Below are 50,443 nucleotides of genomic sequence, written 5' to 3' on the forward strand. Positions count from 1 at the left end.
GACTCCTATGGTGTGACAATCTCACATTCTAGGAAAGGGAATTGTTATGACAATGCTCCTTGTGAAAATTTTTTCTCTCACCTCAAAAGTGAGTCTTTGACTTTATTTCCTCCAGAGAGTCAGAAACAGCTCATTCGCCAAATCAAAGACTATATAGACTGGTATAATATGGATAGACCGCAAGAAAAATTAAAAGGCATGACCCCCGTGCAATATCGGGAAGCATATCTTCATAACTAATACACTTTTTTACTGTCTATTTTAGTTGGGGCTTGACACTTTGGCTCAGTTTTTTTAATCTTCTTCTGGCTTAAGAGTTTCTTTTTTAGGCTCATAAGCTCTGATAATTTCTGCGACAACAGGGTGGCGCACCACATCCTTGGCTGAAAAATGGACAAAATCAATCTGCGGGATTTTCCCTAATTTTTCCTGAGCATCAATCAAGCCTGACTTGACATTACGTGGTAGGTCAATCTGGCTAATATCCCCATTGACAATCATCTTAGAATTGAAGCCCAGCCGCGTCAGAAACATTTTCATCTGCATAATGGTCGTATTTTGCGCCTCATCCAAAATGACAAAAGCATCGTCCAAGGTTCGACCACGCATATAAGCCAAGGGCGCAATCTCGATAATCTCGCGCTCCATCATGCGGCTGGTTTGCTCCTTGCCCAAAACTTGATAGAGGGCATCGTAGACAGGGCGCAGGTAAGGGTCCACTTTTTCCTTCAAATCACCCGGCAGAAAGCCCAGACTTTCGCCAGCTTCGACCGCAGGACGGGTCAAGATAATCCGCTTGACCTGACCGCGCTTGAGCGCTGTTACCGCTAGGGTCACAGCCAAAAAAGTCTTCCCAGTCCCTGCCGGACCAATCCCAAAGACAATATCATGGTGCTGGACACTATCGACATAGACCTTTTGTCCCAAAGTTTTGACCCGAATGGGCTTGCCATAGCTGTCCTTGATAATTTCCTCCTCATAAAGAGCCACGAATTTATCCATTTCATCATTTTTTACCATGCTAATCGCTGTCACCACATCGGGCGTACCAACAGTCATGCCGCGATTGACCAAGACCAAAAGCGCCTCAATCACCTGCCGCGCCTGCTCACAATTTTCTTCAGTGCCCAAGACCTGCACCACTTCTGTCCGCGCATGAATGACCACATCTAGCTCCTGCTCCAACAAGCGCAAGTGCCGCTCATTTGAGCCGAACAAATGAAAGGCATCATCCGGATGATGCAAAGTAATTTCTATTGAATGTTCTTGCAAAAAATTCTCCTCGAATATCTTTTTTTCTATTATAACAAAATTTGTACTTTTTAGAAATCTCGCATTTGTTTAATGCCCTTCATATTCCTCCCAAATCTGATCAAAATCACCGAGATTAAAGGAGAAGCTGGCATGTTCTTCCAAAAAGCGGCTGACCTCGTCAAAGTTATCCGTGTGCTTGGGAAAAGTCGGCTCATGAAAAGCCAGATCTGCCAAAATCGCCTTGGGCGCCTGGCTCTTAGGATTACGCTCGGTCATGAGCCAAGTATAAAATGATTTTCTCATATTTTGTTAAAGTCCTTTATATTTTCATTGATGTGAAGACTAGAGCTCTCACTTTTTCAGTAATTATTCTACCTTTATTTATCAGGTATAACCTTGAAAAGATAGTAAGTAATAAAAATTGTCAGAGCTAACAAAGCCAATTTAACCCAAATAACAGGAACAAGTAAAATCGAAATTCCCATCAGAATATAAATGGACACGATAACCTTTTTCTTCCGCTCACGTGCAATACTACCTGTCTCACGAAAGTCGGCAACATAAGTCTCATAAAGTCTCGTATGGCGAAGCCAATTCTCAAAACGCTCAGAACTACGTGAAAAACAGGCAATAGACAATAGCAAAAAGGGAGTTGTTGGCAAAAGCGGTAAAAAGACTCCAATAACGCCCAATCCTAGAGAAGCAAAACCTATAACAAAATACACCAATCTCATTTTCTCTCCCACTAAAAGAAGGGAGCCGCTACTCCTCTTTCTTCTTTTAAAATTTCTAAATCTTCGTCAGAGGAGTTGCCGTATCTGGAGACGTATCGTAAACCTGAAAGTCGTGCCCCACCGCCAAATCCGCTTGTGCCAGCTGGTTGACCATGGTCATGTGAGCCAGCTCCTTGATATTATTTTCCTTACTAAGGTGCCCCAGATAAATCTTCTTGGTGCGATTGCCCAGCGTACGAATCATGGTTTCAGCCCCGTCTTCATTGGACAAGTGTCCCTGGTCGGACAAAATCCGCTGCTTGAGGCTCCAAGGATAGGCACCGCTGCGCAAAATCTCAATATCATGATTGCTCTCAATCAGATAACCATCTGCGTTTTCGATAACGCCTGCCATTCGGTCACTCACATAGCCCGTATCGGTCAGCATGACAAAGCTCTTATCATCCTTCATAAAGCGGTAAAATTGCGGTGCGGCAGCATCATGACTGACCCCAAAGCTCTCAATATCCAAATCACCAAAGGTCTTGGTCTTGCCCATTTGAAAAATGTGCTTCTGTGCCACATCAATCTTGCCCAACTGGGACTCCATGGCTTGCCAAGTTTGCCCATTAGCATAAATATCCAAGTTATACCTTCGTGCCAAAACGCCCACACCATGAATGTGATCCTTGTGTTCATGGGTCACTAAAATCGCATCTAAATCCTCTGGCTTGCGGTCTATTTCTGCCAAAAGACTCGTAATCTTTTTGCCTGAAAGCCCCGCATCTACCAAAATACGTCTCTGGTCGGTTTCCAAATAAAAACAATTTCCACTTGAACCAGAGGCCAAAATACTATACTGAAATCCTTTTTCGCTCATTTCAACTTTCTAATTCATTTTCATTATCCCAGTCGTCATCTCGTACAGCATCTTTATCATACGGTAAAACAATAGTAAAGGTTGACCCCTCACCATAAATACTCTTTGCCCAAATAAAGCCGTGGTGCTGCTTGATAATTTCCTTGGCAATGGCTAGCCCCAGACCGGTTCCTCCCTGAGCACGGCTACGGGCTTTATCCACCCGATAAAAGCGGTCAAAAATCTTAGGCAAATCTTGCTTTGGAATTCCCAAACCTTCATCAGAAATGGAAATAATCAACTGACTTTCCGTGGTACGCATAGATACTGTGATTGTTCCACCATCAGGCGAATATTTGATCGCATTATTTAAGATATTATCAAGTACTTGAGTGATTTTATCCGTGTCAATTTCTACCCAAACTGGTGTAATCGGATAATTTCGCACTAGCTCATATTTTTTCTCATCATCCTGCTGCTTAATCTTGTCAAAACGGTTGAGGATAAAGGTGATAAAAGCTGTAAAATTTGTCCACTCTACATCCAAATGACTGGTCTCATTATCAATTCGTGACAAGCTCAATAAATCTGAAACCATCCGCATCATCCGATTGGTTTCATTGAGTGAAACCCTGACGAAGTCCGGCGCAACAGGCTCCGAAACCGCTCCTTCATCTAGCGCCTCTAAATAAGACTTGACACTTGTCAATGGTGTTCGCAATTCATGACTAACATTAGAAACAAAGAGACGACGTTCCCGTTCTTCCTTGTCTTGCTCAGTCGTATCATGTAAGACAGCCACCAGCCCTGATATAAAGCCACTTTCTCGCCGTATGAGGGCAAAGCGAACCCGCAGACTAATATATTCACCATTTTCATCCCGCGAATCAATAGTCAGTTCAGGCACCTTCGTCAACAATGTCCGCAAGTCATACTCTTCCTCAATCCCTAGCAAATCTAAAATGCTAGTATTGCGCACGTCTGCTTCTTTGACCCCCAGCTGCTTGGTAGCCATATCATTAATCATGATAATCTGCCCACGACGATTGGTCGCAAGCACTCCATCTGTCATATAGGACAAGATACTAGTCAAACGCTTGGTTTCTTGCTCCAAATTTTCATGAGTTAAACGAATGACCTCAGACAAGTCATTGATTGAATTGGTCATGTCAGTAATCTCAGGTCCCGACTGCATATCCAAAACTTCAGAATAATCTCCTGCAATCAGATCGTTAATCTTTTGGTTCAGTTGGCGCAGTTGTTTGTTATCCCGTCGATTTTCCAAAAAAAGCAGGGTCACAACTAAGATAAAACCTAAAATTAAAAGGGCGAAAATAAAATCACGCGATAAAATATACTGTCGAATGGTTTCAATCATTGTTTCTCATATAGTAACCAACGCCACGACGAGTCAAAATATACTCTGGGCGGCTCGGTACATCCTCAATCTTTTCCCGCAAACGCCGAACAGTCACATCGACTGTTCGCACATCGCCAAAATAGTCATAACCCCAAACGGTTTCCAGCAAATGTTCTCGTGTCATAACTTGTCCTATATGAACCGCTAAATGGTGCAAAAGCTCAAATTCGCGATGAGTTAAATCCAATTCTTCACCATGTTTTTTCACAACGAAAGCGTCTGGTAAAATCCGCAAATCACCGATTGCCAATTCTGCGGGGCCTTTATTTTCCTCATTCGCATCTGCGCTCAATTCAGAACGACGCAAAAGTGCCTTAACACGCGCTTGCAATTCACGATTTGAAAAGGGCTTAGTTACATAATCATCTGCACCAATTTCCAGTCCAATAACCTTGTCGAACTCGCTATCCTTAGCAGACAACACAATAATTGGCACATTTGAGGTCTTGCGAATTGTCCGTGCTACTTCAAGTCCATCTAGCTCCGGCAACATCAAATCCAGAATCAAAATATCTGGCTTTTCTGCTTCAAATTGCTCCAAAGCCTCACGACCATCAAAAGCCGTAACAACCTCGTAACCTTCTTTAACCATATTAAACTTAATAATGTCTGAGATTGGTTTCTCATCATCAACAACTAGAATTTTTTTCATATTTCTACATTACCTTTATTTAATATTTCTATTATAGCAGAATTCTTTGACTTTTTCACTTTTCAAATACATTACCGAAGATAACAATATTTCGCTTTTTTCAATCAAAACTTAAGATTATTTTAAGCAAAATTTAAAGAAAAAATGTATAATATAGAATGTTGAAAGGAGATTTTCAATTTCTATGGAAAACTATTCACGTTCAAATAAAAAGAAAACTGCCGGGACTACTGCTGATAGGCAGCCCACTGACTCACCCAAGTCAGCCACTCAACATATAAAAAAAGGCTTTTCTGCCTTTCAAAAAACCGTTGCGACAATTGGTAGTCTGCTGGGGATCATCATTTCTTGTATTACAATCATGAGTCTGCTTAATAAAAATAAAACAGAAACTCCTAAAACCCCAAGCACGAGTACTACAACTATTATTCGCGAAGTGGAAAAAAGTGGAGATAACACGAAAAGTCAGACAGCTGATCAAACAGAAACAAGCAGTCAGACAAATACCAGCTCATCAGGCGCTACTGATACCAGCTCTAACACAAATGCTACTAGTCAGGCTAGCTCAAGTACAGCCGCCAGCAGCCAAACGACAACTGATGATAACACTACTAGCTCATCCAGCTCACAGTAACGCAAAATATCCTACTGAAATAACTGGTTTATTAAGGAGACAAGAAAAAAGCGAACAGATTTTAATTGGCACATTCCAATAAGATCTATTCGCTTTTATTTTTGACTGAATTATCTTCCAACATTCTCTTTGCTAATCACTTTCATAAATGAAGAATGATTTTGCAACATGGATTCTTTTCTCTTAAATTTTATTCATAACGTAGAGCCTCAATCGGATCAAGTTTCGACGCCTTGTTGGCTGGGAGAAGACCAAAGATAATTCCGATAGCGGCAGAAAAAAGGACACTGATGACGACTGCACCCAGTGAGATAATTGGTGCTCCACCAAAGAAATCAGAAGCAAACATACCAATTAAAGTTGTCACACCATAGGCTAGTCCCAGACCAATTAAACCTCCAATTACTGTCAAAATCATAGATTCTACAAGAAATTGTAATAGGATATTTCCACGAGTTGCACCAAGCGCCTTACGCAATCCAATCTCCCGCGTTCGTTCGGTTACGGATACCAGCATGATGTTCATCACTCCGATACCACCGACTAAGAGGGCGATCCCTGCGATCGTCCCAATAACCGCCGTCATAACAGAAAGCAGTTGATTGATCTCTTTTAATAAACTATCCGCATTTAAAACTTGAAACTCCCCACGAGTTACTCCAGAGATTTTTGTCAACTCTTTAGCTGCGGCAACACCTACTTCGCGGATGCGAGATGGATCTGGTATGTGGACAACAACTTGACTGATCTCATCTGTGCCAAATTCTGCTGCTACTTGTGTATTAGCCATAACCGCTTCTCCACCACCATTTTTTACAACAGTCAGAGAAGCCTGAGCATCCGGATCTGTATAAACTCCAATAACACGATAAGAATTACCGTCTATAGAAACCAACTTGTTCAGGGATTCCTTTTCGCTTCCATATAATCTCTGAGCCAAAACATCGTCCAGCATGACTACTCTGGAAAAACCTCGATAATCATTGCTTGTCAAGGAACGTCCAGCCAGGATATTATACTTTTTCACCTTAAAAAATGTTGAATTGACGCCAGTGATACTGATATTTTTGGCTTCCTTATTTTGCGAACTAAAGGTAGCCACGGCATTATTCGTCACATAGTAGCCGTCAATTCCATTAATTTTAGCGACTTCTTTAATCCAGCTTTCCTGAATGACAGGTTGGGTAATAGAAGCCAAGTCTTCTTCAGATTCCTCCGAATCATCCGAATTTCTCGCACTTCCAAATTCTTGAAGATAGTTACTTCTCCGTGGTGAAAAGAAAATCTGAGAATTCTGCTGGGATTTTGATAGAGATTTGGCTTGACCATCTTTCATTCCCTCACCTAAAGCCGTAATGATAACAACAGACGCCACACCGATGATAATCCCTAACATGGTTAAAAGAGAGCGCATCTTGTGTCCCCAGATAGAGCTAAGGGCAAATTTAATATTCTCCATACTTAATTTCCTCCCTTACCACTGTCTTCGGTGATAACTCCGTCACGGATAACGATTTTCCGTTTGGCATATTCAGCAATTTCGGGCTCATGGGTAACCATGATAATTGTTTTTCCTTCACGGTTAAGTTCTGTCAAAAGCTCCATGATCTGCACACCTGTTTTGGTATCCAAAGCCCCTGTTGGTTCATCTGCTAAAATTAGCGATGGATCATTGACCAATGCGCGCGCAATCGCAACCCGTTGTTTCTGACCTCCTGAAAGCTCGGATGGCAGGTGGTGCATCCGCTCATCTAATTCTACTTTTTTCAAAAATTGCTCAGAGAGTTTCTTGCGCTTTGACTGAGAAACTCCTGCATAAATCAAAGGCAATTCAACATTTTGCAGAGCATTTAATTTTGACAAGAGAAAAAACTGCTGAAAGACAAATCCGATTTGATCATTACGAACCTTGGCTAATTTCTTTGCGGAAATAGCAGCTACATCTTTTCCTTCTAAATAATAGTGCCCACTGCTTGGGCGATCCAGCATGCCAATAATGTTCATAAGAGTAGATTTACCAGATCCAGAAGGTCCCATAATAGCAACAAATTCACCCTTGGTCACCTCAAGACTGACATCTTTCAAAACTCTTAGTTCTTGATCGCCATTACGGTAGGTTTTATTGATTTTTTCAATTTTAATGAGTGGCTGCATCAGCTTTCACCTCCTGACCTTCTTTCATGTCAGTGGTTGGGTTAGTGATAACTTTAGCGTCTTTAGTCAAACCAGTTTTAACTTCCTGATTTTCAGCATCCGCATTTCCTAATGTTACTTCGATTTTTTTGGCCTTACCCTTATCATCAACCCAGACATAACTCTTTTCTCCGTCTGCAACGATACTGCTAACGGGCACCAGCAAACTCTTGCTATTATTTTTGACTTCCATATTAACCTTAAAGCCTTGCTTTAAATCACCAATCTCGCTCGTAAAATCAACCGTAAACGGATATTTGACTCCGCTATCTGCACTTGCCCCTGTGCCTGCTGCTGAGCTTTGAGAATCTTTTGGATAGTTAGAAATATAGCTAATTTTACCAGTCCATTTTTTATCTGGATAAACTTTCGAGCCAATCGTCACCTCTTGCCCAACTGATAGATTTGCTAGATTATACTCTGATAATTCTCCTTTAATTTGCAGGTTCCCATTGCTAACAACATGTACCAAGGTCTGGTTAGAACCTGTCGTTGATTTAGAAACATCACGGTTCACTTCCACAACTGTACCGGCTGTAGTCGCTGTCACTGCAGTTTCATTAAGAACTGCTTGGGCTTTATTGACTTCCGCCTCTGCATCCGCTCGATTATCTTGTAATTCGCGTAATTGTTCGTCAACTGTCCGTTGAGTTGAGGCAATATTTTTATTGTCCGTCTCTTCATCACCAGTCAGATCAACTGTTGTGCCGTAGGTTTTAAGATTATAAATTTGGCGATCAATCTTATTAAGTGCACGACTAGCTTTATCATATGCATCCTGTGCATCACGGCTGCTATACTGAACCAAGGTCTGACCAACTGTTACTTGGTCTCCAACATTGACAAGCACGCTATCCAAAGTTCCCTTGGTTGCATCATAATAAACAAATTGTTCACCACTTGAGACAACATTTCCAGACAAAAGGACAGAAGAAGCTACAGAGCCTTCCTTAGGGGTTACTGTTTCTAAACTAGTCTCAGTTTGGCTGGACGATGAATTTCCACCGCCAAAGAGAAGATAGCCTCCTCCCACAACAACTACAACAGCACCAGCAATCATACTGATCCATTGCCATTTTTTTAACTTTTTCATCTTTATTCTCCTCCTGATGAAAATCTTTTTCTCACAATTATTATACCAAAATTTATATTGTTTTATGCAGTTAAGCCTGAATGGTCAGGATTTTGCCATGAATGGTAAATTTTAGCTAAATAAAACTCATTTGTACTATATAAATAATACAAAAATACAGAATATTTGTCAAGAATTTTCTATAAATTTTCCCTCCGTAGCAGATTTTTGCTTTCCTCTATCAAAAACGATAAAATGAGTTATCATTTATTATAAGGAGTATCTATGAAAGAATTTGATATTATCGCTATTGGTGGCGGAAGCGGCGGAATTGCCACCATGAATCGTGCGGGCGAGCGTGGAGCTAAACCTGCCGTGATTGAAGAAAAGAAACTCGGCGGAACCTGTGTCAATGTAGGATGTGTCCCTAAAAAAATCATGTGGTACGGCGCCCAAGTCGCTGAAGCAATTCATAAGTTTGGGCCAGACTATGGTTTTAGTTCTGAAAAATCAAATTTTGATTTTTCAACCCTTCGCAAAAATCGTGAGTCTTACATCGTTCGAGCTCGTTCTTCCTATAACGGGAGTTTTGAGCGTAACGGTATTGAGCAAATCCAAGGACGTGCTCGCTTTATTGACAAGCAAACTGTTGAAGTCAATGGCGAACAGATTCGTGCCAAGCACATCGTCATTGCCACAGGTGCTAAAGCTGCTATCCCTGATATCCCTGGTAGAGAACTTGGTGAGACTTCTGATGACGTATTCGCTTGGGAGGCACTACCGCAGTCTGTCGCCATTGTCGGCGCTGGCTATATCGCTGTAGAGCTAGCCGGCGTGCTCAATAGCCTTGGTGTTAAGACCGATCTTTTCGTGCGTCGCGATCGACCTTTGCGTAACTTCGATAGCTATATTATTGATGGTTTGCTAGAAGAAATCGAAAAGTCTAACCTCACTCTTCACACACATAAAATTCCAAGCAAAGTTGAAAAACAGGCTAACGGACTTTTAGAAATCCATTTTGAAGATGGAACCTCCCACCAAGCTGAACACGTGATTTGGGCGATTGGACGCAAACCAAACATTGACGGACTTAACCTCAAAGCCGCTGGTGTTGAACTAACGGACAAGGGATTTATCAAAGTTGACGAATTTCAAAACACCACCAGTTCTGGTATTTATGCCATTGGTGATGTGACTGGCCAAAAAGAGTTGACACCAGTCGCTATCAAGGCAGGCCGACTCTTAGCCGAACGACTGTTCAATGGCCAAAGTGAAGCCAAGATGGATTATGAGAATATCCCTACCGTCGTCTTTAGCCACCCAGCTATCGGAACAGTTGGTCTGATCGAAGAACAGGCACGCACCAAATACGGCGATGAACAAATCAAGGTCTACACTTCCAGTTTTGCTTCCATGTATTCTGCGGTAACCAGCCAGCGCGAGCTAACTAAGATGAAACTCGTTGTCGCTGGAACTGACGAAAAAGTCGTCGGTCTTCACGCCATTGGCTATGGTGTAGACGAGATGATCCAAGGTTTTGCTGTTGCCATCAAGATGGGAGCCACTAAGGCTGATTTTGACGCTACTGTTGCTATCCACCCGACTGGGTCTGAAGAGTTCGTCACCATGCGTTAACAAGTTTATTATAAGGAAAAAGAGAAAGTCCTTCCATAACTTTCTCTTTCATTTTGTACCTTAAATCTTACATTTTTGTAAGATTAATTATTCGCCCCAGACATCTGCAACAATTTCACGAAAGTCTGTCTTTGATTATAACAGGAATACAGGATCAACTCAAGATTTATAGCTAATCCTATTTCTTTTAGAGAAGTATAAGTTTAAGCTATAACCACATTTTCACTTTGCAAGTTTTTATTTTTTTGATATGATAAATGCACATCTATTTCTTGAATAGGAGTTCATTATGAAAAAAGCAAAGATCTTTTTTACAACTATCTTTCTCTTAATTTTCAATATCTTTGGACTTTTAGCCTTTGCCTATCTTTTCCTGCGCAGAAAAACAAGCAAACGAAAGAAAAAATAGAGCAGCTTACTGCCCTATTATTGATTTTGAAAAGCCTTGATCATCACTTCAAATTCTTCATTGGTTAGAGTAATTCCCTTGCCCATTTTAGTGTGATCAGGACTCCAAGCCCGAATGTCATATTTGGCTGGTGCACCATTAAAACTAACGCGATTGAGTTCCTTTGTCCAACCTTTATCGTTTTCAGAAAGCACTAAAAGGTGTTCTTCAATTTCAAAAGTAAATTCTGCCATATTTCTTTTCTCCTTTCTACCTATAAATTCGTAAAATTTTACGAATTTTAAAGAAATAGGGTATAATATATTGTAACAAGTTGTGGAGATTTTAGCCATGAAAAAGTTTTTAAAAATGCTGGTTGAGCGAACCAGCGAATTTGTAACAAATCGTAAGCAAGGAGGAGAGCCTGTTAAATTCTCTCCCATTGTATCGATGATCCAACTCGCTTTGCAAAAAAAGTCAGGTGTCCATGTTATTTTTCAAGATAAAAGTTTTACTGGTGATATTGTTAAATACGATCAAGAACGAGAACAACTCATTGTGAAAAACTTTCAAAAAAATATGACTGTCATCATCCGAGTTCCGGATATTAAGCGAATTCGCCTAGTCCCAAATACTATTCGTGAAGCACAAACTAAAAAAAGTTAGGAAAATATTCCTAGCTTTTTTAATCTCTGAAATAAATATCCTTATGTAACTGACAACGAGGATTAAAGGCACGACCACAGAATGGACAGTGTGTTGCTGATTCGTATTGAGCAAGTGTCAATTCTGATTGGCAAACACCACAAAGGACAACCTTGTCACTTGTCAGACTTTTTGGGTAAGCTGTAAAGGAATGTTCGTTTAGAAAATCATGACATTGGTAGCAGGCATAATATTTTTGACAAGTAAAACATTTAAGCGCTACTATATCCAAGTCTGTATGATAGTGTTGACAGCGCGTTTCTTTATCTAAATTCACTCCATAAACTTTGATCATTTGTCACCTTGACTAATTAATTGATTTTTAGGCTCGGACAGTTACGCTGGTACCGTCTTCCTTGTACAAATTAATTAAGCCCTCTTTACGAGCTCTTACCATATCACCTGATTTGACTGGCCGCTCCATTTTAATTGTTAAGAGCTCCATTGGCTTAGCTGCACGGTCAATTTTATTTCCTAAAGCATCTGTCAACTCCCTGATGTAGGTATCAAAATGGCGGAAACCGGGACCGTAAAACTCCACTTGGTCGCCCTCGTTAATGACATTGCGCTGGCGAATGGTAGCAAGCTGCGCTTCAGGGTCGTAGGCAACCACTTCTGCGACAAATTTGTATTCTGGAATTTTGCGACGAGCACCAAAGAGTTGTTCGTTTTCTGTTGGCGTGCCATAGTAAAAGCCAGTCGCTAGCTCTCTCTGCGCCACCTTCCACAGCTCGTCCACCAAGTCCTGCTTAATGGCTTCAAACTTGGCTGGGCTTTCCAGATAAGCATCGACCGCCGCCTTGTAGCAATTCGACACGGTAGACACATAATGAATGGACTTCATCCGCCCTTCGATTTTCAGGCTATCGACCCCATTTTCAATCATATCAGGAATATGGTCAATCATCGACATATCAACTGCCGACATGGAAAATTCTTCAGGAATTTCACCCTTGAGACTGCGCCGCTCTTGCCCAAAAGGCATATCAAACAAATCGTATTTCCAGCGACAAGACTGGGAACAACCACCACGATTGGCGTCCCGTAAACTCATGTGATTGGACAAAGTACAGCGTCCTGAGTAGGAAATACACATGGCACCGTGAACGAAAGCTTCAATCTCCACATCAGTTCGTTTGCGGATTTCCGCCAACTCTGCCATGGATACTTCGCGAGCAAGCACAACTCGCGTCAAGCCCAAATCCTTCCAAAATTCCAAGGTTTCATAATTGGTCGCGCTGGCTTGGGTAGAAAGATGAATATCCAGTCCCGGCGCCTCAGTCGCACAGGTGGTAATCAAAGCTGGATCCGAAACAATAACCGCGTCCAAGCCCATATCACGCAATTCACGAAACCAAGCACCCGATCCTGCTTCATTTCCCTCGTGGGTAACCATATTAGCCGCCACATAGACCTTAGCCCCACGGTCATGGGCATAGTTGATACCCTCTCGCATGTCTTCCATGCTGAAATTTCCTGCACGGCTGCGCAAACCATACTGCTGACCACCAACAAAGACAGCATCAGCCCCGTAGTCAATAGCAACTTTCAATTTCTCCAAAGTTCCAGCAGGTGCCAAAACCTCAGGACGTTTTAATTTTTTTGTCATATTTTCACTCTTTCTCATTTACAGTATAAAAATATCAATTAAAGCAGTTCCCATTTTAACGGAAAAAGCTTTTAAAATCAAGATTTTAATCTCGTGAAAAACTGATCTACTCAATAAAAAAGATTGAGAAATGACTCAATCTTTAATTTTTACCAACACAATCTTGACACAGGTGTAAACTGACTACTAGTAACAGAGTACTTGATAAATTTTTTCTTACTTGACCAAATCTGGATCAAAGTCGTAAAAACCTGTATCCAAAAATCTATTTTTCGGATGATATTTGCGTAATTCTTCGTCAAGAAGATAAGCTTGGTCAGCTGTCCAAGTTCCTGTTTCAATCGCTTCACGTGCTTGAATAAACAACTTGACAATTGTCACAAAATTTTCACCCGGACAATAAATACCATCTAATTTCCAATGGGTAAAATGATATTTAACAAGTTCATCCAGCTTACTCATCAAATCCAAGTCATTATTTGCAAAGATATGAGTCCCGTGATTATCTTCAAAAATAGAATAATGACTCTGTGGGTCGCTTGGTTCTGCCAAGAAAAGGTCGCGTTCACGTGTTTTTTCATCATCAATCTTTGTAAAATTATAGTAGTTCTGCAACAGCGGACGCTTGGAATGATGAATAACACTGGCTCCATAAACTAAAACTTCTGCCGGAATTTCAAGATTTTCTGACATTTTAAATAACTCAGCTGCTGGAATTTCTCGCGCTAAAACAGCCTCTGCTGCTCCTGCCTTCTGGTGCCAAAAATTAATCTGACGACTACTTGTCACCATCGTTGAAGCATCATAGATTGTTTTAAAAGAATAGCCTTCACGTTTAACTACGTAAAAAACACCAGCATCACCGATCGTAATATAATCTGTTCCAATTTCTTCTAAGAAATCCAAGTAGGGTTTTAAATTATCCATCATATCTTGGTGCATGAGCGCATTGACTGCAACTGTCAAACTTCCACCAGCTTCATGTACCATATCTGCAATAGTTTTTAACTCTTCCCACTCAAATGTATGAGGTAAACGAAGACCATATTTTTTGTCTCCAACGTAAATTCGATTGACACCAACAGCAAGTAAGTCTGACACTTGTCTGATACTTTCTGCGGTGGCTGTAATAATTATTTTTTCCATAATTTTTATTATAACAAACTTCAAAAAAATGTAAATATTTTTTAATAAAAAGAAAAGAATCTGTTATTGTAACCTTTTTGTAATATTTGGAGCCTCAAAAAATGATATGATAGTATCATACAGAACGATAGAGACATTGACACTAGTAGGAGAGAAAAATGGCAGTAAGAAAGTACCAATCTTTTGATCAAGAAGATTATCTATATCAAGAACAAACACAAGAAAATTTAGAAAATCAGGCCCCACTTTATCAAGATTATTTACCTGAAGCAGAAACTGCTCCTAGGCTTAGCGAGTTGCTCTTCTTTTTAAATATTGCAGTATTTTGTATTTTAACAATTGTTTTTAGCTTCGTCTTTCTTTCGCTAAAAATGCAGACTTTCTTTTCGGTCGGGCTAGCAGTGATCGCCAGTTTGGCAACTATTCAGGCCTATCGTTTGATTATGACAAAAGAAAAAAATACGGACGACAAATAGGTCGTTCGTATTTTTTATATTCTCACCAAGCATAATGGGGCTCTTCGCAGGCTACCATCGCTGCTAAAAGTTCTTCAGGAGATACTTTCTTGAGTCCAGCGTAAACTGGATCTTGTACTTTTGGGGATGGATCTATGTAGTATAATGCGGTAATATCTTGTCCATCAGAACTGAGTTGATAACCTGTTCCAACGACATTATGTTCCCCCTTTGTCACTCCCGGATAAAGAACAGCATTGTTGACAGTATAGTAAAGTGGGTAGCCATCATCAATATCACGCTTGAGACGGTACTTAAAAAGACGCATGTCTTCTGAGTTTGGATCACTTGAAGTCACAGTCGCTAAACGATAACCTGCCTGACTTCCTGTTGGATTCTCGTAACCAAAGAGTTGCTGATTAAGTACACGGATTGCATTTACATTATGAGTTCCGAAATTCTCATCCGTTTCCATAAGGGTGGCTAAAGTATCCTGATCAACTGTCAAACCTCTGCTTGCCAAAATCATACTAACCGCTGTGGGAGCACAAGTGTTCCAACGTCTTTGCACTTGCATAGGAACTTCCAAGCGATGGACTAAGCTTGGGGCTGGACTAGCAGTTTCTGACGAAGGTCTGCTCTCGGTGGATGAACTCGCTTGTGACTGCGAGCTACTTTGATTTCCCGTTTTAGAAGAACTAGACTGTGAAGTTGTACTAGATGAAGAAGTTTGACTTGATTGACTAGGCTTTGATGTCTTATGACCACAAGCAAATAAAAATAGAATGATTAAAATCCCAGCCAATAAACTTATTTTCTTGACCATTATCATTCTCCTCCATTTCTTATATTCTGTAAAATTAAAGGACAATTCTCTCCGACCTAATAATAACCTTTTTCTCTATTTTTTACAACTTAAAATAAGGGAGCGGGACAGCTCCGACAGTCCTTCTGACTATTGAAGTTTATGGAGAAAGCAAGCACAGTTTGTCACATAAAAAGGAACCGACAATGGTTCGATTCCTCTTTTATTCATTTTCTGTTTCTGCTGCTTCTTTTTCCTCATCCAAGTCTACAATGATTTCCTCACTAGGCTCGTCTGTGCTAAACTCATTGACCTTCTCTTTAACTTGGTTAAAGAGGTCTGCTGTTGTCAGGTTCTCTTTGTTAATTTTTTCTTTGATTTCTGAAAATTTATCTTGTGAAAAATTGACCGCTTCCTGAGCTCTATCTTTCACTGCATCTACTACAGATTCTGCTGTAAGTTCACCTGACTGAACTTTTTCTTTTACACTTGTAAAAGTATCTGTTGCTTGCTTAGAAAAATCACTGGCAGATTGGACAACATTATCTCGAAAATCTTCGGGATTCTCTTTGATATCATTAAAGAAATTGACTGCTTTTTTTGTCAATTCTTTCCCCTTGGGAGTGGTTAGAAAAATGGCTGCGGCCGCTCCTGAAAGCCCGCCGAGTAAAATGGATGAAAATTTTCCCATGTGAAAACCTACTTTCTATTTTTTCGTTTTTTTAGTGACTTTTACTTCTTTGTCCTTTTGATTGTTCTTAAACAATTTCCCAATGAGACCAAGGACAAGACCCGCTTTTACATTGTTACCCGCTGAAGTTGCTTTTGATCCAAGATGACGTGCTGAAGTATTGAGGTCAGACACGGTTTCAGACAGGTCAGCAACCGCTTCAAAGAGAGGGTCAATCGTCGCTACCTTACCATTGATATCATCTGCCAAAACATTCACCTTAGCTAGGAGCTCATTGGTTTGGTAGAGGGTTACGTTGACATCTGTAGTCAGAACCTGAATTGTCTGTTGGGTTTCATCAACTACATTACCCAACTTTTTGACGAGCAATACAGTATAAATGATTAAAATGATAAGTGCTAAAGCGACAACTGTGTATGCAATTTCTAACATATTTTACTCCTATTTTTCAAGATAATATGGAACCTTAGGTTTACGGTGTTGATAAGTAATTAATGCAATTCCTCCAAGAATTAGAAGACCAGACAACCACTGAGAAACACGCAAGCCCACAAACATAAGGCTGTCTGTCCGCATTCCTTCAATAATCATGCGACCAAAACCATACCAAATTAAGTAAAAGCCTGTCACATCTCCTCGTTTCAGAAAATTTGGTCTTCGACGGAGGAACAAAATAAGAACAAAACCAAGCAAATTCCACGAAGATTCATAGAGAAAAGTCGGCTGACGATAACTTCCATCGATATACATTTGTTTGCGGATAAAAGATGGTAGATAGTTTAGACTTTTGACTGCTGCGCCATAAGCCTCTTGGTTGATAAAATTCCCCCAGCGACCGATAGATTGGGCAATCATGACACTAGGTGCTGCAATATCTAGGAAGTCAAGTGGCTCAATAAAACGCTTACGAGCAAAGAGCCACAAGACCAATGCACCTGTTAACAATCCTCCGTAAATAGCAATTCCACCATTCCAAATGGCAAAAATCTCAGCTGGGTGTTTTGCGTAGTAAGACCACTGAAAGATAACATAATAAAACCGCGCTCCGAGAATTGCCAGAGGAAAGGCAATCAAAATAAAATCTAAAACGTCGTCTGATTTCATTTTCCGTCTAGGTGCTTCTTTCATTGACAGATAAACTGCTAATACCAGACCTGTCACAATACAGATCGCATACCAACGAATACTGAATGGCCCTAATTGAATAGCAACTGGATCAATCATGGCTCACCTCATTTTCACTAATCAACTTGGTCAGGCGTTCTTCAAAAGTCTTAGTAGCATCAAAGCCCATTTCTTTTGAACGGTAGTTCATAGCTGCTGCTTCGATAACCACAGAAATATTTCGTCCTGTCTTAACTGGAATGCGAATCCGCGGAATACGGACACCAGAAACCTCAAATTCTTCGGCACTATTACCCAAACGGTCAAAAGTCTTGCTCACATCATAATTTTCAAGATAAACCGCTAACTGCACTTGGGAAGAATCCTTCACCGCGCTCGCGCCGTAAAGACTCATGACATCAATAATTCCCACACCACGAATTTCTAAAAGATGGCGAAGAATTTCAGCCGGCTCTCCCCACAGAGTCATCTCGTCCTTGGCATAAATATCTACACGATCATCTGCCACAATCCGATGTCCTCGCTTGACAAGTTCAAGCCCTGTCTCACTTTTACCAATCCCACTATCACCTTGGATCAGCACTCCCATACCATAAATATCCATGAGTACACCATGAACACTGGTTCGTTCTGCCAATCGTGAATCTAGATAGCTGGAAATTTCACCAGATAGACGACTAGTTGGCGCTTTCCCCTGTAGAATGACAATTCGTTTTTCACGCGCCGCCTGAATCATCTCCTCTGGAACTTCAAGATTGCGTGCAACAATGACAGCAGGTGTCTCTAGCTGAAACATCTTTTTCATCACTTGATAGCGGTTGTGCGAAGTCATATGCTGGAGATAAGACCACTCTTTCATCCCAATCAACTGAATACGCTCGGGCGAGTAATAGTCAAAATAGCCCGTCATCTCAAGTCCCGGTCGGGAAATATCAGATGTAGTAATTTCCTTATTAAAGAGTTCCTCATCTCCATGAATCACTTCTAAACAAATCTTATTCATGAGGTCTTTCACTCGTACTGGCATAAAAAGCCCCCTTATGATTTTATGCTTCTATTATAGCAAATTTTTAGTCTAAAAGAGACTTTAACAGTCGTTTTTGGTCAGAAAATAAGAGATTTTTTTCCATGAAAGCGGGTAAATCCTGTAGAACCAGCCAGAGATGAAAATCTGTTTCGCCTTTTTGGTAGCAAATATTCTCCTTGTCACCAGAAACTTGCGCCAGATAATAATCAAAATGACACTGATCTTTGACAGAAGTTTCTTTGGCAATCAAGGTCAGCTCTTCGGGCACAAGTCCCGTCTCTTCCTTGAGCTCGCGGTAGGCTGCTGCCTGACTACTTTCTCCTTGCAAAACGCTTCCACCCGCACCGCATTCGTAGTAGAGTGGATAGAGCTCTTTTTCCTTGCTGCGTCGCATAAAAAGAAATTCGCCGTCTGCATGCCGCACCAAAACATTGACGCAGAGATGAAACTGCCCCTGCGGAATAGTCTGCCCCCTTTGCAAACGATTGGAGCACTGTTTTCGATTGATGTCATAAGCATCCCAAATTTCCATATTTTCTCCTTTATTAGTTTTAATAACAAAAACTTTATAAGCAAAAAACCTGAGATGTTGATCTCAGATTTATATTCTCGACGGTATGTTTGCTTTTACCAGAACCAACCGTCCTTGTCATCAATCTGCTCAGCGTCCTTTCGTTTACGAGGACCAGTACCATATTTCTCTCGATCAACATCTTCTTTGTAAGGTAAAATTACAGATAAGGCAATGTAGATGACAATACCTATTCCAAAATTAAAAATTGTGAAAAGGACAAAGAGAAAGCGAACCAGACTAACATCAAAGCCATATTTGTCAGATAAACCAGCCAAGACTCCATCTACCATTTTTCCTCGTTTTAATTTGTAAAATTTCGTTTGCATGTCTCTTCCTCCCGTTTTATGTTTCTAGTTTTATTTTAGCAAATTTTCATAAAAAAAAATCAGCCCTTAGGCCGATTTTAATCAAAATTATAAAAATATTAATCTGTAATATGTTGTGATTTAGGAGTAATGTATTCTAACTGCTGCGCACTTTTAGCATCAATCACTCGAAAAGAGACCAAACGCGGAGAAAATTTTCCATACTCAGAGATTAGAACGGCACCACTTGGAAAGACTTTTTCAACTACTGCTACTTGTCCTTGACTTCCGGCCTTTTCCTGACCCGGCTGAAGAGAGACAACCGTACCAACCTTAACTTCCTTTTTGACTTCATAGCCTTGTTGGCTTGCAGACGATGACCAATTTTTTGGTTCTGCAAAGTTTGTTTCCAACTTACCACCTAGCTGGCTCATTCGATTAAAAGCGTAGCGAGCACTTGTGTCTGTGTAATTTTCAGCACCAGGATAATCTTTGCCATCATAGTCAGGATAATCACCGTCAGGATAGCGTTCTAGTAAAGTCTTATCCGTAGGCTGATCGTACTTAGTCAAATCATAAGCTTCAATTAGAGCGTCCAACTTTTTATTATAATTCTTGTCAGTCGCGTAAAGTCCTGTCAGCGCTTTTGTTGCCGCTTTATAATTAGGAGCATTCTTCTTCCAAACTGCTTGATAAGTTGCTGTCCGAATCAAGTCTACATAGTCTTTAAGTGACGCACGATAGTCAGGATAGGAGCGAAAAGCATCCTTAATTGTGTGAAATTTACCTGTACCATCATCCTCTTGTGTAGACATGGTTACACTAGAACCTTGATATGCGCCTTTGATTCCAAACAGGTTATGGTGAGGCGGCTGCGCTAGACCCGAATTTCCACTACCAGACTCTAAAATCGCTTGAGCAATCATGACAGAGGCGTAAATATCATTTTCCTGACCTAGGGTTCGTGCATCTTCGCCGATCTTTTTAATAAATTCCTGAGTTGTATAATTGACAGAAACCGTGAAATCAGGTTCTTTGTCATCATTTTCTTTCTTCTCAATACCTGCTTGCTTTTCTTTTTCGGCTTTTGATTCTTCTTCCTTAGGTTTTCCTTTATCTTTATCTTCATCAGATTTCTTCTCTGAGGAACTACTGATAGAAGAACTTGAGCTGCTTGTACTTCCTGAAGAACTGCTAGATGAGCTAGTTGTACTTGAATCTTTACTTGTTTGAGAAGAGGTTGAAGATGTTTCAGGTTCTGAGTTTGTAGTGGATTTTGGTACTTCGTCTGCTAAGACTGCTAATTGTCCTAAAACCAATGTTGCAAATAAGCCCATATAAATCCATTTTTTCATACTTTTTTATTTTTCCTTTATTCTTTCTAGTATTCCTCGACACTTCCCACAGCGATATTTTTTTGTGTCAATTCGCCGTTGCCGATAATAATTTGTTTTACATTTTTTGCACTGGTAAATCAAGGATTTTCTGACAGGCGTGTGGCTAGGAGCGTAGCGAAGCCCGTCCACCTGCTTCAGCAAGTCTTTAAAATCCTTGTCGCGGTGGCGATAACCCTTTTGCTCATCATAAAGATGATAATGGCAGAGTTCGTGACGAACGATTTTCCGAAAGGTCTCTAAGCCAAAGTGCTCATAGATTTTCGGATTGAAATCCAGATGTCTGTCCTTGGGAAAAAAGCGCCCACCGGTCGTTTTCAAACGCTTATTCCATGCGGCTTGATGACGAAATTCTTTGCCAAAATCCTCCCGCGAAACCTGCTGAACATAGCTAGTTAGATCCATTTGGCGCGACCAGAGAAAGGTTGACCTTTTCTCGCTCCATATCTAGCTTGTCCACCCAGACAGTCACCAAATCACCGACTGATAAGACTTGACTCGGATGTTTGACATAATTTTTACTCAATTTTGAGATATGAATCAAACCGTCCTCATGGATACCGATGTCAACAAAGGCCCCGAAATCAACGACATTGCGGACAACCCCTTCGAGTTTCTGCCCGATTTCCAAATCTTTAATATCCAGCACATCTTGCCGCAAAACAGGAGCTTCAAAAGAATCACGCAAATCGCGACCAGGTTTGAGCAGGTCTGCAATGATGTCCTTGAGCGTCTCTAGCCCCAGCTCCAACTCTCGTGCCAATTCCTTGATTTGAACAGTCTTGAGCTTGTCTTGCCCCGCCTGATCGAGCTCTACAATGCCTAGATGCTTAAAAAGCTGAGCAACCGCTGGATAACTCTCTGGATGCACGCCTGTGTTGTCCAGCAGATTGTCGCTTTCTGGAATGCGCAGGAAACCCGCCGCCTGCTCAAAGGCTTTGGCACCCAAGCGCGGAACCTGCTTGATTTCCTCGCGCGACTTAATCACGCCCTGCGTCTCGCGGTATTTGACGATGTTTTCAGAAATGGTTTTGTTGAGCCCTGCCACATGAGCCAAGAGAGCAGCGCTTGCTGTGTTGATATTGACACCGACTTGGTTGACCACGGTATCAACCACGAAGTCCAGGCTTTCGGTCAGTTTCTTCTGGCTGACATCGTGCTGGTACTGACCGACACCGATTGATTTGGGGTCGATTTTGACTAACTCTGCCAAAGGATCCTGCAAGCGTCTGGCAATCGAAATCGCTGAGCGCTTCTCTACCGTCAATTCCGGGAACTCTTGCCGCGCTAATTCGCTCGCTGAATAGACTGATGCTCCGCTTTCATTGACGATGACATAGCTGACTTGTGGGTGCTCCTTCAAAACTTCTGCTACAAAGGCTTCGCTTTCTCGACTGGCCGTTCCATTTCCGATAGCAATGATTTCCACACCGTATTGACCCAAAAGGTCAGACAAGTCTTTTTTAGCAGTTTCAATTTGTGCGGGCTTGGCTGGCGCCACTGGATAGATGACTTGCGTCGTCAGCATTTTTCCCGTCGCATCAACAACGGCAAGCTTAGCTCCTGTCCGAAAAGCTGGGTCAAATCCCAGTACCACGCGCCCTTTCAAGGGAGCAATCAAGAGTAGGTTGCGCAAATTGTCAGAAAAAAGCTGGATAGCACCGTCTTCTGCGGCTTCGGTCAACTCCGTCCGAATGCGTCGCTCCATAGCTGGCAAAATCTTCTTTTTGACTGCCTGCTGAATGGCTTCATCTATATATTCATTTTTCACCTTAAATCTTACGGCAAAAAAGCGTAAAATTCTCTCTAAATTGTGCTCAAAGGTGACCTTTAAAATTCCTAGTTTTTCACCGCGATTGAGTGCCAAGGTACGGTAGCCCTGCATGCTCGCTACCTTTTCTGAAAAATCATAGTAAATCTGAAAGACCTGCTTGTCATCCAAGGTCTCGTCCTTGAGCTTAGAAATAATGCTGGAATTGGTCAAGAGCTCGTGATAGGTCCAAGAGCGCAGCTTGACATCTTCTGAAATCGCCTCAACCAAGATATCGACAGCTCCTGACAGGGCAGCGTCAGCAGTTGGAAAGGTCTCATTGGTTAATTTTTCAGCTTCTGCTTGCAAATTTGGAGCGTCTTGCAGAATAAGGCGCGCCAAAGGGAAAAGCCCATTTTCTCGCGCAATGGTCGCCTTGGTCCGTCGTTTTTCCTTGTAGGGAAGATAAAGTTCCTCCACATCTGCTAGCTTTTCAGCCGCTTCAATTTCAGCGCGCAGCTGGTCAGTCAGCCTGCCCTGCTCTTCAATCTTGGCTAAAACGGTCGCTTTGCGCTCTGCTAGATTGGTCAAGGACTTATCCAAATCAATAATGGCTTTGATTTCGACCTCGTCTAGATTTCCCGTCATTTCCTTGCGGTAGCGAGCGATGAAGGGAATGGTGTTGCCCTCTGCTGTCAACTCTAATACTTTAGCAATCTGATGTTCAGTAATTGATAACTGATTTGCAATTTTTATTTTATTCTCCATGACTATTATTATATCAAAAATTCGGATAAGTTTCCATAATCAAAGTATTTACTGAAATGTAACTTAATTTATTATCATATTTTTGACCATAATTTCTTCATCAACCTTCTCAAACATTCATTGTCTAACTTTTGCTATCTCCAACATTTGAGTGTATAATATTAGAAAAACAGAAAATGCGAGGTGCCACCATGGCTGTAAAATTTACTAAAACAGATGATTTAGACAAAATGTTTGAAGAATTTGCTAAACTCCCTGATCTGGAGCAAGTAGAGTTTCCAGATGATAAGAAAAAAGATCCAAAGAAAGCACAGGCTAAATAAGCATGAGCTTCTTTTCTTCTTTGCCGACCAGTGTTTTGCAGGCTGGAGCCATTTTTCTTTCCATCATTATTGAAGCGCTGCCCTTTGTTCTACTTGGGAGCATTATTTCAGGGATTATCGAGGTTTATATTACGCCGGAAAAAGTCTATCGTTACTTACCTAAAAATAAATGGCTGCGTATCTTTTTTGGTACTTTTGTCGGTTTTATTTTCCCCTCTTGCGAATGCGGGATCGTTCCTATTATCAATCGCTTTTTGGAGAAAAAAGTGCCTAGCTACACGGCTGTCCCTTTTTTGGTGACCGCTCCGATTATCAACCCAATTGTCCTTTATGCTACTTACTCAGCTTTTGGAAATTCTTGGAAATTTGCTCTCCTACGGGCTCTAGGAGCTTTTATTGTGGCCTTGGTTTTGGGGATTTTTCTAGGTTTTATAACTTCGCCGAATATTCAAAAAATGGAGCGTAAAATTGCTCATGAACATGATTTTACTCACCTATCAGTCGGAAAAAAAGTTTTTCAGGTCTTCGTACAGGCTATTGACGAATTTTTCGATATGGGGCGTTATTTAGTCTTTGGCTCCCTTTTTGCTAGCCTCGTTCAGGTCTACGTTCCAACTAGGATTTTAACCTCCATCAGCGCGACACCTGCCCTTGCTATTTTGCTGCTCATGCTTTTGTCTTTCCTACTTTCTCTTTGTAGCGAGGCAGATGCTTTCGTTGGCAGTTCACTCTTGACAAGTTTTGGCTTTGCACCGGTTCTCGCTTTTCTGGTGATTGGTCCTATGCTCGATGTGAAAAATCTAATGATGATGAAATCCTATTTTAAGACTCGCTTTATCGGTCAATTTGTAGGATTAGTCGTTCTCACTGTCTTCCTTTATTCACTACTTATGGGGGTCGTGGTATGATTCGATTTTTAATCTTAGCAGGCTATTTTGAGCTGACTATGTATCTACAGTTATCTGGAAAACTTAATCAGTATATCAATCTTCACTACTCTTATCTGGCCTATATTTCCATGATTTTGTCCTTTATCCTAGCAATTGTACAACTCATTATCTGGATGAAACAGCTAAAAACGCACAGTCATCTACATGGAAAATGGGCACAATTCGCATCTAAGGCGCTGTTGGCTGTTCCTTTAGCTATTGGACTACTTTTCCCGACTGTTTCCTTGAATTCCGAAACAGTATCAGCCAAGGGCTTTCACTTCCCACTTGCGGCAGGAACCTCTAAAGACATTCAGGCTGACGAAGGAACAACCAGCCAATACTTGAAGCCTGATACCTCAGCATATTTCACAAAAAATGCTTATGACAAAGAAATGAGGGCTACCGCTAACAAATACTTAAAAAAAGATCACATTACAGTCACCACAGAAAATTATATGGAGGTCATGGAAGTTCTCTATGATTATCCAGATGAGTTCACTGGGAAAACGCTCGAATTTACCGGTTTCGTCTACAACGACCCGAGCGACAGTAATCAACAGTTTCTCTTTCGTTTTGGCATCATTCACTGTATCGCCGACTCAGGGGTCTACGGTATGCTAATTACTGGCAATACCCAGCATTATGATGATAACACTTGGATTCATGCCAAAGGCAAAATTGCCATTCACTATCACAAACAATTAGGGCAAAGTTTACCAACACTAGAAGTGGAAAGTTTTGAAAAAGTTGACAAACCAGATAACCCTTATGTCTACCGAGTATTCTAGCCAAAACTCCAAGCCTGATTAGGCTTGGAGTTTTTAACGTTTTCCCTCCCACTCAGCATAAAATTGCTCTAAGTAGTTTTCCATAAAGGCATGGCGTTTCTGGGCTAAGGCTTTGCCCGTCTGCGTATTCATTCTCTCTTTTAGTTTCAATAATTTCTCGTAAAAATGCATAATAGCGGTTCCTTCAGTTGAGCGGTATTCTTCCAAGGTTAGATTTTCACGCGGCGCAAGGTTTGGATCGTAAATCGGTCGCCCTTTGGCACCCGAATAAACCATAGCCCGTGCAATGCCGATTGCTCCTAGCGCATCTAATCTGTCCGCATCTTGGACAATCCTCCCTTCTAAAGTTAGAGGTTTTTTAGGCGCTTGTCCGGCTTTAAAAGACATATTTACAATAATATCCATAACTGAAACAACTGCTTCTGCTGGCAGATTTTGCGCCTCCAGCCAGCTACGCACTTTAGCCAGCCCCGCTTCTTCGCTCATGTTTAGTTTGGCGTCAGCCACATCATGCAGGAGAGCAGCCAAGTGGCAAATAAAAGCATCCGCCCCTTCTTCCTCAGCAATTCTCAAAGCCATTTTCACTACGCGTTCGATATGAAAATAATCATGTCCAGTAGTATCACCTGCCAACTGTTCCTTGACAAAATTTTCTGCTTTTTGAATGATTGATTTTTCCATTAGTTGCTCCTATTCTGCGAACATTAATTCTTTTAAAGGTGTGTTTTTCAAACGTTTAAAGAAATAGCAAATAAGTCCCTCATAAAGCATGATAAAAGCTATCAAGGCTAGAAAGAGCGCCTGAAAATTAAATTCATAGTTTGGCATGTTTTTGATCGTCTGACTAGCCAAATGTAAAATTCCTTTTAGCAAAATATACTGATAAATTGTTCCCAATAAAAAACCTGCATAGGCAAAAAGGCGATAAGCATTTAAAATAGCAAAGCGAACCTGTTTGTCTGTATATCCAAATACTTTCATCATGATGTTATTTTTGCGATTGTGCTCAACCACAGACGAGAGGGACAAGACTAAAATTGTCACGGCAAGAATCACACCAATCATCATGGTTATGAAGCCAATGCTAAGATTGGTAAAATCATAAATACCCGTAGCCAATTGGACCATTGAAGCAAAACAAAATGCAGCAAATAAAATCAAGCCAGCTAATACTTTTTGACTTGTTATAGTGGTTCGTCTAACTTCTAACAAAAAATTCTGTCTTGGTTTGCTCAACTTCTGTTTTATTTTTCCTTGTGCTCCTCCTTTTAGAAGCTGCAAAGTAGATTTACCTAGTTTTTTATAGGCATAAATCATTGCTAGGATACCTAAGATTAGACTAGGTAAGACAATGAAATATATGAGTAATTCCCAGTGAAACTGAATAGAAATCTTAGGCAAAATTCCTCTGTCGTTTTTGAAATTATAATAAAATGGCATGAGAAGAAATGACAATGCAAAACCCAAAATAACCCCGCTAGCAGACAAAAATCCAAATATTGAGAATTGCCTTGCAAGTTGCCAGTTTGAGTAGCCTAAGGCTTTTAATATTCCAAGATTTTGAGCATTTTTCCTGATAAAAGTAGAAATATAAAAGCAAAGGCTGGCTAAAGCTGTTATAAATAAGCACAATCCACTTGCAAGAACAATAATCTGAGCAATTTTTGCCTCTACATCAAAGTATGATCGTTGCATGGGCGAGGTTAAATCCGCCTTAATTCCTTGTAAATCCAAATAGAAATTAGCAAACATCATACAAATAAGAACCGCACAAAAGCAAATTATCATCACGCCACTAAAGGGTTTGACATCTTTTTTACTAAACATAGACTCACCACCCGATCTCTTGAACCGATTTTTTAGCAGTATTTCTCTGAATTTTTTCAATCTGTCCATTTCTTATCGTTATCACTCGATCTGCCAATTCAGCAATATGTGGATTGTGAGTAATCATGATCATGGTAAAGGCTTTTTCTTTTTGAACCTGCGTTAAATACTCCAAAACTTGGCGCCCTCTTGCTTCATCTAAAGCCCCAGTCGGTTCATCCAAAAAGAGAACTTGAGGTTTCTTTGCTAGGGCGCGAGCAAGGGCTACACGCTGCTGCTCCCCACCTGATAATTGACTCGGAAATTTATCTTTTTTATCAAGCAAACCCACCGTATCAAGAAGTGCTGATACATCTTTCTTTCCAATCAAATCTGCAGCTAACTGCACATTCTTTTCAACTGTCAAATTGGGTAAAAGATAGTATTGCTGAAATACAAAGGCAGTATGTTCCTTGCGAAAACGAGTGAGTTCTTCCTCAGAATATGATGAAATATCTGTAGTATCGTAAATAATCTGACCACTATCTGCCTTTTCTAGACCAGACATAATACTAAGCAAGGTTGTCTTGCCAGAACCTGACGCTCCTAATACGACTAAAAACTCTCCTGCCTCAACTTCAAAGGTGAGACCTCTTAAAACTGGATTTGCAGCCTCGCCTTGGCCATAAGTCTTTTTGATATCCTTAACATAAATCATTTCATCATCTCCTGATTTTTCAATAAACTGACAAAAATTTCTAGTAACATTTGTTCGATTTCTTCTTGCCTAAAAGTTCCCATTTGATTGGCATAAAGAGTTGCTATCCCGTGCGTATAGATCCATAAGTGCAAATAAAGCCGCTTGGCTTGCTCACGTTCTACGGAGTAAGACTGGATAATCGATTGTAATATCGCCTCATACTGCTCATCCAGTAAAGGTAGGGCATTTTCTAACTGAGAAATTTCTGGCTGCGCAGTCATAAATAACAAGCGAAAGAGTTGTGGCTCTGTACTAGCAAATACGATGTACTGAATCCCAACCTGCTTAAAAGGCTGCTCTTGCTTTAAAGCCTTTTCTATATAGGTCGCATAATATTTTTTTACAGCTTGCAACACTTCATCTTTCAGGTCTTGCATATTCTCAAAAAGACCAAAAATAACTTTGGAAGAGGCTTGTAAATTTTCTGCCAAAGCTCGTGCTGTCAATGCTTCCATCCCTTGCTTTCGCACAAGTTCAAAAGCAGTATCTATGATCTCTTGTTTGGTAAATCTATTTTTAGGTGGCATATTTTCTCCTTAAAGAAACATAAGTTGCGCAACGTTCGTTATTTATTATACCATATTTTATTGAAAACGCAATCTTTATTTCTTTCATTGACAATCCATAGGCTCCTATGTTAAAATCCATAGGTAGCTATATTTTATAAGAGGAGAAAAAACATGCCCCAAGATCGGCTAGGTCTAACCATCAAAAAGGTTGAGCTAAAATGTAATAAAATTACCAATCAGCTTTTGCTACCTTATGGCTTATCCCCAAGTCAATTTCGAGTATTGCGCTGGCTTTTTAAAAAGAGCGAAACAACTCCACGCCAACATGACATTGAAAAAACACTGACTATGAGCAATCCAACCGTAACTGGTATTCTCAATAATCTGGAAAAAAATGGATGGATCAATCGCTTGCCTCATCCTGAGGACAAGCGCAGCAAACATATCGCTTTGACTGAAAAATCTTGGCAACACCAAGAAATACTTTATCAAATTTCAAATGAAATTGATGATATCCTAACCAAATCATTAACTACTAAAGAGAGGGAGCAATTACAAAATCTTCTTCTCAAAATACTTGAATAATCATTGAAAGGAATTTTTATGTCAACCTCTAAACATGTATCCAAAGCAACCATTCTATCAATCTTTGCCATTGCCTTGGTTGCCTTCGCTGGTATCCTATCAGAAACTAGTATGAATGTGACTTTCTCTAAGCTCATGACAGTATTTCACACCGACTTGGGCACACTCCAGTGGATCACGACGGGCTATCTCTTAGCTGTAGCCATAACCATCACCTTAGGAGCAACTTTAGCCCACAACTGGACTGAACGACAAATACTTTTTACTGCTCTTGCGACTTTTACACTTGGGAATGCCCTTGCAGCCATCGCTCCTAACTTTGCTCTACTCATGGTGGGACGCCTACTTCAAGGGGGGGCGACAGGACTTGCTATTCCCTTGATGTTTAATCTTATTGTTGAGCGAGTGCCTCGCAGTCAAATTGGACTGTATATGGGGCTGAGCGGTCTCGTTATTAGTCTAGCGCCAGCTATTGGACCGACCTATGGCGGTTTTATGATTGGGCTTTTTGACTGGCACATGATCTTTGCATTCATCTTGCCTGTACCTATTTTGTCCTTTGTTCTCGGATACTTTTTCTTAGAAAATGGCAAAGCTAAAAAGAAACGTCCTTTTGATGTCTGGTCTTTTTTGCTTCTTGCAGCGGCCTTGACCAGTTCACTCTTAGCCATTTCAAGTTTAGAAGAAGGAAGTTTGAATCTACCTTATTTAGGAATTTTCATGATTACACTTGCTCTTTTCATCTGGCGTAGCTTAACGATAGAAACACCGTTTTTAGATATTCGTATTTTAATCAAGCCTGCTATTTTACTGGGAATTATCCCCTTTTTCATCTACCAGTTTTCAAATCTTTCAGCTAATTTCCTTATTCCAAATTTTTTAACCTTGGTTAAAGGAAGTTCAACCGCTCAAGCAGGTTTTGCTCTCCTGCCAGGGACTTTGACAGGTGCTTTTCTAGCTCCATTTTTAGGCAAATTTTACGATGTTAAAGGTCCAAAACCTTCACTTTACGGGGGAAATATCATCTTCTTTATCGCAATCGCTATTTTTGCATTTTTCACCAAGGATTTGACCTTGCCGATTATCATTGGAGTTTATATCTTCTTTACTATTGGACGAAATATGGCCTTTAATAATACCATGGCCTTATCTGTATCACAAATGTCCCGTGAAAAATCTGCTGATGCCACCGCCCTCTTTCAAATGGCTCAAACTTTCGCTGGAGCTTTAGGAACAGCCATAGCAGCAGTTATGGTCAAACAAGCACCTGATACTACAACTGGTGTGCATCATGTATTTATTCTCCTACTAGTCCTTGTAATCCTTATTTTCGCTTTCTTTTTTGCCCTCTTCAACCACATTAAAAAAGCGCAAAATTAGGTAAAGTGTGGTAAAATAAATATAAAATCTAGAAAGAGGTTCCCCCATGTCGTCAAAAGTAATTGTAACTATTTTCGGAGCCAGCGGCGATTTAGCAAAGCGCAAGCTCTACCCATCACTTTTCCGCCTTTACAAATCTGGTAATCTGTCTGAACATTTTGCCGTTATCGGAACAGCTCGCAGGCCTTGGAGTAAAGCTTACTTTGAATCTATCATCGTTGAGTCAATCGAAGGTCTAGCAGCAAGTCAAGAAGAAGCGTGGGAGTTCGCCAGTCACTTCTACTATCAAAGTCACGATGTCAATGATAAAGAGCACTATGTTGAACTCAAAAAATTACAGACTGAACTGACAGAAAAATATCAAACTGAAGGCAATAAACTCTTCTTTCTATCAATGGCGCCAGAGTTCTTTGGAACCATTGCCAAACACTTAAAGTCTGAACATATTGTTGACGGAAACGGCTTTGAGCGCCTCATTGTCGAAAAACCTTTTGGTACCAGCCTTAAAACGGCAAGCAAGCTCAATAGCGAACTCGTTGAAACCTTTGATGAAGAACAGATTTTCCGAATTGACCATTATCTGGGAAAAGAGATGATTCAAAATATCTTCGCTATTCGTTTTGCCAATTTGATTTTTGACCAAGTATGGAATAAAGACTTCATTGATAATGTACAGATTACTTTTGCTGAAAGCATCGGTGTTGAGGAGCGCGGAGGCTATTATGACCATTCGGGTGCCCTCAAAGATATGATTCAAAATCATGCCCTTCAGCTCCTGTCTATCCTCGCTATGGATAAACCAGAAAGCTTTTCTAAAGAAGCTATTCGAGCAGAGAAAATTAAAGTTTTCCAAAGTCTTGTACAACCAAGCGACGAAGAGCTTAAACATAATTTTGTCCGTGGGCAATATGCAGCGGGAATAATTGATGGTCGCGACTACATTGCCTATCGCGATGAGTTTAATGTCGATCCTGAATCACAAACAGAAACTTTTGCAGCAGGAACTTTCTTTGTAGATAGTGAGCGTTTCATTGGCGTGCCATTCTTTTTCCGTACAGGAAAACGTATGACCGAAAAAGGAACCCGTGTTAATATTACCTTCAAAAAAATGCCATCTATTTTTGGTGAAGAGGTGGCACCTAACATTTTGACGATCTACATTCAACCGACGGAAGGTTTTTCACTGAAAATTAATGGAAAAGAAGTTGGTGAACGTTTTAGCTTAGCACAGATTTCTTATGACTATCGTACAGATGCTACTGCTTCAGGTGCTTCGCCAGAACCGTACGAAAAGCTCATTTTCGATGTTCTTAATAACGACTCAACTAATTTTAGTCACTGGGACGAAGTTCGCGCCAGCTGGGCCTTAATTGATCGTATTGAAGAAGCTTGGGCAAACAATAAATCTCCTCTTCATTCCTACGCTTCAGGCACGATGGGACCACAGGCTGCCTTTGATATGCTCGCAAAATTTAATGCCAAGTGGCAATGGGAACCCGATAATTGGTATCGTGAACGTGATTTGCTGAAATAAAGTATACCCCCTCTCCAAAATAATTGGAGAGGGGGTTAGTTATCAATCAAATCGAATTTTTTCATTCCTATCTGGAATAGCTGACCTCACTGATTCCCAAGTGGAGCCTGTCCATTTTTCATAGTGAAAAAATCGACTAGCCTTAGCTAATCGATTTTTTAGACTAATGTCTTATTTTTTAAGGTTATCTACTATAAATGCCATACGATAAAATACGCCTAGTTATACCCCAATTCATAAGCAGAACACTCATACAACCCAAATTATCAGCAAGCAGATTATAATTAAGGGGTAACAAAGTAGGTAGTAAAAAGACGAGTTCAGCAGGCAAGAAAGCAGCTCCCGTGAAAGGGCACTATTTTTTATAGAAAATCACTATCATGCTCAGCAAACCAATCTTTTCTCCTAGCTCTAGATAGTTCCAGATGGGTTGAAAAACTTCCTACTGTAAATGCACTATAAAGACAAATCACAAATATGAATGAAGCAATAAGAGCAAGCACTCCACCAATCATATCCCAAAATTCAGACGCATACAAATTACCAGAGATTGTATAGTTAAAACTGAAAAGTAAAGCTACAAAAAGAATTATCCAGAATAAACCTTTAATAATAAAGTCCATTGCAAATGACCTATGTTGCCATTTTTGTTTAAGTTTCAAATGTATCTCCTCATTATTTGATAGATTTAACAATTAGTAAATATCTTTACGATGCCCAAACTCAAGTGCTAAAATAACCATCTTATCATCTTGAATATCACAAATAAGTCTATAATCGCCAATACGATAACGCCACTCGTTAGCATGATTTCCTGTTAAGCCTTTACCATTGGCGCGTGGATTATCTGTCCCTTCTAAATGCTTATCAATCCAAGCAAATAGTAGCTTCTGAATTTGTTTATCTAGTTTCTTAATTTGCTTTTGAGCCTTTTTAGAATATTCTATACGATACATATTACAAGCCTAGCTCTTTCTTAAAATCAGCATGACTAATTGTCTCTGGATCTGATTTATATTCAGCATAGGCTTGTTGGTAGATTTTTAAATCATATTCATCTTCAATATCACGTTCAAGAGCTTTCTTAAAGAGGCTTGATAAACTTTGTCCTGTTAATTGAGCATAGCTTTTAAAAAATGTTTCTTCCTCTTTATTTAGTCTGATAGTAACTGTACTCATAGTATTTCACCTCATTTTTTGTGTTACATTGTAACACATTTTAGGTTATTTGTCAATTCTTACCATGACAAAAAGCACCTTATTTATAACCAAAAATTTTTTTAATACCAGTTACTCACGATTATGTACTTTTTTAAGTGAACACTGAAAATTTTATAAGTTGTTCATTTACTGTAAAATCTACTTTATTTAAGTGAAAACTAAAAATTTTTCAAATGTACATTTTGATATAAACGACTTGACATGTCAAATAAAAAGCTGATCATGAAAGATTAGCTTTTTTACTTATTGTGTAAATATCATATTTCTTTTCCATGGGTATATTTCGTAAAAACGAACATTCCCACTCCATCTTCAAACACATCCGTGACTTTAGAAATCACGAATCCGCATTTGTTAATGTAAAAACAGGCATTATTAATCAAACAAGTCGGAGTGACAAGCTCCCATCCAAAAGGATTTGGATATATTTTTTCAATATATGTCCAAGCCTCGTATCCAAATCCTTTCCCTTGATATTTTGGTGCTATATAAAGCCTATCTAATTTGTTCGCATTTGTATTGAAAAGAGTTAGAATAATACCACCAATTAATGTTCCGTCTAACTCTAAAGATAAAACAGTTTTCTCAGGAATTTGAAATGCGAGAGATGGTGACAAATCAGGCTCTCCTTCTTCATTGTCTTCAACCATATTATCCGGAAAAAAACGATTATTAGATTTAAATGCCTCACTATATATTTGCTCTAACTGTTCAATATCGTTATGCGTTGTGTTTCGTATTATCATATAAAATTGCTCCTTCTTATTTATTCTGTAAGTGCCACGGAATTGTTTTTTTCGGTAAGCCTTGCTTCGGCTTCCGCTGCTATCCCGAACAGGTCGCCCATAGATACCTTTGTGCGCCCCTCATCGTAGATATGTAAAATCCCGTCTAAGAAACGCTTCATATCTTCGATAGGTAATTCCATCTCTTTGCGGTAAACTCTTTCCTCAATGGCTCCGACTTCAATCGCATATCTCATAATCGACTGCTTCAAGCCCTCGTCCTCCGCTATTCGGTCAATCTCTGCCATAGCGTCTGCGAAATGGCAGGTCAAGATTGTGTAAAGGTCAATCAGCTTTCCGAGGAATGTCGTTAAAAGCTGCTGGTGTCCGTCCCCGTTTACAGTAGAAGTGACCGTATCGAGATACTTTTTGATATGCTTCGTCAGCTCGTTTTCACAGATAGTCGGAACGGAATACTCCTTATCTTCGGAAAGCCCTGTCAGCCATTCGGGAGTTGTCAGCAACGCTTCTGCCAATCCGTTGATAATCATACTCCTTGTGGGATTTACCCCGTCCGTTTCGTATCTCTGAATGGTGGATTTGTTTACGCCCACACGCCTGCCGAGTTCGGGCATGGAGATTTTTAACTCGTTTCTGCGTTCTTTAATCCGCAACCCTACTTCTTTTGCGGTAAGCATTTTCTTGTCATTCAAGGTTTTCACCTCCTAACAGGTACAATCATAGCATAGATGAATTGAATTCGCAACCCTATTTTGCATATTTCTTTGTAAATTTTTATTAAATGAACGCAAAACAGGTTGACAAGTGATGGCAAAACAAGTACATAGTTGCAAAACAAATATCTTGAAAGGAGGTTGATAAATTGAGCAACGCCAAAATGAGTTTAACCATCGAAGAAGCGGCGGAATGTACGGGTATCGGCAGGAATACCATGCGGAAGCTGGTGGACTGGGGCAAGCTGCCCGTCCTCAAGGTCGGCAGGAAAACGATTATCCGCAGGGATACGCTGGAGCATTTTCTGCCCGTCAATCAGGGGAGAAACCTGCGAAACGAGAGCGAAGTCCGAAAGGTGGAATGGCGTCCTTTCTTTTTCGGCTGGTAACAAAAAAGCCCTCGGCGTTTGAGAGCGAAATACACCCCTCGCACAAATCTCCGATTTGTACTCTGGGTATTTCGCCCTTGCAGGGTGCTAAGTGCCAGTGGCACTTGTTTAGCACCGACCGAAGCGGAGCGGAGCGGAGAGCTTGTGATAACGCCGACACTTCCGTTTTCAGCGTTATCACAGAGAAAACCGCCGCAGCGTTTTTCTCCGCTGTTCCGTCCGCTTGCGCCGCCGAAACAGCGGCAACCGATAAATCGGTTGCAAAAAGAGTATGCCCGTCATGGGAGAAAGGAGTCTATGACAAGACACTCATTTATTCAGATGTCGAAGCTGCCCAATGTCAAAGGAAGAATCTACTATATCACAAGATCACAAGCGAAAAAAAACAGGAATACCTTTACGCTGTCTACCACACCGCCGACAATGAATTTTGGAGCAGTCTTGCAAGGGAAACCCAGCAGGAATTTAAACGCAGCGGCGCAGAGGGCAAGTGCATCGAAGCAAGGGAACTGATTATCGCCCTGCCAGAGATTTACACGCAGTATGAGCCGCAAATGGTGTTGGAGGATTTTACAAATGAGTTCCGAAGACGGTACGGAGTGGAATGTGTGTCGGCTCTCCACCACAATAAACGCAAGACCAATTATCATATCCATCTCATTTTCAGTGAGAGAAAGCTGCTTGCCAAGCCAGAGGTTATCTTTGGCGAACCTTCTCTTCTGGTTTGGCTATTAACCACTTATCTTTCAATGGACAATATACTTTTCCACCTTTTTCTTGATATTGAATCTTTGACATTACTCAACCTCATTTCTAAAAATAACAAAAAAGACCTTTTCACGAAAATGCGAAAAAGCCTGTTTTAGAGGCTGACAAAAAAGACGCTTGATTACATAATCAGCGTGAGCTGTGAGCTGTGATTGCTTTCATACCAATCATTTCCCTTACTTTTTGATAATCCTATTATACCAAAATTTACACTTTTACGAAATACCACATTTTTTGTAAAAGTGTAAATTCTATCAAAAATGTACTTTATTCACCCCTAAAATAATGTACAAAACAAAAATAAAGTACATTTTTTAAACAGTGTACTTTATGTTTCTAATTCAGTTGTATCAAGGGTTTAACCCTTATTAAGTCAATTGTACATAAAATTTTAGTTTTTAGCTTTCCCAGATGCTAGCACAATAGCCCGGATTCGAACCGGAATCTCCTCCATCAAGGTGTAATCCCTATATACTACTCTTTGCGTCCTATTTCATTATACCATGCAATCAACTAAATGCTTACCAAATTATGATACACCTCCAGGCAACTGTATGATGCTAAAATACAAATCGGAATAAGTAAGGAAAAAAAGCCCATCAAATGATGGGCAAAAATATAGGCGGACGGATTTCAACCGCCATCTTGATGACTATACCTGCATCCCTATTATTACAAAAGCAATGCTTAATGCAAACAAGTTCAATCAGTTTTTGTGTATAGTACCATGTTCTCACTCTTAAACTACTATCCTATTTCTCGTTTTTATTATCCTATAATTTATTAACTTTAGCAAGCAGTTTTCTCTCTTTTAGAGAAAATGTTTTACAAGCATTTTCTTTTAAGGAAGAATAAAATTTGCCCCTTTTAATAAAAACAAACCCTGCCAAAATCAAATCTGGCAGGATTTATTTTCTATAAACGCCAACATAACAACGTTTTGGGATTACTTATTTTTTAAGGTTATAGAATGATTTCAATCCACGGTATTCTGCTACTTCACCAAGTTGGTCTTCAATGCGAAGCAATTGGTTGTATTTAGCGATACGGTCTGTACGTGACAATGAACCAGTCTTGATTTGTCCAGCGTTGGTTGCAACTGCGATGTCAGCGATTGTTGAATCTTCAGTTTCACCTGAACGGTGTGATACAACGGCAGTATAGCCAGCTTCTTTAGCCATTTCGATAGCGTCGAATGTTTCAGTCAAGGTACCGATTTGGTTTACCTTGATCAGGATTGAGTTAGCAGCACCTTCTTCGATACCACGAGCAAGGTATTCAGTGTTTGTTACGAAGAAGTCGTCACCAACCAACTGAACACGTCCGCCGAGGCGTTCGGTAAGAGCTTTCCAACCGTCCCAGTCGTTTTCATCCATACCGTCTTCAATCGTGATGATTGGGTATTTGTTGACCAATTCTTCAAGGTAGTCGATTTGCTCAGCAGCAGTGCGGACAGCAGCTCCTTCACCTTCAAATTTAGTGTAGTCGTAAACTTTACGTTCTTTGTCATAGAATTCAGATGATGCACAGTCAAATCCGATGAAAACATCTTTACCTGGTACATAGCCAGCAGCTTCGATTGCTTCGATGATTGTTTCTACACCGTCTTCAGTTCCGTCAAAGCGAGGTGCAAAACCACCTTCGTCCCCAACAGCTGTTTCCAAACCACGACCTTTAAGGATTTTCTTCAAAGCGTGGAAGATTTCAGCACCCCAGCGAAGCGCTTCTTTGAAAGTAGGTGCACCAGCAGGTACGATCATGAATTCTTGGAAAGCAATTGGCGCGTCTGAGTGAGATCCACCGTTGATGATGTTCATCATTGGAGTTGGAAGCACTTTTGTGTTGAAACCACCAAGGTAGCTGTAAAGTGGGATTTCAAGGTAGTCAGCAGCTGCACGAGCAACAGCAATAGACACACCAAGAATAGCGTTTGCTCCCAATTTACCTTTGTTTGGAGTACCGTCAAGTGCGATCATTGCACGGTCAATAGCTTGTTGGTCGCGAACATCGTAACCAATAACCGCTTCAGCAATAATATTATTTACGTTATCAACAGCTTTTTGTGTACCAAGACCACCGTAACGAGATTTGTCACCATCGCGAAGCTCAACTGCTTCGTGCTCACCAGTAGAAGCTCCTGAAGGAACCATTCCACGTCCGAAAGCACCTGATTCAGTATAAACTTCTACTTCAAGTGTTGGGTTACCGCGTGAGTCTAGGACTTCGCGAGCGTAAACATCAGTAATAATTGACATTTTTTACTCTCCTTTGAGTTTTTTTATTTACACCTATATCATAACCTAAAAACGCTTTTTTTTCAAGAAAAAATCGGTTCTTTTGCAGATTTTTCTATATATTTTTTAGCAATCGCTTTCAAAGTCTATATTAAATTTCTAAAAAGAAGAGATTTCTTGGTCATTTTCGACTTTTATGCTATACTAAAGCCATGACAGACTTAAACAAAACGATTATGGAAAAAGCGCAGGGCAATGTCAAGCTCAACCCTGACGAACAGAGAAAATTTTTAGAGACTTTTGCTGAGCGGGTCATCGCTACTTGTAGCTTGGAAGAAGTAAACAACCCTAATTTAAAAGAGCATTTTAAGGACATTTTGACCGAGATTGCAGCTAAGTACCAGCCTGTTTTTATCAAGATTTCGCCTGAGCTGGAAAGTAAGGAGCAGATTTTTTTCATGAAAATCGCAAAAGAGCTGGGCTGCGAAGCTACGATTGTTTCCAGCAACTGCCAGCACTCTCCTTTTGCTCTGGTCATCCATACCGACCAGCCTGTGGACTTGAAAAACAAGGATTTATTTGCACAATACCCTGACTTGCTCGGACTAGCGCGTCAGCAAGACAATCCTCCAAAACAATCTTTCTGGAAAAAACTCTTTCAATGATGACAAATATCGAAAAACTCTGGGCTTTTTTTGAAGCCGAAAACCAGCGCAACTGGGCAACATACCAAACTTTTCTTGCAGATGACATCGTCTGGACCTTGGAAGGTCAGGAAAAACATATTTTTCGTGGTAAAGCGACTTATCTAGAGAAGATCAAGGCTGCCTATAAGGACGAGGATACAAGATTTTCCTGCATTTATCATCAAGCTAGCTCTGGACAAGAGCGCATTGTGACTATTTTGCAAAATGATCTTGGTCAACTCTCTTGCGATATTTTTGAATTCAAAGACGGCTTGATTGTCAAGGAATGGGAATATTTGCTGCAATAAAAAGGTTGGGGCTTTGCTCCCAACCTTTATTTTATAGTGCCTAAATGCAGCAAATTTCCAATATTTCGTGCTGTACGAATGAGATTTTGTCGGCTAGCCGCAAAGGTCTCTACTTCATTTTCCACTTTTGCAATAATGGGAAAAGCCGCCATTATATTTTCCAAAGGAAAAGCTGGCAAATCATCCGATAGACTGCCACAAATGGCGATGACAGGCGTATTTTTAGGCGTTCTCCTTGCCACACCGATAGGTGTTTTTCCTGCCAAACTCTGCTGATCCAGCCGTCCTTCACCCACGATAACCAGGTCTGCTGCTGCTACTTTCTGGTCAAAATCTAATAAATCTAGACAGGTGTCAATGCCGGAACAGAGTTGCCCGCCTGCAAAGGTGACTAAGCCTGCTGCCAAGCCACCACCTGCTCCTGCTCCCGCTACAGAAAAAATGGCTGGATTGGCGATTTGATAAAAGCTCTCCATAGCCTGATCAACCGCCGTAAATTGGCTCTCAGGCAAGCCCTTTTGCCCAGCAAAGACAAAAGTCGCTCCCTTCTGACCACAGAGAGGGTTGGTCACATCGGTCAATATCGAAAGCTGGAGATTTTTGATGACTTCAGGCACCCTCTGATCGGAAATAAAGGCCACTTGGCCTAGAGAAGCGCCGATTGCTGGTAGAGGCTGCTGGTTTTGGTCGAAAAATTCATAGCCCAACCCCGCCGCCAAACCGATGCCACCGTCGTTGCTTGCCGAGCCACCGACACCAAACAAAACCCTCTTAAAGCCATTTTCTGCCAGAAAAAGCAGCATTTCTCCCAGCCCTTGTGTCGTCAGCTCAAGCGGCTTTCTTTTTTCTAGAGGAATACTGGCAAGTCCTACCAAATCAGCCATTTCTAGCAGTGCCAGATCCTCTTGATAAAAATAGGACAGCTCAACCTTCTGACCAAATGGTCCTGTTACCTGTTTGCTTTTTTCTTTCAAATCCAAAGCGGCAGCCAGCGCAGCCATTGTCCCCTCACCGCCGTCACCCAAGGGCAGCAAGTCAAAGGTCGCATCAGGCAGCGCCTCCGCAAAGCCTGTTTTCAGGGCTTGCGCGACTTCTTTCGCCGACAAAGATTCCTTGAAAGAATCAGGTGCAATCAAAATGTGCATGGCGTCACCTCAATCAATCCTATCCAAAATCTCCAGCACCTGAGTTAAATCAGGAACATCAATCCGATAAGGCGCCTGCTCGCGCACCAAGGGTTTGGCATTAAAGGCGATACCCAAGCCCGCAGCTTTTATCATCAAGAGGTCGTTGGCGCCGTCGCCCACTGCCACCGTCGCTGACATATCCAGTCCGTTTTCTCGCGCCCATTTCTCCAACATGGCTTTTTTGACTTCCTTGGTGACAATCTCACCGAGCAGACGTCCCGTCAGAAAGCCGTCTTTTTTCTCCAATCGATTTGCCTTGACATAGTCAATGCCCAGCTCCGCGACCAGACTATCCACCGTTTCATGAAAGCCGCCTGACACGACCCCGATTTTATAGCTCCGCGCCTGCAATTCGCTCACTAATTCATGCGCGCCAGCCGTAAAATGAATGTCTTGTCTAATCTCATCAAAAATGCTAACGGGCAGCCCCTCAAGGAGCGAGACACGCTCGCGCAGAGCTGCTTCAAAGTCTAATTCGCCCCGCATAGCGGCCTCAGTAATGGCTGCCACTTCTTGTCCCACGCCAGCTTTTTTCCCTAATAAATTAATCCCTTCCTCACAAATCAAGGTACTGTCAACATCCATTAGGAGCAAGCCTTTTACTCGGTTCATATCTATCCTCGCTTACAAGTTTTTCTGTATTATATAGGAATTTTGCCTTTAAAATAAATTGAAGAAAAAAAGTAGGTTGAACCTACTTTTTAAAAACGAATATTTTCGCGCGTCTTCTCGTACGAAGTCACGAAGCGCTCGGTCACACCGGGTTCTACAACATCAAGAGCTTGCGAAATTTCCTCAAAAGAAGCTACATAATCAAACTGATGTTCAAAAATATCTAAAGAACGATTGAAAGCAGCTTGCACGCCTTCATCAAAGGAACGATAGCGATTTGAATACTGCAAAAGCTGCTCGGTTAAAGTCGCATTTTGTACGATTTGATAAGTCAATTCTTCCAGTTCTAACATATCGTGAGTAACAATTTCAAGAAGACGATTGACTGTCTCAATATTAACTCGATGCTGCTCCAGCTCATCTAGTAGTTCTTCGGCATTGTTACTTGCATTAAAGAACTGAGTCAGGAAATTCTCTGGAATACCCGGAAGATTACGTTTTTCTAAGTAGCGCTTAATAGTATGAAGCTTATTGACGTAGATATTAGCCTTTTGACGCGCATTAGCATCGTCTTTTTCAATCTTTGTAAGGCTTTCACCTAAATCTAACTGGATATCTTCAATGTTCTTGAGCTGTTCTTGAATCTCTTTCAAATTTTCCTCTTGCTCAGAGAACGGTTGCTCAGATGGCTTACTTTCACTATCCCAAGAAAAGACTTCATCTTCGATATTTTTAAAATCAGACTGTAAACTCTTAATCTGCGTAGCAACGGAATCAGACAAGTAGTAGCTCTTCGTTAAGCGATCCACTTCTGAAACCAGATGCCGATTGTTCTCCCCTGTGTGTTCCACATATTTTGGCAAGGTGCTGCGCAATTTTACAACAACTGATTTAGCCTCAATTTCTCGATTAAAGAGTGCATAAAGGGCGTCTAGTTCTTCTTGAATTTGGTCGTTTTCGTATTGAGCATTGTCTAGTTCTAAAGCAGCAATTATTTCATTATTTGCTTTTAACCGGCGACGTAGTTGGTAAAAACGTGACTCTATATCCGTCTCAAAGAAATGATAATCTTCTTCCAAAAGTCGGCGATAGCCAGATTCCAAATCTTCTAACTGATCTGGGAAATCTTTATCAATCTTCTCTACCAGAACTGGCACTTTTTCAACAATCTGTGTCAAAGCCAAGATATAATCTTCAATCTTGTTAAGAATATCAGAAGCTTCGATAGGATCACCAGAAGAATTGAGAGTCACAAATTTTGAAAAATCATCTTGGATATGCTTCATCTGCTGTTCAATTTCAGCAAGTGCCTGTCCATAAATTTCAGGAGACTGTTCAACATTCTTTTGTAAAGAATCAAAAAGATCCAAAGCATGATGAACACGTCCGCTATTTTGTGCTTCTTTTTCTTCTAATTCTTCCAAAGCTGTGCGAATAGCTTTTATATCTTCTTCAACTAGATGAACTTGACTTTCAATATTGTCAATCTCGTGTTTAGCTTTGAGAAAACGAAAGGCGTTATTATAGCCCTCTGCTTCAAAGAGGTTATTTTCGATATCCGCAAAAGAATTTAAGGATAAATCAACCCACTTTTGATTCCATTCGCGGAAAGTCACCTGACTTTGTCCAATCAGATGCATGTTTTTAATAGCCTCAATCTCGTCATTTACTGGTAAGTTGTAAAGCTTTTCTTTTTTATCTTCCAAATCTGCCAGCAACTGAGCATTGCGGCGACGGAGAAAAATTGCTACAACATAGGCTAGTAGGATCAGGACTGCGACTACGATTATTAGAATAATTAGTCCACTAGACATATAAAACTCCTTCATCTTGATACTTGAAAACAATCATGTTCAATTATATCATATTTTTCCTTGAAAATCTTTCTTTTATAGAACTTTTTTAAACGTCCAGCGTACTGTAGACTGCATTTTCCTCAATAAATTCACGACGCGGCTCTACTCTATCGCCCATAAGCATGTCAAAAATTCTATCCGCTTCTGCGGCATCATCTACAGAAACTTGTGCCATGAGACGATGTTCTGGGTTCATGGTTGTTTCCCACAGTTGGTGGTCGTCCATTTCTCCCAGCCCTTTATAACGCTGAATGGTTGGTTTAGAGCGCCCCTCGCTATAACGCGCAAGAGCAGCTTGTAGTTCTTCTTCTTGATTGGCTCCCGGCTGGATGTACTCTTTGACTTCGCTACCAACCTTGACCCCATAAATCGGCGGTTGAGCGATATAGACGTAACCTGATTCCAAAACTGGCTTCATGTAGCGATAAATAAGGGTCAAAAGCAGGGTCCGAATATGCGCTCCGTCAACATCGGCATCGGTCATGATGACCAATTTCTGATAGCGTGCCTTGCTGACGTCGAATTCTGCGCCAAAGCCTGTTCCCATAGCGGTAAAGAGACTGCGGATTTCTTCGTTGGCTAAGATCTTGTCCATGCTGGCTTTTTCAACATTGAGGATTTTCCCACGAATGGGCAAAATCGCTTGAAACTCACGATTGCGCCCAGATTTTGCTGAACCACCCGCTGAGTCCCCCTCAACGATGAATAGTTCTGTTTCTTGCGGATCATTGGATGAGCAATCTGCTAGTTTTCCGGGCAGATTTGAAATTTCTAGACCAGACTTCTTGCGAGTCACTTCCCGCGCACGTTTGGCTGCAATTCGCGCTTTCGATGCCAAAATCCCTTTTTCAACAATCTTTCGAGCCACTTGCGGATTTTCCAAAAGGAAGTCCGAAAAAGCTTCGCTAAAGAGGCGATTGGTAATTTTCACCACTTCGCTGTTGCCCAGCTTGGTCTTGGTTTGCCCTTCAAACTGCGGATTTGGGTGCTTGACAGAGATGACAGCTGTCAAGCCTTCCCGTACATCTTCACCCGTTAGATTGTCCTCATTCTCCTTGAGGAGCTTATTTTTCTTAGCATAATCATTGATAACGCGGGTCAGAGCCGTTCGAAAACCTTGCTCGTGGGTTCCACCCTCATGAGTGTGGATATTATTGGCAAAGCTCATGACCGTCTCATGATAGCCGGTCGTGTACTGCATGGCTACTTCGACCGTGATGTCGTCCATTTCGCCGTCTGTATAGATAGGCGTTTCAAAAATCACATCTTTGTTTTCGTTGATGTATTGGACATAGCTGGCAATCCCGCCTTCATAGTGGTAATGCTGGCTTTGCTCCAAGCCCTCGCGTTTGTCGGTAATCGAAATAGACAGACCGCGATTTAAAAAGGCTAATTCCTGAATCCGCTTGTTGAGCTTTTCAAAGTCAAATTCGACCGTCTCGGTGAAAATCTCTGGATCCGGTGTGAAGTGAACGGTCGTTCCTGTTCGGTCAGTCTCGCCAACCACTTCCAAATCCGACACGACTAGACCGCGGCGGTATTCTTGGAAATGAATTTGACCATTTTTATAAACCTTGACGTCCAGCTGGGTCGAAAGGGCATTGACAACTGAGGAACCTACCCCGTGGAGACCACCAGAAACCTTGTAGCCGCCACCGCCAAATTTTCCGCCCGCGTGAAGCACGGTAAAGACTGTCTCCACCGCAGGACGCCCTGTTTTTTCCTGAATATCGACAGGAATACCCCGTCCGTCGTCAATAACGGTAATAGAATTATCCGCTTCAATAAAAACTTGAATGTGAGTGGCAAAACCGGCTAGGGCTTCGTCAATCGAGTTATCGACAATTTCCCAGACTAGGTGATGCAATCCTTCCTTGGAGGTGGAACCGATGTACATTCCCGGACGCATCCGAACGGCTTCTAAGCCCTCCAAGACCTGAATCTGGCTGGCATCATATTCCTGTGCTTGTAATTCTTTATTTTCTTCAGTCATTTTTCTCTATCTTTCTAAAAATTCTTTAAGTCGAGACATGTCGTCAAATAGATAAGTATCAAAACCTGCTCTTCTCCCCGCTTCTACATCAATTGGTCGATCGCCAATCACTAAGCCGGATTTGATCTGGTATTTGTCTTTAAGGTAGAGCATGGATGCTGGATCAGGTTTTCGTGCAAAGCCATTATCTGAAGTAACAACTTCTGTAAAAAGAGACCTAATTCCAGTCTTATCTAAAATTTCCAAAACTTGATTATTGCGGTGAGAAATCAAGAAATTGCGCCCGCCTTGCGCCACAACCTGCTTTAAAAGTTGTTCAGCACCGTCAAAAAGAACTGGGTGCTCCAACTGTTTTGCTTCCTGTTTCTTATAATCTTGTAAAAAATTGGGTAAATCTGGTGCAAAAAGCTGAACTGCATGGTTCGTTGACACTTTAAGAGCCTTATAAACTTCATCGTGGCTGGCCTTGCGTTCAAACTTTTCTAATGTTGTTACAAAAGCAGCCGTAGAAGTTTCATAATTATCCAAGAGCGTCCCACCCAAATCCCAGATGTAATCTTGATAATTCATACCTTATATTATAACATATTTCTGTCTATTTTAGTGGAAAATGATAGGAAATATGAGAAAAGCCTTTTGACTATTTTTTCATTTTCGGACTTAACTCCTAACATTTTGCCGTATTGATTTTCTAACCATATATAATCAGGTATTAAATCATTAAAAAAACAACCCTAGCAAGGGTCGTTCATTATGCATTAGGGTCTGTTATTGTTTTTCTTTCTTCTTTCAAAAAGAGTCTTGTTTATTTTCTGGGTTTGTAAATAGCCACTAAAAATTTGAAAGAGCCAAATAAAGACGTAAATCAAGACGAAATCCAGCCAAAATTCAAAGCTCGTAAACAAATCAGCCCAGCCATTGTACCACATCATGCAGCAGACTAGGATAGCCGTCACGATGAAATGGATTAGAAGCAAAACCACATAAGAAAACCGCTCTGACTCAAAAATCATCGAAAGTAAGCCAATCAAGGTACTCATGACTAGGACACTGTAAATGTTTGAGGCAGTGGGAGCCGATTTTTGGATTTGGATAGCCAGCACCAAGAGATAGATAAAGCCACCCGTTCTGAGCCCCAAAAGCATATATGATAAAATCTTTTTCATGACTTTCCTCCTAAATCCCTAGATAGTCCATGAGCAGCTTGACGTACTTGCGGCTGACATCCGTCTTTATATGGTTGCTAAGTTTAGCAGTCATATTGCCTGAAAAGCTATCCGACAAAGACTCCAAATGGTCAATATTGATAACCGCATGCTTGGAAATCTGGATAAAATGACGACTATTGATGCGATTTTGAAAATGGGTCAAACTCTCGGTTGTCTGATAAATCCCCTCCACGGTATAGATAAGGAGCGTAGTTTTGGTGATGTCGGCTAGAATAATATCGTCTAGCTTGAGCATCAAAATCTTATCATCTGTCTTAATAGGAATGACGCTGGCATGCGTAGTCTGAAATTGCTGAAAATAGTCAAACACTTCCTTGGCTTGTCCTTCTAGCTGCTCTGCCTTAACGAGCACTAAGGGATCGTTAGTAGATCTGCTAGAGTCCTGTTCAAATCTTATCTGCAAAAGAGCCGTCCTCCTAGATTTATGATGCAGTTTTGACTTTCAATCGACGATTGGCAAGTGCCGTTTGCACCAGCCAGAACAGAAAAGCCAAGCCTAAAACTACTACAACTATATAGTAAGTTTTTTCCATTGTCAAGAGACTGTCCCAATGCAGGCGAATGCCCATGATTTTTTCAAAATGCTGGGCAGCTTTTTCGTTATTTGCAAATGCGTCTGCCATGCTGTCTTTCATCAGGACTTGACGGAAAAGCGATGCGATATAGGTTGACGGGGTTAGCTTCATCAAATGTTGTGCCAAATCAGGAAGTGCACCGATAGGCACATAGGTTCCCACTAGAAAACCAGAAGCGGCACCAACGATAGAGGCAAATCTACCCAAATTGTCCACAGACTTAAAATAGCTGACAATGATTGCATTGATAAGACTAGTTAGACAAGCATTGAGCAACATGAGAAGGAGAACTTGCGGAGCTGCACCCCAAGCAAAAGAAATCTTGTCATTGAGGACAAAATAGGTCATCATGACAGCAAAAACAGCAATTTGCATGAGAAAGCCGATAACGACCGAGCTCAATAGATAGGACATTTGCAAGCCCCAAGAGCCTAAATCAGTGATGTACAAGTCTTGTGTGACCTTACTTTCTTTGTCCTTGACTAATTGCGCATAAGCAGCCAAGGTCGTCGTAATCCCTGTAATTCCAAGCGTTCCTCCAATAAGCCACATGTCAAGGAGCTGATTGGTATTGGGAACCTGAGACCAACTTTCTTTGATATTTGCTTTCAGAAAAATCAGATATAAAACAAAGGAAATCAGCGCTCCCAGCAGAGAAGCAAAGACCCCACTGCGATTTCTAAAATACAGCAAGAAATTTCTTTTTACTAACATCAACATCTAACGTACCTCTCTTCCTGTTAGCGCCATAAAGGCGTCGTCCATGGTGCCCGGACGGTATTCAAAATGGTGAATCAAGGAGCTGGTCTGGCTCAAGATTGCCAAGGCCTCCTTGGTACTTGGAGGCATGAGGACAAATTCCTTTTCTTTCACTTCTTCTAGGGGCAAGGAATCACCGATAGCCGCGCGAAAAGCGGACGCATCACTGGTTACAATTTTCAAGAAATTGCGAGCATACTGCTCTTTAATCGCATCGGCCGAACCTTGAGCAATCACTTTTCCCCGGTCAACGATGTAGACTTGGTCGGCATCATCTGCCTCGTCCAGATAATGCGTGGTCAAGACCACGGTCATCTTGGTCTCCTTTTGCAGGCGGCGCAAGAGCTCCCAAATGGCGGCTCTGGTTTGAATATCCAGTCCAGTCGTCGGTTCATCTAAAAAGAGAATATCGGGGCTATTGAGCAGGGCACGCGCAATATCCACGCGCCGTTTTTGTCCGCCAGATAGGGTGCCGTAGGCTTGCCCTGCAAAATTGGTCAAGCCTAGCTGTTCAATCAAGTCATCAATCTTGCTTGTTTGAACATCCTTATACTGGTGGGCACGGATTTCCAAATTTTCCCGAACGGTCAGAATATCGTCGAGAACGCTGTTTTGAAAGACGACGCCCAGCCTCACTCTTTCTTGGTAGACCACCCGACCAGACGACGGCTGCAAGAGTCCAATCAGCATTTGAATGGTCGTTGATTTCCCTGCCCCATTGGGCCCCAAAATCGCTGTAAAGCTCCCGCGACCGATCGACAAGTTGAGTTCATTGACCGCCACCTTGCTGCCAAAAACCTTGCTAACATTTTTTGTTTCTAGTAACATCATAACTCCTTCCTTTTGCATGCAACTTCGGAAAGCCCCACGCCTTCCTTACACGCTTATCTTAACAAAAAATTTTGCCCAAATCTCGCCTTTTTGCACAAGTAGTCACATAGCCCCTACAAGAGGTCAAATAGGAGGATGAAATCCCCCACAGATTCCGACTAGAAATGATTCAGAAGAATTCCTGGTTGATTTTTATAATATTTTTTCATGTTTATAACAGCAACACTGACTACTATTGTAAAAAAAGTGAATTTTACTAAATTTTATTCTGTTTACTAATAAATGTGCTATAATGAAAAAAGAAAGGATAGAAGATTCTCATGACAACAATCAAAGACATCGCTCAAAAAGCTGGAGTGTCTTCGGCAACCGTTTCACGTGTGCTAAACAATGACCAGAATCTCTCTGTTAGCCCTGAAACACGTCAGCGGATTTTAGCCGCAGCAGAAACATTGAACTATCAGAAAAAAGAGCGTAAATCTGCGCCTAAGCAAAAGCAAAAGTCCCGCATTGCTATTTTGGAATGGTATACTCAAGAAGAAGAGTTAGAAGACCTCTACTATTACGCTATTCGTCAAGGAATTGAAAAAGAAGCCCATGCACTAGGCTATGAAGTTGACCGAATTTACAGAGAGGAATCCTTGAAAAACATTCAAGCAGTTGAGGGTATGATTGCACTTGGTAAGTTCAGTCCTCAGGAAATCAAGCAATTAGAAGAAGTCAGTCCTCATCTAGTCTTTGTTGATAGCGACACACTTACACAAGGTCACTCTTGTGTGATGACAGACTTTAGCTATGGAGTTAGGGCGAGCATAGAACACTTCCTAGGGCAAGGCTTAACACAAATTGGCATGCTAACTGGGCAAGAATACACCTCTGACCGACAACAAGCACTCTTTGACCCGCGTTTGCGGATCTTTCAAGAGTTACTTCGACAAAAAGATCTTTATCGCGAGGAATTTGTCAAAATTGGCAATTTTACTACGGCTTCTGGCTATCAGATGACCCAAGAACTGCTCGCAAATGAAAAAAAGAAACTCCCGCAAGCACTTTTCATTGCCAGCGATGCTCTTGCTGTTGGGGCACTGCGGGCCTTGCAGGAAGCAGACATTAAAGTCCCTCAAGAATTACAGATCATTTCCTTTAACGATACATCCATTGCTAAATACGTCTATCCTCCCCTCAGCAGTGTAACCGTCTATACTGAAGAAATGGGCAAGCAAGGGCTTCAACTCCTCCACCAACAAATAACGAAGCAAGCTCCAGCGATGCCAATAATGGTTACGTTAGCTACCCAGTTGACCCTCAGAGAAAGCAGTCAATGATTATGAAAACTTACGAAACATTATTTGAAAAACTTTTTGCAGCTAAAGATTATGTCAGTGGTGCTCAGTTAGGAGAAGAACTAGGACTTTCTCGGACTTCAATTTGGAAAGCTATTCAACATTTAGAAAAAGAAGGATTAATCATTGATTCTGTCAAAAATCGTGGCTACAAACTCCTTTCTGGAGACCTGCTTTTACCACAACACATTTCTAATAATTCTCCCATCTTCGTTTCCTACAATCCCCAAAGTCAGTCAACCCAACTAGATGCTAAAGAAGGAATGCAAGAGGGAAACGAGCCTAACACACTCTATCTTGCCCCCACCCAAATACAAGCTCAAGGGAGATTCGGGCGCCCCTTTTATACGCCTAAGCAGGGCGGTATCTACATGTCTCTACATGTTCGACCCAACCTCCCCTTTGATGAACTACCTGCTTATACTGTGCTAACTGCTGCTAGCATTTATCAAGCTATCAAAAATCTAACAGGCATTGAGACCCAAATCAAATGGGTGAATGACCTTTACCTAAATGGGAAAAAACTGGCTGGCGTTTTGACTGAGGCCATCAGCTCCATTGAAACAGGTCTGGTCACCGATGTTATAATCGGAGTGGGTCTTAATTTTGCAATCACAGATTTTCCAGATGATTTGGCAAATAAGGCAACTAGCCTGTTTTCAGGACAAACCCCATTCACTCGCAATGATTTAATTGCAGAAATCTGGCGGATCTTTTACCAGACTGACGAAGATACACTCATTCAGATTTATAAAGAAAACTCTCTCATTCTCGGGAAAATGGTCACTTTTGAAAAGAAAAATTTTACCTATACTGGTAAAGCACTTGCCCTCTCAAATGACGGTCACCTTTTGATTGAATTAACCAGCGGCGAGCAAATCTGGCTAACTTCCGGTGAAGTTTCACTTAAATCTTGGGAAGAATGAAAAAAGAGCCTGGGACAAAATAATTCTCAGCCACAAAAAAAGCTAGAGCTTCCCAATTGCGGAACTCTAGCTTTTTAATTTTGAGTCGTTCTCTTATTGTATTTTAGGAGGTTATTGGCCATAAGTACCAATCCCATGTCAATTCTCACTTGACGCTTCCCTCTCAGATTACATCTCTTGTAACCCAAACAAGCCTTTATCTGCCCAAAGACAGGTTCCACATCAATCTTGCGTTGAGCGAAAATCTGTCTACCTTGGGGAGATAAAAGCGCCTGA

Annotated in this window: 60 protein-coding genes; 17 read left to right on the top strand and 43 right to left on the bottom strand. The window is 41.1% G+C overall.

What is annotated here, in order from left to right; genetic code table 11:
• Positions 1 to 240 (top strand): IS3 family transposase (locus A3I3_RS0108330; RefSeq protein ID WP_018371054.1); only part of this gene is annotated, 240 nt, incomplete at its 5' end.
• Between the two features lie 54 nt (positions 241 to 294).
• On the opposite strand, the gene A3I3_RS0108335 is transcribed toward A3I3_RS0108330, so the two are convergent.
• The 6 genes from A3I3_RS0108335 to yycF all read right to left on the bottom strand — a co-directional run bounded on the left by A3I3_RS0108335 (position 295) and on the right by yycF (position 4,898).
• Entirely contained in the window at positions 295 to 1,272 is a 978-nt protein-coding gene (locus A3I3_RS0108335; RefSeq protein WP_018372256.1) for a PhoH family protein, read from the bottom strand.
• A gap of 69 nt (positions 1,273 to 1,341) precedes the next feature.
• Positions 1,342 to 1,557 carry a YozE family protein gene (locus A3I3_RS0108340; protein WP_019231828.1) on the bottom strand — a complete coding sequence of 72 codons (216 nt, stop codon included), beginning with the start codon at positions 1,555 to 1,557 and terminating at the stop codon, positions 1,342 to 1,344.
• A gap of 74 nt (positions 1,558 to 1,631) precedes the next feature.
• Complete coding sequence (locus tag A3I3_RS0108345; RefSeq protein WP_018372258.1) at positions 1,632 to 1,988, bottom strand: YbaN family protein; 357 nt, start codon at positions 1,986 to 1,988, stop codon at positions 1,632 to 1,634.
• A 55-nt stretch (positions 1,989 to 2,043) separates the two neighbouring features.
• Positions 2,044 to 2,847 carry an MBL fold metallo-hydrolase gene (locus A3I3_RS0108350; protein WP_018372259.1) on the bottom strand — a complete coding sequence of 268 codons (804 nt, stop codon included), beginning with the start codon at positions 2,845 to 2,847 and terminating at the stop codon, positions 2,044 to 2,046.
• 1 nt (position 2,848) lies between these two features.
• On the bottom strand, positions 2,849 to 4,204 hold the full coding sequence (gene vicK / locus A3I3_RS0108355) for a cell wall metabolism sensor histidine kinase VicK (protein WP_018372260.1): 1,356 nt from the start codon (positions 4,202 to 4,204) through the stop codon (positions 2,849 to 2,851).
• Complete coding sequence (gene yycF / locus A3I3_RS0108360; RefSeq protein WP_018372261.1) at positions 4,197 to 4,898, bottom strand: response regulator YycF; 702 nt, start codon at positions 4,896 to 4,898, stop codon at positions 4,197 to 4,199. Before yycF ends, vicK begins: the two co-directional genes overlap by 8 nt.
• A 184-nt stretch (positions 4,899 to 5,082) precedes the next feature.
• Here yycF and A3I3_RS0108365 point away from each other — a divergent pair, with 184 nt between their 5' ends.
• Positions 5,083 to 5,532 carry a DUF6556 family protein gene (locus A3I3_RS0108365; RefSeq protein WP_018372262.1) on the top strand — a complete coding sequence of 150 codons (450 nt, stop codon included), beginning with the start codon at positions 5,083 to 5,085 and terminating at the stop codon, positions 5,530 to 5,532.
• A 190-nt stretch (positions 5,533 to 5,722) separates the two neighbouring features.
• Here the strand turns inward: A3I3_RS0108365 and A3I3_RS0108370 are convergent, their stop codons facing one another.
• Genes A3I3_RS0108370 through A3I3_RS0108380 form a run of 3 tightly spaced genes read right to left on the bottom strand, consistent with a single transcriptional unit; the run spans position 5,723 to position 8,818 of the window.
• Positions 5,723 to 6,991 (bottom strand): ABC transporter permease, encoded by a 1,269-nt coding sequence (locus A3I3_RS0108370; RefSeq protein ID WP_018372263.1) that lies wholly within the window; start codon positions 6,989 to 6,991, stop codon positions 5,723 to 5,725.
• A 2-nt stretch (positions 6,992 to 6,993) separates the two neighbouring features.
• Positions 6,994 to 7,686: an ABC transporter ATP-binding protein gene (locus A3I3_RS0108375; RefSeq protein ID WP_018372264.1), complete on the bottom strand. Its 693-nt coding sequence runs from the start codon at positions 7,684 to 7,686 to the stop codon at positions 6,994 to 6,996.
• Positions 7,670 to 8,818 (bottom strand): efflux RND transporter periplasmic adaptor subunit, encoded by a 1,149-nt coding sequence (locus A3I3_RS0108380; protein ID WP_018372265.1) that lies wholly within the window; start codon positions 8,816 to 8,818, stop codon positions 7,670 to 7,672. Before A3I3_RS0108380 ends, A3I3_RS0108375 begins: the two co-directional genes overlap by 17 nt.
• Positions 8,819 to 9,082: 264 nt before the next feature.
• Here A3I3_RS0108380 and gorA point away from each other — a divergent pair, with 264 nt between their 5' ends.
• Positions 9,083 to 10,432 carry a glutathione-disulfide reductase gene (gene gorA, locus A3I3_RS0108385; protein ID WP_018372266.1) on the top strand — a complete coding sequence of 450 codons (1,350 nt, stop codon included), beginning with the start codon at positions 9,083 to 9,085 and terminating at the stop codon, positions 10,430 to 10,432.
• 426 nt (positions 10,433 to 10,858) lie between these two features.
• Here gorA and A3I3_RS0108395 read toward each other — a convergent pair whose 3' ends face one another.
• Entirely contained in the window at positions 10,859 to 11,074 is a 216-nt protein-coding gene (locus A3I3_RS0108395; RefSeq protein ID WP_018372268.1) for a YdbC family protein, read from the bottom strand.
• 97 nt (positions 11,075 to 11,171) lie between these two features.
• Between A3I3_RS0108395 and A3I3_RS0108400 the strand changes: the two genes are divergently transcribed.
• Positions 11,172 to 11,486, top strand: coding sequence for a hypothetical protein (locus tag A3I3_RS0108400; RefSeq protein ID WP_018372269.1), 315 nt, complete (start codon positions 11,172 to 11,174; stop codon positions 11,484 to 11,486).
• Between the two features lie 19 nt (positions 11,487 to 11,505).
• On the opposite strand, the gene A3I3_RS10650 is transcribed toward A3I3_RS0108400, so the two are convergent.
• From A3I3_RS10650 to A3I3_RS0108410, 3 genes are all read right to left on the bottom strand, one after another.
• Positions 11,506 to 11,820, bottom strand: a complete 315-nt coding sequence (locus A3I3_RS10650; RefSeq protein ID WP_081600726.1) for a CHY zinc finger protein — start codon at positions 11,818 to 11,820, stop codon at positions 11,506 to 11,508.
• A 27-nt stretch (positions 11,821 to 11,847) separates the two neighbouring features.
• Positions 11,848 to 13,134, bottom strand: coding sequence for a peptidase U32 family protein (locus A3I3_RS0108405; RefSeq protein ID WP_018372270.1), 1,287 nt, complete (start codon positions 13,132 to 13,134; stop codon positions 11,848 to 11,850).
• Between the two features lie 216 nt (positions 13,135 to 13,350).
• Entirely contained in the window at positions 13,351 to 14,280 is a 930-nt protein-coding gene (locus A3I3_RS0108410) for a peptidase U32 family protein (RefSeq protein ID WP_018372271.1), read from the bottom strand.
• Positions 14,281 to 14,438: 158 nt separating this feature from the next.
• Here A3I3_RS0108410 and A3I3_RS0108415 point away from each other — a divergent pair, with 158 nt between their 5' ends.
• The gene (locus tag A3I3_RS0108415; RefSeq protein WP_018372272.1) at positions 14,439 to 14,756 is read left to right on the top strand and encodes a DUF3270 family protein; all 318 of its coding nucleotides are present in this window, start codon (positions 14,439 to 14,441) and stop codon (positions 14,754 to 14,756) included.
• 22 nt (positions 14,757 to 14,778) lie between these two features.
• On the opposite strand, the gene A3I3_RS0108420 is transcribed toward A3I3_RS0108415, so the two are convergent.
• From A3I3_RS0108420 to A3I3_RS0108465, 10 genes are all read right to left on the bottom strand, one after another.
• Positions 14,779 to 15,561, bottom strand: coding sequence for a C39 family peptidase (locus A3I3_RS0108420; protein ID WP_018372273.1), 783 nt, complete (start codon positions 15,559 to 15,561; stop codon positions 14,779 to 14,781).
• A 202-nt stretch (positions 15,562 to 15,763) separates the two neighbouring features.
• The gene (locus tag A3I3_RS0108425) at positions 15,764 to 16,231 is read right to left on the bottom strand and encodes a YtxH domain-containing protein (protein WP_018372274.1); all 468 of its coding nucleotides are present in this window, start codon (positions 16,229 to 16,231) and stop codon (positions 15,764 to 15,766) included.
• A 15-nt stretch (positions 16,232 to 16,246) separates the two neighbouring features.
• Positions 16,247 to 16,663 carry a DUF948 domain-containing protein gene (locus tag A3I3_RS0108430; protein ID WP_018372275.1) on the bottom strand — a complete coding sequence of 139 codons (417 nt, stop codon included), beginning with the start codon at positions 16,661 to 16,663 and terminating at the stop codon, positions 16,247 to 16,249.
• Between the two features lie 9 nt (positions 16,664 to 16,672).
• Positions 16,673 to 17,455: a prolipoprotein diacylglyceryl transferase gene (gene lgt, locus A3I3_RS0108435; protein ID WP_018372276.1), complete on the bottom strand. Its 783-nt coding sequence runs from the start codon at positions 17,453 to 17,455 to the stop codon at positions 16,673 to 16,675.
• A complete protein-coding gene (gene hprK, locus A3I3_RS0108440) occupies positions 17,448 to 18,383 on the bottom strand; it encodes an HPr(Ser) kinase/phosphatase (RefSeq protein ID WP_018372277.1) in 936 nt (311 codons plus the stop codon). Before hprK ends, lgt begins: the two co-directional genes overlap by 8 nt.
• Before the next feature lie 43 nt (positions 18,384 to 18,426).
• Entirely contained in the window at positions 18,427 to 18,915 is a 489-nt protein-coding gene (locus A3I3_RS0108445) for an NUDIX hydrolase (RefSeq protein WP_018372278.1), read from the bottom strand.
• Between the two features lie 95 nt (positions 18,916 to 19,010).
• Positions 19,011 to 19,283 carry a PspC domain-containing protein gene (locus A3I3_RS0108450; protein WP_018372279.1) on the bottom strand — a complete coding sequence of 91 codons (273 nt, stop codon included), beginning with the start codon at positions 19,281 to 19,283 and terminating at the stop codon, positions 19,011 to 19,013.
• Between the two features lie 98 nt (positions 19,284 to 19,381).
• Entirely contained in the window at positions 19,382 to 20,617 is a 1,236-nt protein-coding gene (locus A3I3_RS0108455; protein ID WP_018372280.1) for a glucosaminidase domain-containing protein, read from the bottom strand.
• 6 nt (positions 20,618 to 20,623) lie between these two features.
• A complete protein-coding gene (locus tag A3I3_RS0108460; RefSeq protein WP_018372281.1) occupies positions 20,624 to 21,061 on the bottom strand; it encodes a SprT family protein in 438 nt (145 codons plus the stop codon).
• Entirely contained in the window at positions 21,048 to 23,174 is a 2,127-nt protein-coding gene (locus A3I3_RS0108465) for a Tex family protein (protein WP_018372282.1), read from the bottom strand. The genes A3I3_RS0108460 and A3I3_RS0108465 overlap by 14 nt, the downstream gene beginning before the upstream one ends.
• 191 nt (positions 23,175 to 23,365) lie before the next feature.
• Between A3I3_RS0108465 and A3I3_RS11255 the strand changes: the two genes are divergently transcribed.
• From A3I3_RS11255 to A3I3_RS0108480, 3 genes are read left to right on the top strand one after another with little or no spacing between them, the layout of a single operon-like run.
• A complete protein-coding gene (locus tag A3I3_RS11255) occupies positions 23,366 to 23,497 on the top strand; it encodes an SPJ_0845 family protein (RefSeq protein ID WP_019231827.1) in 132 nt (43 codons plus the stop codon).
• Between the two features lie 2 nt (positions 23,498 to 23,499).
• Positions 23,500 to 24,405, top strand: coding sequence for a permease (locus tag A3I3_RS0108475; protein WP_018372284.1), 906 nt, complete (start codon positions 23,500 to 23,502; stop codon positions 24,403 to 24,405).
• Entirely contained in the window at positions 24,402 to 25,217 is an 816-nt protein-coding gene (locus A3I3_RS0108480; RefSeq protein WP_018372285.1) for a TIGR03943 family putative permease subunit, read from the top strand. The genes A3I3_RS0108475 and A3I3_RS0108480 overlap by 4 nt, the downstream gene beginning before the upstream one ends.
• Before the next feature lie 33 nt (positions 25,218 to 25,250).
• On the opposite strand, the gene A3I3_RS0108485 is transcribed toward A3I3_RS0108480, so the two are convergent.
• The 4 genes from A3I3_RS0108485 to A3I3_RS0108500 are packed head-to-tail and all read right to left on the bottom strand — an operon-like array spanning position 25,251 to position 28,310.
• Positions 25,251 to 25,898, bottom strand: coding sequence for an HD domain-containing protein (locus A3I3_RS0108485; RefSeq protein ID WP_018372286.1), 648 nt, complete (start codon positions 25,896 to 25,898; stop codon positions 25,251 to 25,253).
• 9 nt (positions 25,899 to 25,907) lie between these two features.
• Positions 25,908 to 27,044 carry an FtsX-like permease family protein gene (locus A3I3_RS0108490; protein WP_018372287.1) on the bottom strand — a complete coding sequence of 379 codons (1,137 nt, stop codon included), beginning with the start codon at positions 27,042 to 27,044 and terminating at the stop codon, positions 25,908 to 25,910.
• 4 nt (positions 27,045 to 27,048) lie between these two features.
• Complete coding sequence (locus A3I3_RS0108495) at positions 27,049 to 27,741, bottom strand: ABC transporter ATP-binding protein (RefSeq protein WP_018372288.1); 693 nt, start codon at positions 27,739 to 27,741, stop codon at positions 27,049 to 27,051.
• Complete coding sequence (locus tag A3I3_RS0108500; protein ID WP_018372289.1) at positions 27,738 to 28,310, bottom strand: WHG domain-containing protein; 573 nt, start codon at positions 28,308 to 28,310, stop codon at positions 27,738 to 27,740. The genes A3I3_RS0108495 and A3I3_RS0108500 overlap by 4 nt, the downstream gene beginning before the upstream one ends.
• Positions 28,311 to 28,463: 153 nt before the next feature.
• Between A3I3_RS0108500 and A3I3_RS0108505 the strand changes: the two genes are divergently transcribed.
• Genes A3I3_RS0108505 through zwf form a run of 3 tightly spaced genes read left to right on the top strand, consistent with a single transcriptional unit; the run spans position 28,464 to position 31,791 of the window.
• Positions 28,464 to 28,877: a MarR family winged helix-turn-helix transcriptional regulator gene (locus A3I3_RS0108505; protein WP_018372290.1), complete on the top strand. Its 414-nt coding sequence runs from the start codon at positions 28,464 to 28,466 to the stop codon at positions 28,875 to 28,877.
• Positions 28,878 to 28,895: 18 nt separating this feature from the next.
• Positions 28,896 to 30,257 (top strand): MFS transporter, encoded by a 1,362-nt coding sequence (locus A3I3_RS0108510; protein WP_018372291.1) that lies wholly within the window; start codon positions 28,896 to 28,898, stop codon positions 30,255 to 30,257.
• A 46-nt stretch (positions 30,258 to 30,303) separates the two neighbouring features.
• Positions 30,304 to 31,791: a glucose-6-phosphate dehydrogenase gene (zwf, locus tag A3I3_RS0108515; RefSeq protein WP_018372292.1), complete on the top strand. Its 1,488-nt coding sequence runs from the start codon at positions 30,304 to 30,306 to the stop codon at positions 31,789 to 31,791.
• Positions 31,792 to 32,153: 362 nt separating this feature from the next.
• Here zwf and A3I3_RS0108520 read toward each other — a convergent pair whose 3' ends face one another.
• From A3I3_RS0108520 to A3I3_RS0108540, 5 genes are all read right to left on the bottom strand, one after another.
• Complete coding sequence (locus A3I3_RS0108520) at positions 32,154 to 32,453, bottom strand: hypothetical protein (RefSeq protein WP_018372293.1); 300 nt, start codon at positions 32,451 to 32,453, stop codon at positions 32,154 to 32,156.
• A gap of 33 nt (positions 32,454 to 32,486) precedes the next feature.
• Complete coding sequence (locus A3I3_RS0108525) at positions 32,487 to 32,747, bottom strand: type II toxin-antitoxin system RelE family toxin (RefSeq protein ID WP_018372294.1); 261 nt, start codon at positions 32,745 to 32,747, stop codon at positions 32,487 to 32,489.
• A gap of 1 nt (position 32,748) precedes the next feature.
• Positions 32,749 to 32,970 carry a type II toxin-antitoxin system RelB family antitoxin gene (gene relB / locus A3I3_RS0108530; protein WP_018372295.1) on the bottom strand — a complete coding sequence of 74 codons (222 nt, stop codon included), beginning with the start codon at positions 32,968 to 32,970 and terminating at the stop codon, positions 32,749 to 32,751.
• Positions 32,971 to 33,269: 299 nt separating this feature from the next.
• Positions 33,270 to 33,758, bottom strand: coding sequence for a GNAT family N-acetyltransferase (locus A3I3_RS0108535; RefSeq protein ID WP_018372296.1), 489 nt, complete (start codon positions 33,756 to 33,758; stop codon positions 33,270 to 33,272).
• A 20-nt stretch (positions 33,759 to 33,778) separates the two neighbouring features.
• Positions 33,779 to 34,435, bottom strand: a complete 657-nt coding sequence (locus tag A3I3_RS0108540) for a helix-turn-helix domain-containing protein (RefSeq protein ID WP_174222134.1) — start codon at positions 34,433 to 34,435, stop codon at positions 33,779 to 33,781.
• A 254-nt stretch (positions 34,436 to 34,689) separates the two neighbouring features.
• On the opposite strand from A3I3_RS0108540, the gene A3I3_RS10655 reads away from it, so the two are divergent.
• Complete coding sequence (locus A3I3_RS10655; protein ID WP_447459489.1) at positions 34,690 to 34,860, top strand: hypothetical protein; 171 nt, start codon at positions 34,690 to 34,692, stop codon at positions 34,858 to 34,860.
• Positions 34,833 to 35,726 carry a MobA/MobL family protein gene (locus A3I3_RS11355; protein ID WP_223873764.1) on the top strand — a complete coding sequence of 298 codons (894 nt, stop codon included), beginning with the start codon at positions 34,833 to 34,835 and terminating at the stop codon, positions 35,724 to 35,726. The genes A3I3_RS10655 and A3I3_RS11355 overlap by 28 nt, the downstream gene beginning before the upstream one ends.
• An 852-nt stretch (positions 35,727 to 36,578) precedes the next feature.
• On the opposite strand, the gene eno is transcribed toward A3I3_RS11355, so the two are convergent.
• Positions 36,579 to 37,883, bottom strand: a complete 1,305-nt coding sequence (eno, locus tag A3I3_RS0108550) for a surface-displayed alpha-enolase (protein WP_018372298.1) — start codon at positions 37,881 to 37,883, stop codon at positions 36,579 to 36,581.
• Between the two features lie 191 nt (positions 37,884 to 38,074).
• Here eno and A3I3_RS0108555 point away from each other — a divergent pair, with 191 nt between their 5' ends.
• Together A3I3_RS0108555 and A3I3_RS0108560 are read left to right on the top strand one after the other, a co-directional pair.
• The gene (locus A3I3_RS0108555; RefSeq protein WP_026129770.1) at positions 38,075 to 38,527 is read left to right on the top strand and encodes a DUF1694 domain-containing protein; all 453 of its coding nucleotides are present in this window, start codon (positions 38,075 to 38,077) and stop codon (positions 38,525 to 38,527) included.
• A complete protein-coding gene (locus A3I3_RS0108560) occupies positions 38,527 to 38,856 on the top strand; it encodes a nuclear transport factor 2 family protein (protein WP_026129769.1) in 330 nt (109 codons plus the stop codon). Before A3I3_RS0108555 ends, A3I3_RS0108560 begins: the two co-directional genes overlap by 1 nt.
• A gap of 26 nt (positions 38,857 to 38,882) precedes the next feature.
• Here A3I3_RS0108560 and A3I3_RS0108565 read toward each other — a convergent pair whose 3' ends face one another.
• The 9 genes from A3I3_RS0108565 to A3I3_RS0108605 all read right to left on the bottom strand — a co-directional run bounded on the left by A3I3_RS0108565 (position 38,883) and on the right by A3I3_RS0108605 (position 47,895).
• Positions 38,883 to 40,001 carry a glycerate kinase gene (locus A3I3_RS0108565; protein ID WP_018372301.1) on the bottom strand — a complete coding sequence of 373 codons (1,119 nt, stop codon included), beginning with the start codon at positions 39,999 to 40,001 and terminating at the stop codon, positions 38,883 to 38,885.
• A 9-nt stretch (positions 40,002 to 40,010) separates the two neighbouring features.
• On the bottom strand, positions 40,011 to 40,655 hold the full coding sequence (gene serB, locus A3I3_RS0108570) for a phosphoserine phosphatase SerB (protein ID WP_019231826.1): 645 nt from the start codon (positions 40,653 to 40,655) through the stop codon (positions 40,011 to 40,013).
• An 89-nt stretch (positions 40,656 to 40,744) separates the two neighbouring features.
• Positions 40,745 to 42,469, bottom strand: a complete 1,725-nt coding sequence (gene ezrA, locus A3I3_RS0108575; RefSeq protein ID WP_018372303.1) for a septation ring formation regulator EzrA — start codon at positions 42,467 to 42,469, stop codon at positions 40,745 to 40,747.
• Positions 42,470 to 42,557: 88 nt separating this feature from the next.
• On the bottom strand, positions 42,558 to 44,504 hold the full coding sequence (gene gyrB, locus A3I3_RS0108580) for a DNA topoisomerase (ATP-hydrolyzing) subunit B (protein ID WP_018372304.1): 1,947 nt from the start codon (positions 44,502 to 44,504) through the stop codon (positions 42,558 to 42,560).
• A 6-nt stretch (positions 44,505 to 44,510) separates the two neighbouring features.
• Positions 44,511 to 45,074, bottom strand: a complete 564-nt coding sequence (locus A3I3_RS0108585) for an HAD-IA family hydrolase (protein WP_018372305.1) — start codon at positions 45,072 to 45,074, stop codon at positions 44,511 to 44,513.
• A gap of 188 nt (positions 45,075 to 45,262) precedes the next feature.
• Positions 45,263 to 45,670 carry a DUF3021 domain-containing protein gene (locus tag A3I3_RS0108590; protein ID WP_018372306.1) on the bottom strand — a complete coding sequence of 136 codons (408 nt, stop codon included), beginning with the start codon at positions 45,668 to 45,670 and terminating at the stop codon, positions 45,263 to 45,265.
• A gap of 10 nt (positions 45,671 to 45,680) precedes the next feature.
• A complete protein-coding gene (locus A3I3_RS0108595) occupies positions 45,681 to 46,136 on the bottom strand; it encodes a LytTR family DNA-binding domain-containing protein (protein ID WP_018372307.1) in 456 nt (151 codons plus the stop codon).
• Positions 46,137 to 46,155: 19 nt separating this feature from the next.
• Positions 46,156 to 47,028, bottom strand: coding sequence for an ABC transporter permease (locus A3I3_RS0108600; protein WP_018372308.1), 873 nt, complete (start codon positions 47,026 to 47,028; stop codon positions 46,156 to 46,158).
• Positions 47,029 to 47,895, bottom strand: a complete 867-nt coding sequence (locus A3I3_RS0108605) for an ABC transporter ATP-binding protein (RefSeq protein WP_019231824.1) — start codon at positions 47,893 to 47,895, stop codon at positions 47,029 to 47,031. It abuts the gene before it with no gap.
• A gap of 323 nt (positions 47,896 to 48,218) precedes the next feature.
• Between A3I3_RS0108605 and A3I3_RS0108610 the strand changes: the two genes are divergently transcribed.
• Both A3I3_RS0108610 and birA read left to right on the top strand, forming a co-directional pair.
• Positions 48,219 to 49,223 (top strand): LacI family DNA-binding transcriptional regulator, encoded by a 1,005-nt coding sequence (locus tag A3I3_RS0108610; RefSeq protein ID WP_018372310.1) that lies wholly within the window; start codon positions 48,219 to 48,221, stop codon positions 49,221 to 49,223.
• A 2-nt stretch (positions 49,224 to 49,225) separates the two neighbouring features.
• On the top strand, positions 49,226 to 50,167 hold the full coding sequence (gene birA, locus A3I3_RS0108615; RefSeq protein ID WP_026129768.1) for a bifunctional biotin--[acetyl-CoA-carboxylase] ligase/biotin operon repressor BirA: 942 nt from the start codon (positions 49,226 to 49,228) through the stop codon (positions 50,165 to 50,167).
• Positions 50,168 to 50,241: 74 nt separating this feature from the next.
• On the opposite strand, the gene A3I3_RS0108620 is transcribed toward birA, so the two are convergent.
• A partial coding sequence (locus A3I3_RS0108620) for a transposase (protein ID WP_018370691.1) occupies positions 50,242 to 50,443 on the bottom strand: 202 nt, incomplete at its 5' end.

This window comes from Streptococcus massiliensis DSM 18628, from assembly GCF_000380065.1.
Classification (GTDB): domain Bacteria; phylum Bacillota; class Bacilli; order Lactobacillales; family Streptococcaceae; genus Streptococcus; species Streptococcus massiliensis.

Excerpts from the sequence above, each read along its gene's own strand:
- A3I3_RS0108455 (WP_018372280.1), bottom strand. The coding sequence starts at position 20,617 with ATGAAAAAATGGATTTATATGGGCTTATTTGCAACATTGGTTTTAGGA.
- A3I3_RS0108430 (WP_018372275.1), bottom strand. The coding sequence starts at position 16,663 with ATGTTAGAAATTGCATACACAGTTGTCGCTTTAGCACTTATCATTTTA.
- A3I3_RS0108480 (WP_018372285.1), top strand. The coding sequence starts at position 24,402 with ATGATTCGATTTTTAATCTTAGCAGGCTATTTTGAGCTGACTATGTAT.
- A3I3_RS0108425 (WP_018372274.1), bottom strand. The coding sequence starts at position 16,231 with ATGGGAAAATTTTCATCCATTTTACTCGGCGGGCTTTCAGGAGCGGCC.
- A3I3_RS10650 (WP_081600726.1), bottom strand. The coding sequence starts at position 11,820 with ATGATCAAAGTTTATGGAGTGAATTTAGATAAAGAAACGCGCTGTCAA.
- A3I3_RS0108460 (WP_018372281.1), bottom strand. The coding sequence starts at position 21,061 with ATGGATCTAACTAGCTATGTTCAGCAGGTTTCGCGGGAGGATTTTGGC.
- A3I3_RS0108605 (WP_019231824.1), bottom strand. The coding sequence starts at position 47,895 with ATGTTACTAGAAACAAAAAATGTTAGCAAGGTTTTTGGCAGCAAGGTG.
- A3I3_RS0108450 (WP_018372279.1), bottom strand. The coding sequence starts at position 19,283 with ATGCAAACGAAATTTTACAAATTAAAACGAGGAAAAATGGTAGATGGA.
- A3I3_RS0108410 (WP_018372271.1), bottom strand. The coding sequence starts at position 14,280 with ATGGAAAAAATAATTATTACAGCCACCGCAGAAAGTATCAGACAAGTG.
- relB (WP_018372295.1), bottom strand. The coding sequence starts at position 32,970 with ATGAGTACAGTTACTATCAGACTAAATAAAGAGGAAGAAACATTTTTT.
- A3I3_RS11355 (WP_223873764.1), top strand. The coding sequence starts at position 34,833 with ATGGCGTCCTTTCTTTTTCGGCTGGTAACAAAAAAGCCCTCGGCGTTT.
- A3I3_RS0108590 (WP_018372306.1), bottom strand. The coding sequence starts at position 45,670 with ATGAAAAAGATTTTATCATATATGCTTTTGGGGCTCAGAACGGGTGGC.
- ezrA (WP_018372303.1), bottom strand. The coding sequence starts at position 42,469 with ATGTCTAGTGGACTAATTATTCTAATAATCGTAGTCGCAGTCCTGATC.
- A3I3_RS0108485 (WP_018372286.1), bottom strand. The coding sequence starts at position 25,898 with ATGGAAAAATCAATCATTCAAAAAGCAGAAAATTTTGTCAAGGAACAG.
- yycF (WP_018372261.1), bottom strand. The coding sequence starts at position 4,898 with ATGAAAAAAATTCTAGTTGTTGATGATGAGAAACCAATCTCAGACATT.
- A3I3_RS0108495 (WP_018372288.1), bottom strand. The coding sequence starts at position 27,741 with ATGATTTATGTTAAGGATATCAAAAAGACTTATGGCCAAGGCGAGGCT.
- lgt (WP_018372276.1), bottom strand. The coding sequence starts at position 17,455 with ATGATTGATCCAGTTGCTATTCAATTAGGGCCATTCAGTATTCGTTGG.
- A3I3_RS0108350 (WP_018372259.1), bottom strand. The coding sequence starts at position 2,847 with ATGAGCGAAAAAGGATTTCAGTATAGTATTTTGGCCTCTGGTTCAAGT.
- A3I3_RS0108535 (WP_018372296.1), bottom strand. The coding sequence starts at position 33,758 with ATGATAATACGAAACACAACGCATAACGATATTGAACAGTTAGAGCAA.
- A3I3_RS0108500 (WP_018372289.1), bottom strand. The coding sequence starts at position 28,310 with ATGCCACCTAAAAATAGATTTACCAAACAAGAGATCATAGATACTGCT.
- eno (WP_018372298.1), bottom strand. The coding sequence starts at position 37,883 with ATGTCAATTATTACTGATGTTTACGCTCGCGAAGTCCTAGACTCACGC.
- A3I3_RS0108610 (WP_018372310.1), top strand. The coding sequence starts at position 48,219 with ATGACAACAATCAAAGACATCGCTCAAAAAGCTGGAGTGTCTTCGGCA.
- A3I3_RS0108600 (WP_018372308.1), bottom strand. The coding sequence starts at position 47,028 with ATGTTGATGTTAGTAAAAAGAAATTTCTTGCTGTATTTTAGAAATCGC.
- A3I3_RS0108400 (WP_018372269.1), top strand. The coding sequence starts at position 11,172 with ATGAAAAAGTTTTTAAAAATGCTGGTTGAGCGAACCAGCGAATTTGTA.
- A3I3_RS0108475 (WP_018372284.1), top strand. The coding sequence starts at position 23,500 with ATGAGCTTCTTTTCTTCTTTGCCGACCAGTGTTTTGCAGGCTGGAGCC.
- A3I3_RS0108445 (WP_018372278.1), bottom strand. The coding sequence starts at position 18,915 with ATGGAAATTTGGGATGCTTATGACATCAATCGAAAACAGTGCTCCAAT.
- birA (WP_026129768.1), top strand. The coding sequence starts at position 49,226 with ATGAAAACTTACGAAACATTATTTGAAAAACTTTTTGCAGCTAAAGAT.
- A3I3_RS0108540 (WP_174222134.1), bottom strand. The coding sequence starts at position 34,435 with ATGCTTACCGCAAAAGAAGTAGGGTTGCGGATTAAAGAACGCAGAAAC.
- A3I3_RS0108340 (WP_019231828.1), bottom strand. The coding sequence starts at position 1,557 with ATGAGAAAATCATTTTATACTTGGCTCATGACCGAGCGTAATCCTAAG.
- A3I3_RS0108375 (WP_018372264.1), bottom strand. The coding sequence starts at position 7,686 with ATGCAGCCACTCATTAAAATTGAAAAAATCAATAAAACCTACCGTAAT.
- A3I3_RS0108490 (WP_018372287.1), bottom strand. The coding sequence starts at position 27,044 with ATGTTTAGTAAAAAAGATGTCAAACCCTTTAGTGGCGTGATGATAATT.
- A3I3_RS0108465 (WP_018372282.1), bottom strand. The coding sequence starts at position 23,174 with ATGGAGAATAAAATAAAAATTGCAAATCAGTTATCAATTACTGAACAT.
- A3I3_RS0108395 (WP_018372268.1), bottom strand. The coding sequence starts at position 11,074 with ATGGCAGAATTTACTTTTGAAATTGAAGAACACCTTTTAGTGCTTTCT.
- A3I3_RS0108380 (WP_018372265.1), bottom strand. The coding sequence starts at position 8,818 with ATGAAAAAGTTAAAAAAATGGCAATGGATCAGTATGATTGCTGGTGCT.
- hprK (WP_018372277.1), bottom strand. The coding sequence starts at position 18,383 with ATGCCAGTACGAGTGAAAGACCTCATGAATAAGATTTGTTTAGAAGTG.
- A3I3_RS0108525 (WP_018372294.1), bottom strand. The coding sequence starts at position 32,747 with ATGTATCGTATAGAATATTCTAAAAAGGCTCAAAAGCAAATTAAGAAA.
- vicK (WP_018372260.1), bottom strand. The coding sequence starts at position 4,204 with ATGATTGAAACCATTCGACAGTATATTTTATCGCGTGATTTTATTTTC.
- A3I3_RS0108510 (WP_018372291.1), top strand. The coding sequence starts at position 28,896 with ATGTCAACCTCTAAACATGTATCCAAAGCAACCATTCTATCAATCTTT.
- gyrB (WP_018372304.1), bottom strand. The coding sequence starts at position 44,504 with ATGACTGAAGAAAATAAAGAATTACAAGCACAGGAATATGATGCCAGC.
- A3I3_RS11255 (WP_019231827.1), top strand. The coding sequence starts at position 23,366 with ATGGCTGTAAAATTTACTAAAACAGATGATTTAGACAAAATGTTTGAA.
- gorA (WP_018372266.1), top strand. The coding sequence starts at position 9,083 with ATGAAAGAATTTGATATTATCGCTATTGGTGGCGGAAGCGGCGGAATT.
- A3I3_RS0108345 (WP_018372258.1), bottom strand. The coding sequence starts at position 1,988 with ATGAGATTGGTGTATTTTGTTATAGGTTTTGCTTCTCTAGGATTGGGC.
- A3I3_RS0108365 (WP_018372262.1), top strand. The coding sequence starts at position 5,083 with ATGGAAAACTATTCACGTTCAAATAAAAAGAAAACTGCCGGGACTACT.
- A3I3_RS0108505 (WP_018372290.1), top strand. The coding sequence starts at position 28,464 with ATGCCCCAAGATCGGCTAGGTCTAACCATCAAAAAGGTTGAGCTAAAA.
- A3I3_RS0108585 (WP_018372305.1), bottom strand. The coding sequence starts at position 45,074 with ATGAATTATCAAGATTACATCTGGGATTTGGGTGGGACGCTCTTGGAT.
- A3I3_RS0108415 (WP_018372272.1), top strand. The coding sequence starts at position 14,439 with ATGGCAGTAAGAAAGTACCAATCTTTTGATCAAGAAGATTATCTATAT.
- A3I3_RS0108420 (WP_018372273.1), bottom strand. The coding sequence starts at position 15,561 with ATGGTCAAGAAAATAAGTTTATTGGCTGGGATTTTAATCATTCTATTT.
- A3I3_RS0108405 (WP_018372270.1), bottom strand. The coding sequence starts at position 13,134 with ATGACAAAAAAATTAAAACGTCCTGAGGTTTTGGCACCTGCTGGAACT.
- A3I3_RS10655 (WP_447459489.1), top strand. The coding sequence starts at position 34,690 with ATGCGGAAGCTGGTGGACTGGGGCAAGCTGCCCGTCCTCAAGGTCGGC.
- A3I3_RS0108370 (WP_018372263.1), bottom strand. The coding sequence starts at position 6,991 with ATGGAGAATATTAAATTTGCCCTTAGCTCTATCTGGGGACACAAGATG.
- A3I3_RS0108560 (WP_026129769.1), top strand. The coding sequence starts at position 38,527 with ATGACAAATATCGAAAAACTCTGGGCTTTTTTTGAAGCCGAAAACCAG.
- A3I3_RS0108555 (WP_026129770.1), top strand. The coding sequence starts at position 38,075 with ATGACAGACTTAAACAAAACGATTATGGAAAAAGCGCAGGGCAATGTC.
- zwf (WP_018372292.1), top strand. The coding sequence starts at position 30,304 with ATGTCGTCAAAAGTAATTGTAACTATTTTCGGAGCCAGCGGCGATTTA.
- serB (WP_019231826.1), bottom strand. The coding sequence starts at position 40,655 with ATGAACCGAGTAAAAGGCTTGCTCCTAATGGATGTTGACAGTACCTTG.
- A3I3_RS0108565 (WP_018372301.1), bottom strand. The coding sequence starts at position 40,001 with ATGCACATTTTGATTGCACCTGATTCTTTCAAGGAATCTTTGTCGGCG.